Below are 44346 nucleotides of genomic sequence, written 5' to 3' on the forward strand. Positions count from 1 at the left end.
GTATCCATGCACCAGTCAACAAGCGACGACATGTAAACCATGCCCCAACACACCCGTCAACCATGCCCCAAGACATACCGTCAACCATGCCCCGACACATGCGTCAACTATCCGCTAAGACTAGACATCTCCAAAAATCGAAATATTTGGTGTCTTTGTCCCCACATTTCCAGAAGTGGGGACAAAGACACCACGTGGAGGCGGATATTCGGCGGTTATTGGTGTCTCCGTCCCCACATTCCGCTTGTCCGGTCCCGTCCATTCCGGCCTAGCCGGGGTCAGAAGCTGAGCACCTCGACCTTGCCGGTGGTGAGCTGGTAGCGGGCGCCCACGATCATGAGCCGATCGTGCGCGAGCGCGTCCTGAATCACTTCGGAGCGCGTGACCAGTTCCTCGATCGTATGCGCGACGTGCACGCGCTCGAAGTCCTCGTGCGCGTCCAGTTCGGCCTGCCGCGCCTGCCATACGGACATGCCGACCGTGCGCAGCATGATCGACTCGGCCTCGGCGATGCGCTCGTCCAGACTGTCGATGCCGTCCGCGGCCTCGAGCGAGCCGGCCGCGTCGTCGGTCGTCGCCGCGATCATGTCGTCGAGTTCGCGCGCGGCCGTGTCGATCGCGCCGCAACCCTCGTGTCCGAGCACGACGAGCAGACTGACGTGCAGCTTGCTCACGGCGTACTCGAGCGTCGCGAGCACCGCGTCGTCGATGATCTGTCCGGCGGTGCGCACGGTGAACAGGTCGCCCAGTCCGGCATCGAAGATGATTTCCGGCGGTACGCGCGAATCCGAGCACGACAGTACGGCCGCGTCCGGATTCTGCCGGTCGATCAGCGACTCGCGCGTGGTCTTGTCCTGCCACGGATGCTCCGGCTTGCCCTCGGCAAAACGACGATTGCCGGCCAGCATGCGACTCCACGTTGCGTTCGCCGTCGACTCTTCAGCCATATGTGTACCTCCAAAGGTTGATTCGGCTCCCATATTACCGTGCGGGAGGGCGCGCGGTTTCGCCGTGAGGGCAGGTACGGATTGATGCGGGCGTGCACGGGCAGACGCGGTCCCGCGTGCGGCCGCGGCGCGAGGCGACTGGCCGCGGCGCAGGGCGGCTGATATTGCGGGGCAAGGTGACTTGCCGCGACGCTGTGATTATCCTCATAGCGTTCGCGGCATGTTCGCCCTGCGCGGCGAACGCGATTCGGGATAGGATGAAATCGGTTTGTCGTCACCGATTTCAGAAAGGAACAATGATGACTCTTCTGCAGCACGAGCTCACCGATTTCAAGGTTCAGGCGTTCCAGAACAACGAATTCCACGAGGTGACCAAGGCCGACGTGCTCGGCCACTGGTCCGTGTTCTTCTTCTACCCGGCCGACTTCACGTTTGTGTGCCCGACCGAGCTTGAGGATCTCGCCGCCAAGTACGAGGACTTCAAGAAGATCGGCTGCGAGATCTACTCCGTCTCGACCGACACGCACTTCGTGCACAAGGCGTGGCACGACGCGAACGAGAAGATCGCGAAGATCCAGTACCCGATGCTCGCCGATCCGACCGCACTGCTCGCGCGCGACCTCGACACCTACAACGAGGCGGACGGCATGGCCGAGCGCGGCGACTTCATCGTGAACCCTGAAGGCAAGGTCGTGGCGTACGAGGTCATCTCCTCCAACGTCGGCCGCAACGCCGACGAGCTGCTGCGCCGCGTGCAGGCCTCGCAGTTCGTGTATGAGCACGGCGATCAGGTCTGCCCCGCCAAGTGGCAGCCGGGCGAGGACACCATCGAGCCGAGCCTCGATCTGGTCGGCCTGCTCTGATCGTTATGTATCTCGGCTCCCTCGGCTGAGGGAGCTGTCGCGGCCGATAGGCCGTGACTGAGGGAGCGTACGCGGTATTGCCTTCGTAACTACGGAACGCGATGGGTGTGACGCTCCCCCAGTCAGCTATCGCTGACAGCCCCCTCAGCCGAGGGGGCCAAGTTATATGTGAAGGAGTTTTTTGGATGACTGACAATCAGGATCTCTACGACGTGGTGGTGATCGGCGGCGGCCCGGCGGGACTCACCGCGGGCCTGTACCTCGCGCGCGCCCGCTACCGCGTGCTCGTGCTTGAGAAGGACGATTTCGGCGGGCAGATCACCATCACCAACGAAGTCGTGAACTACCCGGGCGTCGGCCGCACGACCGGCCGCGCGCTCACCCAGACCATGCGCCAGCAGGCGCGCGATTTCGGCGCGGAGTTCCTCTCTGCGGAAGCCACCGGACTCGACGTCGACGGCGACGTCAAAACCGTGCACACCACGCGCGGCGACCTGCGCACCTTTGGCATCGTGCTCGCCACCGGCGCCTCCCCGCGCAAGCTCGGCTTCGAGGGCGAGGCCGAATACGCGGGCCGCGGCGTGGCCTACTGCGCCACCTGCGACGGCGAGTTCTTCACCGGCCGTGAAGTGCTGGTGATCGGCGGCGGATTCGCCGCGGCCGAGGAATCCGTGTTCCTCACCAAATACGCTTCCAAAGTCACCGTGCTCGTGCGCGAGCCGGACTTCACCTGCGACGCGTCCGTCGCGGCCGAGACGAAGAACAATCCGAAGATCGAAGTGCGGTACAACACGGTGCTCGACGGCGTGACCGCCGGTCAGGGCGGCCTGCGCGAGGCGACGATCCGCAACGTCTCCACCGGCGAGACGGAGACGTGGAAGCCGGCAGACGACGGCACGTTCGGCGTGTTCGTGTTCGCCGGATACGTGCCCGCGACCGAGCTCGTGCGCGGCGTCGTCGAACTCGACGATCACGGCTACGTGGTCACGCACGGCTATCTCGAAACGTCGGTGCCGGGCGTGTACGCGGCCGGCGACCTGCGCGTCAAGAACCTGCGTCAGGTCGTCACCGCGACCGCCGACGGTGCGATCGCGGCCGTCGAACTTGAACGGTATGCCAAGTCGATGAGCGAGAAGACCGGACTCGTGCCGCCGCGTCCGACCTCGAGCGCGTACGAGCAGGCCGAAACTGATGCGGCCGCGGACGCGGGCGCCGCAGCAAACGCCGGCACGACGCCCGCCCCCGCGCCGGTCAAGCGCAGCACGGATGCGGCCGCGGCCGCCGCGCAGACCGCCAAGCAGCCCGGCGAACTGTTCTCCGCCGCGATCAAGCAGCAGCTCGGCGTCGTCTTCGGCCGCATGACCCGGCCGGTCACGCTTGCGCTGGAACTGGACGACACCCCGCTGTCCGCGGAATTGCAGGGATTCATCGGCGAAATGGTCGCGCTGTCCGGCGGCAAGCTGAACTCGGTCGCGATCGACGCGGCCGGACTGGTCACGGCCGTCGACGGCGAAAGCGCGCCGACGTCGCTGGTCGTCGGCGAACCGGCGGAGATCGTGCTGCCGGACGGCGCCGGCGACTCAGGCGACGGTAGCGCCGCCGTACTGCCGACGTACGGCACGCTCGACGACTCCGGTCGTGCCGAGTTCGATCCTGCCGGTCTGCTGCCGGGCGCGCGTCCCGCCGTGCGCCTGTGCGTCCTTGGCGATGATGATCGCCTGACGTTCACCGGTCTCGCGTTCCACGGCGTGCCGAGCGGCCACGAGTTCAATTCGTTCGTGCTGGGACTGTACAACGCGGCCGGCCCGGGCCAGCCGTTGGATGACGATCTGCGCGAGCGTGCGGAGGCGGCAAGCCCGACCGACATCATGATCCTGGTGTCGCTCACCTGCACGATGTGCCCGGAGACGGTGCTCGCCTCGCAGCGCATCGCGTCGCTCAACCCCGGCGTGCGGGCGGAGGCGTACGACATCTCGCACTTCCCCGAGCTCAGGGACCAGTACGGCGCGATGAGTGTGCCGTGCATCGTCATCAACCGCGGCGGCGCGGGCGGCGAGCAGAAGGTCGAGTTCGGCAAGAAGAGCGTGCCGCAGATGCTCAGCCTGATTGGGGCGTAGGCGGGCTGGTCGGCCCGATTGGTCGGCTACTTACGGGCATGGCCGGTTCTCAGGATTGTTCATCAGAAATCCCGGGAACCGGCCATGTTCTGTTTTCGGACGCAAGGCGCGCCATTCCGTCGATCGCGTTTGTGCGGTTGTCGCATAATGTGCGGTTTCTGGTTCCCGGGATTTCATCGGGATTTCATCGCCCAATCCCGGGAACCGGCGCGCTCAGTGCTGCCGCCCCGCCCGCTTGACCAAGGTCGCGCTCGCCAGCGCCACCACATACAGCACCGTGATCACGGGGATCAGCGCCGCGTACCGATGCGCCTGATCGGGCGCATGCGTGACCACGAACGACGCCAGCTGATTGCCGCTCAACCCCGCGAACGCCCAGGCGCTGAGCGTCAGGCCGTGCGTGGTCGACACGGTTTTCGTGCCGAAATGCTGGTCGAGCAGCACCGGCAGTGTGGAGAAGCCGCCGCCGTAGCCCGCGTTGACGAGGAACAGCATGGCCAGCACCGCCCACAGCAGGGCGTTGTCGATGCTGTTGAGTGCCACCTGCAGCAGACACACCGCGATCGACATGACGAAGATGATCTGATACACGCTTTCGCGGCGCTTGAGATGGTCGGAGATCGTGGAGAAGCCGATGCGGCCGGCCGCATTGAATACGGCGTCCACGGCGAGCACGAGACCGATGACGCCCGCGATCGCGGCGGCCAGCTCGCTCTGGCCAAGGCCCGCGTACTGCGGGAACGACTGCAGCACGTCGTGCAGGATGTCCTTCTCCTGGCTGATGAGCGCCAGGCCGCAGGTGATGTTGAGATAGAACGCGATCCAGATGCCCCAGAACACGGGCTTGGTCAGGATCGTGCGGCGGCTGACGTGCGAGGTCGCCGGATCGTAGACCCAGCCGGCCGGACGGCGGATGAGCAGGAATCCGACGAACATCATCACCGCATAGATCGCGGCGAGCACGTAGAACATGTTGACCAGTCCGATCGTGCCGATCAGCCATTCCATGACCGGGCTGGCGATGGCTTTGGCCAGGCCGAACCCGGCGACCGCGATGCCGGTGGCGAGACCCTTGTTGTCCGCGAACCAGAGCATGAGGTTCTTGACCGGCGTCAGATAGCCGACGCCCAGACCGACGCCCATGATCGCGCCGTAGCAGATGAACACGCCCGGCAGGAAGTGCAGCGCGATGCTCACGCCGGTGCCGGCGAAGCCGACCACGAAGCAGATCATCGACACGAGCGCGGACCGCTTGATGTTCTTCTCCACCATGGGGCCTGCGAACGCGGCGGACATGCCGAGGAAGAAAATAGCGAGCGAGAACGCCCATTCCACCGAGGACGGGCTGGCGTGGAGTTGGTCGGAGATCAGCTGCTTGAACACGCTCCAGCAGTAGACGGTGCCGATCGGGATGTGAATCAGCAGTGCTGGGAGAATGGCGCTGGTCCAACGGTTCGTGGCGAGACGTGCCATGCGGCTGGGTCCTTTCGTGGCTGGCGATAATGGTGTCATATCAGCCGGTGCCGCAAGAGACTCCCGTCGCGCGCACGTCGCAGGACGCGTTCGTCGAGTGGGGGTTCGTCGTGCCCTGTCGCGCGATCATCCCGCGCGGGCCGCTCTCCCCTGTTCGAATATCCTTGGTGTGCGTTTCATCGGCGTTGCTGTCTCCTGTCGACGCCGACAATCAGCACTATACCGCCATTCCTGATATGCGACGCGCGTCCGCGCTCGGTGTATTGCGTGAGATTGTTCACATTGCCGGAGCGAACGTTGGAACGGTGATTGGGACGGTGATGCGTCACCCATGCATGCGAATGTATGCGGCGTGCTCGCGCAGATACTGACGCAGATAGGGAATCGCAAAGTCGACTTTGCCGTATCCGGCGTCGCGAATGACCTGCGCATCGATCAGTCGTGTGCGGTAGATGTTCGCGTACGCGAGATCCTTGCCCATCCGTTCGGCCACGGCGGACGTTGATGATGGTCCATCGTCTTGCGCCATCGCGAGCAGATATGTCTTGTCGATCGGCGAAAGCCCGTCGAGTTCGGGTCCGTGCATGGCGTCGCCGAGCCGGGTGAGTGCGTTCGCTATGCCTTCGCGGGCGTCGTTGGCGGTGACGATCATGCCTGATTCGCCGCGTTGACGTCGATAGGCGATGCGCCAGACGTGATATCCGACCAGTTGAATCATGAATGGATACCCATTGGTGGCGTTTGCCGCCATGCGTAGTGGTTCGCCGTCAAGTTCGATGCCCGAGTCCGCGAACGTATCGGCAAGTGCGTCCGAGACCTCCTGCAGTGGAATGTCACCCAGTTGTTCTGCCTGTGCGCGACGTAGAAATGTCAGAACTTCGTCATTGAGCCATTTGGAAGCGATGGTCGGCAGTCCGGCGAAGACGAACGCGATATTGCGTTCGTCTCGGATAAGATGTTGCACTGCGGTGGCGATGGCGACCATATCGTTGCGTTGCGCGGCTTGCGCTTCGTCGATGGTGACCAGCAGTCCGGCATGTTTGCGCTCCAGTACGTCGAGTCGTTGCCCGAACGTTTCTCTCAGCGTGAGCGGCATATGCTGCGATGATACATTGGCTTCGCCCAGACTGAGCCCGCCCAGTCCCGCAAGCGATACGGATGGTTTGAGCGAGAGACTGACCGCTGGCTTGTCCAATGGAGCAAGACGGTCAAGCAGACGCTGGCTGAGTCCGTCGGATGCGGTTTCGTCGATGACTTCCCATTTGCGTGCCTTGGCGATGCGTCCGAACTCGGTCAGTATGACGGTTTTGCCGACCCCGCGCGCTCCAGTGACGCGCATGAGACGGCCGGGGGCGCCGGGACCGTTATCAAGTCCCTCCTCAAAGTCCTCAATGATGTTGTCGCGTCCGATCAGAAGTGGCGGCATGCGTCCGGCGGTCGGCTTGAATGGGTTGGCAATGCGTGCTGACATATGGGTCGCCTCTCATGCTCGTGGTGCCGGATACTATACAAGTTATAAAAGAATATAAAACATTATAAAAGAATATAAAAGAATTGCCGTTGCGCGACTGTTCAGCGATCGCCCGCACGGAATGATGATCCATGGCTCGGGTTGGGTCAGTGCCGCGCCGTCCAGTCGTCGCGCAGCAGCTGGGCCATCGCGTCGGCGAACTTGGCGTGATTCTCGCCGTCCATGTGCAGCTTGTCGAGGTCGCTCGGCTCGGCGATCCGTGCGGCGTCGAGAAACAGGCAGTCCTGCCGTTCGGCCACGCGCCGGTACTCCCCCGCCAGCTGATGCGACAGTTCGACCGCGTGCTCGTCGAATCCGATGAACGGGCTGGATGCGATGCCCGGCTTGATGTGGATCGGCGAGACGACGACGATGCGCGGCGTCGGCGCCCCGCGATTGTCGGTGATCTTGACCTCGTGCACGAGCATGTCGAGCCCGGCTGCGATCACGCGTGCGTCGGCGTGGAACATGGCTTTCATGTCGTTGGTGCCGAGGCTGATGATGACGTAGTCGAGCGGACGGTGTGTGATGAGCGCGCCCGGCAGCGCCTCCAGCCCGTTGCGATGCGGTTCGACCGGATTGTCGAACACGGTGGTGCGTCCGCCGAGTCCTTCCTCGATGATGTACCAGTCGTCGCCGAGCAGTCGCTGCAACCGGCCCGGCCAGCGCACGTCGCGCGGATGACGCCCGCCTGCCGGATTCGATCCGTTCGTATTGGAATCGCCGAAGCACAGTACGTTGATCATGGCTGATATGTCTCCTTACGCTCGTCTTTTTGAGCTTATGTTTTTACCGCTTATCGTGTGCCGGCATGTCATGTTTTGCTGCCGGTGGGATAGGCGATATGTCCGGATGGCGTGCCGGTGCGTCGATTGTTTGTTCACCGCATGCCGTGTGATACGCGTGACGTGCGTGACGCGCGTGACGCGGCGGCACGTTCTGTATCGGAACGTTCCTGTCGATTGTATCGTGATATGGAAGATCATGCTCCATAAATGGCTTGATATGCGCTGAAATGTAGCCGATTTGTAAATCCGGAACGAACCGGGTATGGTGGACATACGCAAAGCAGGGAAAGGACACTGATGTCTCGACGCAATCATCGGCAGAACGAGCTGCCGCCGTTGTCATGGAAAGCCAAGCTCGGCTATTCCACGTTCTCGCTGTCATACGTCATGCAGACCATGATCGGCACATGGCAGCTGTTCTACTTCACCACATTCCTCGGCATCCCCGTCGCCGCCACCACGGCGCTCATCGCCGCAGGCAAGATCATCGCCTCGGTGATCGGCCCGGTGTGGGGGTATCTGTCCGACCGCATGTACGCCACCAAGCTCGGCCGTCGCATCGGCCGCCGCCGGTCCATCATGCTGATCGCCGTGCCGCTCAACGCGCTGTTCTACGCCATCATGTGGATTCCGGGGCTGCCGGTCGCCGCATACTTCACCTCCAGTCTGCTGTACTGGGTCTTCCTCGCCGGCCTGACTACGATCCAGTACGGTCTGCCGTCCGAAATGACCGAGGACTCCAGTCAACGCGCGCAGCTCGTCGGCATCAACCAGATCGCCGGCGCGATCGGCAGCACGTTCCTGTCGTTGTTCAACGTGTACCTGTTCATCCTCTGGGGCAAGGACACGTGGACCTCGTACTTCAAGATGGCCATGATCTACGGTGCTATCGGTGTGGGCGTGCTCGTCGTCGGCTTCTTCACCATCAAGGAGCGGCCATACGACGAGTCGACCGACGTGTCCGAAGCCGATGGCGGGACGACTGGTAACAAACTGCCGATCTGGCAGCGCATCGTCTCGATGATCTGGAATTTCGTGTCCGTGATGCGGGTGCGGGAATTCCGCAACTATCTCGGCCTGTATCTGTCCGAACAGTGTTTTCGCGCCATCCGCGGCACCATCAACACGTATTTCGTGATCTTCGTGCTGCTGCTCGATCCGCAGACCGTCTCGCTCGCCACCGGCGTGAACACCATGTTCGGCATCGCGTGCCTCACGTTCTTCATGTGGCTTACCGCGAAAGTCGGCGGCCCGCGCGCCTACCGGATCGGCGGCTTCGAGGTGATCGGCGTGTTCCTGTCGCTGTTCGTGCTGGCCATGTTCTCGTCCCAACTGTCGTCCGGCGCCAAGGCCGTCGCGTTCGTCGTGCTCGGCCTGTTCATGAACTTCGGCATCACCGGCGTGGTGAACGCGACGCAGTACACGTACACGTTCATCCCCGACGTGGATGAAATCATCACGTCCAAGCGGCGTGAAGGACAGTACGCGTCCGTCAACGCAACCATTGACGACATCTTCGCCGCGGTCGAGACGGTGCTCATCGGCTGGGTCTTGCAGGCGACCGGTTTCATCGAGGGCGCGCAGGCACAGCCGTCCGGCACGGTGACGGCCATCGCGGTCATGTACTGTCTTGCTCCGATCATGCTGTGTCTGCTCGGCATATTCTTCACCTACCGGCTCAAGCTCAACAAGGAGAACCACGGGCTGCTGCTGGCCGAGATCGCGCGGTTGCGCGAGGGCGGTTCGATGGCCGACGTCACGCCCGAGACGCGCGAACTGGTCGAAAGCCTCACGGGCATGCCGTACGAGCGCTGCTGGGGTCACAACAACGTGATCAACGTGGGCAATCGCGGATAGACTCCGCCTTCTCCTCATTGCGATACCGTGCAACGGTAGGCAATGCGGCAACCGCAGGCGAGACGGCAGTATCAACAAATGGCCGGTCCCTTCCCGAACGGAAGGGACCGGCCATTGCGTATCATGCGGCGACGTCAGCAATGCCGGCGACGTCAGCGATGTCACCGCGAGGCGACGAGCACGCGCGGGGATTCGTCCGGACCGTGGAACGCTCGCGTGAGCGCGCCGGGCTGTGTTTCGATGACCACGCGGTCGAGCACCATCGAGGCGTCGACGCGCGTGATCTCGAACGTGTTCCATCCGGCATGCACGCTGATCTCGAACGGCAGCGACTCATAGCCGCGGATGATGTTGCGCTCCCACACCTTGGTCAGCGAGTGACGGTTGCGGGATTCGGACCACACGTTGTTGCCCGCGATTTCCACCGGTGCGCCGCCATTCATGCTGACGGCGATCCGGCAGCCTCGAGCGGTGCCGTCGTCCTCGAATCCTTCGTTGAACGTAGGCAGCCGGTCGATGCGGCCCGCGTAAGCACCCGCCTGATCGAAGTACAGGTGGTACACGAGTTTCGCGCCGGCTCCGGGCAGGCTGATGCCGCGGTCGGGGAACGCCTTCATCGTGTCGCCGTGCTGTCCTTCGTGCTCGATGCGTTTCCAGCTGGACCCGTCCAGTCCGTCAATCACCTTCGAGGCGTGTTCGGCCTCGAATGCGAGATAGCCGTCGGCCTCGGCGTAACCGTAGTCGTCGGTGTCGTTCGTGGCCGGTGCGGGCCTGACGTCGTGCTTGGTCGCCGTAACGGCGAACGTTGCCACACGCTTGGATTCGCCCGCTACCGTCGTACCGCTGTCGCTGTACACCGCGATTTCGCCGGTCGACTTGCCGACTTCAACCGCCTGCCAGTCGACGGTGACGGTTATGCGCTGTTCGTCGGCAGTCGCGCCGGAATCGGCCGACAATCGTACCCACGATGGCGCGGTCGCATGCCATGTCACGGGTTCTGCCATGTCCTCGCGCGAGAAGACGTCGAAGAATCGCGTGTCGTCGGTGACGGCGCTGTCGAAGCGCAGCAGGCCGGAGCCGGTGCCGTCCTGTCCTTCCGCGGCCGCATCCACGCCTCGGCCGGCGGTCGGGATCGCCGGATACTGGTCGTCCTCAATCAGATCGTGATCGTCGCCCAAATGCGTGTCGTACTTGATGACGCCGGCCCACTTGCCGCCATTGAGCGCGTCGAGATAGTCGTTGCGATGCACGATCGCGTCCCGCGATTGCCGGGACAGTGCGATGTAGCGTCGGGTCGCGTTGACGCGTCCCTGCTTCGCCGCAAGCTGCGCTTTCCAGAAGTTCACGTATTCGCCGGCAGTGTCGGACGACGACAGCACGGCGTAGTACAGCTGCTCGAAGAACGCGGTGCGACGGGCCTCGCCGAGCGAGTCGGAGATGTCGCGCAGCTTGTCGCTGAGCGCGTTGCATCGGTCGAGCCAACGTTGCGCCTCGTCGCCGAATGCGGCCGGGTTGAACGTGAACTCGTTGAGATCGATGCCTGCGTTCGCGCCTTCCGGATTCAGGCTGGCGAGATTGAACCCGGGCTGGCGGATCGCGATGATCTGCTGGAATTCGTCGAACGCGTCGGCGAGCTGTCGTGCGGTGTCGTCGTCCACGCCCCAGTCGCGCTTGGCCAGCGGCGTGATGAACTGAGAACCGATCGTGCGGTCGGTGTAGCGGACGGGATCCCAGCCGAGTTTGATGAAGAATTCGGTGGAGATATCGGACAGCTTGATGTCGCCGATGTTGATGACCCATTGCGTGCGCATGCCGGTGTCCCACGCGCGGTGCATCTGCTCGCTCATCAGCGGCAGCTGCGAGCTGTTGAGCCAGGTGTTGTTGGTGGGGCGGCCCACATACGAGTTGTGGTAGTACACGCCCGAGCCGCCTTCGCGCGCCTGCTCGCCGCGGGTGGGCGTCTGACGCAGGAAACCGTAGTCGTCCTCGGCCCACATGAGCGTGATGTCGCGGTATTCCGGACGTTCCATGATCCTGTTGAGACCGTGGTTGTACACGTCGTTCATTTCCTTGTACGGGATGAGCACCTGCGGGATGCGCGAAGCCTCCTCCTTGCCGTACACCTCTTCGATGAGCGCTCGCTGGGTGGCGATGACGTCCTCCATGAACGCCACTTCCTTTTCGTCGCGTGTGGCGCCCGGATAGCGGTCGAGTTCGGCCACGTTGAACGCGCCGTCGTGGATGCCGCGAATGCCTACGGTCAGCGAGCACTCGCACCCCTTGTTGGTTTCGAGTCGTTCGCGCCAGTATTGGATCAGCGCCTCGCGGTTGAGCGTGAAATCGTAGGAGGCGCGCACGGAAGCGCCGCGCATGTGGAACTTCTCATGGTTCCGCTCGTACCACTGGTCCCATTCGCCCTCGTTGTTGCGCAGCAGGATTTCGCAGTGGCTGGAGCCCATGATGACGCCGTATAGTTCGGCCTCCCTGGCGTTGATCGGCACGCCGTCGGGGCCGAGTTCCCGATTGAACGCGACCGATTCGGGGTGCATGGCCGGCCACAGCAGGTTGCCGCGCAGGCGCAGCAGCAGTTCGAAGACGTGACGGTAGTAGTTGACGTCCGGCGCGATCTGCGGGTTCGGGAACTTCTTGCGATTCCAGTGGATGATCGACCAGTCCTCGTCGTTGATGAAGAAGCCGCGGTACGGTACGGCCGGGCCGAGCTCGACGCAGGCGTGCGTGTAGTCGACGTCGATGATCGGGCGCACGTCGATCGGTACGTCGCCCCACCAGAACCACGGGGATACGCCGATGCGCTCGGACAGCGCGTAGATGCCGTAGATGGTGCCGCGCGCGTCGCTGCCGGCGATCACGAGCGCATGGTCGACGCCGGGGATCGGATGGTCGACTTCCTTGAGTGCGAACGCTTCGGTGCGTGCGGTGATCTGTTTGGCTTCGTTGAACAGGCCGTTGGCGATGATCGTGTCGACGATCGCGCTGCGTCCGATGGCGCCGACGATGATGGCGCGTTCGATCGGCCGGGTACCGGCATCGGTCGCCGCGAGCTGATCCGGCGCGTCGAGGCTGATGAGTGCGGGCGTGGCGTCGGCGTCGGCCGCGTCGAGCCGGGCGGCCTGCGTCTGCTGGTCGTCGGCGAACAGGCTCTGCACGACGTGCCAGTCGATCGCGCCGGTGGTCATGGCGATGTCCTGCCGCAGATCCTGCGCGGCGCGCGTGATCTGCCGCCACGTGCGTTCGGCGTGGGCGTCGCACGCGGAGGCGTGATATGCGCCGTCGACGATGACCGGTGCGGCCGGCGCGATCGAGGTCGCCAAGGGCGTGCGGAGATATTCATAGATCTTCATTGATGCTTCCTTGTATTGGTGTTGTGGATACTTCTTTGTGACAAATCCACTACGAAACGCGGAACGTTCCGGGTGAATTTTGAAAACCATAATACAATGATTTATTATGTTTTGCGTACCGGCGTGTACGGGAATTGTCGTAAAATTCCCGTATTGTTCCGGGTCTGATATCACCCATACTGGTTCCATGGCTTCATGGAGGAAGGCACAGGCCGACGATGGCAGACGAAATTGGCGAAGGCGCATTCAAGGGCAAGCTCATGTTCTCGTTCGGGGACAGCATTTGCCATGGCCACTACTATCCCAAGTTCACGTTCCCCAAGCGCGTGGCCGAGCTGGAAGGCATGGACTATGTATGCCATGCGGTCAACGGCTCGACCATTATCGATTTCACCGAACCGGACTCCCCGTACCACGACACCACGCACCACATCCTGCGCCAAGTCAAGAACGCCGCGGCCGATCACGTCGATCCGGACGTGATCATCTTCGACGGCGGCGTCAACGACGCGGTCCACAACGACATCGACATCGTCGAGTTCGGCCGCATGTTCCGCATGACTGCGGAGCTCATCCGCAAGCGCTGGCCGAATGCGCTGACGGTCTACGTGACCGTGCACCGCCTGTGGAAGCGCGACTGGGACGTGCAGGTCGCGGTGTACGGCGAGGCCGTGCGCATCTGCGGCGAATTGGGCATCCCCGTGGCCAACATGTTCGAGGATTCGCCGATGGACACGCGCGATCCAGAAGTCGGCAAGACGCTGAGCTTCGACGAGGTGGATGCCGACGGCGAGCCGATCGTCGCCGGCAACGGCACGCATCCGTGCCCGGCGGCCGTCGAACGGTATTACGTGCCGCTCGTGCGCGAGACGCTGCACAATCCCACCGCGCATATTCCCGCGGTTCGCTGACTCCGTGCCGTCCGGTTGCGGCCGTCCGGAACGATTCGAGCATGTGCCTTGCGGCGAGTAGTATGCGAAAGAGGCTGTGATGTACAGGAAAGGTGCGTATGCGATGGTGACGATCAAGGATGTGGCGGCCAAGGCGGGAGTCTCGAAGACCACTGCGTCCGACGCCCTGCGCGGTGGCGGCGAAGTAAGCGCCAAGACCATGCAGCGTGTGCGGGCCATCGCCGAACAGATGGGCTACAAGCCCAACGTGTCCGCGCGTTCGTTGCGCTCGGGCCGCAGCAATACCATCACGTTTCTCACCTCGGGCATTCAGGGAAGCTACTTCGCGGAGGTCGCCACGTACTTCGCCGAGGAGATCAACCGGCGCGGCATGTACATGCTTATCGAGCTGACGAAATTCGTGCGCGACGACGCGAAGGAGAAGATCCCGTTCCCCATGTCGGACGGCATCATCGCCACCAACGCGCTGCACGTCGATCAGCTGCTGCGCGAGCATCCGACCGTCGTACTGGAGAATTACGACGACGATTGCCCGTACGACACAGTGAACGCGTCCAGTGCGGCCGGGTCTCGCGCTGCGATCCGCCATCTGGCAGAGCGCGGCTGCACGCGCATCGCCGTGGTCGGCGACAACCGGGGCCCGGGCATTTATCCCGGCGCGCGCGACCTGCGCTATGAATCGGCGCGGGACGAGTGCCGCAAGCTCGGATTGCAGTTCGACGACGCCTCGTTCGTCCGCTCGCAGTGGTCGCGGCAGGGCGGCATCGCAACCGGCCATGCGCTGGTCGACGCCGGCATGCCGTTCGACGGATTGTTCTGCCTGAGCGACGGCATTGCGCTTGGCGTGATCCGCGGGCTGGCCGAGTGCGGCGTGCGTGTGCCGGACGATGTTGCTGTGGTCGGCTTCGACGGCGTGCTGGAAGGACGGTTCTACAATCCGTCGCTGACGTCGGTGCGCACCGATTTCGTGACGATGGCGCGCGTTGCGATGGATCTGCTCATGCGGCGCATCGAGCATCCCGACGACAAGGCCGCCCGCCAGTGCATGACCGTCGGCTACGAGATCAGCGAGGGCGAGTCCACGGCCCGGTAATCCATCGATTCTTAGGCGGTCAGTGGTTCTGCGAGGCCCGCGATACGACGATATCGCGGGCCTCGCCGTATTCGGGCGGCGTTCATGCGTCTACATCTTATCGATGAGACACGCCGATGGTGCCGGTTCGTTTCCGGAAGGTTCCGGATTGTGTTATATTAAGTCTTGCAACAATTCAAACCGTCTCAAGCGAACTATTTATTCGGAACGTTACGGGCAGTGATGCCGGTATCGTTCGGTCACCGGAACAACGCGACGCCTGCCTCGTCATACAGGCGAAGCTAGGCCGGTTTCCATTGGACGGAAGGCAACGGAGAAAAGAAAGAGGTCAGTGATGACTAGCACCTCAATCGCGAGCAGCGGCACCGTTGAAACGGGTCGCCTGTCCGCATGGACCAAGATCGCATATGCGTTCTTCGGACTGTCATTCACCATGTCCACCATGGTCAACACATGGCAGATGTTCTACTACACGTCCTTCATGGCCATCGGCGTCGGCGTCGTGACCACCATGCTCGCATTCGGCAAGTGGGCCGGTGCGGCCATCTCCCCGGTCTGGGGCTGGCTGTCCGACCGCATGTACGCCACGTCCATCGGTCGCAAGCTCGGCCGCCGCCGCGCCATGCTGCTCATCCTCGCCCCGCTGAATCTCGTGTTCTATGTGCTGCTGTGGCTGCCGAACATGCCGGTGTGGGCCTACATCCTGTTCAACGTCGGCTACTTCGCCATTTGGCCGGGCGTCACCACCATCGACTACGCCCTGCCGTCCGAAATGACCGACAACTCCAAGGACCGCGCCCAGCTTGTCGTCGGAGGCCAGATCGGCGGCGCCGTCGGTTCCTTCGGCCTGTCCATGCTCAACGTCTACCTGTTCACGCTCTGGGGCAACAAGACCTGGGACGCCTACTTCAAGATCGCCATGCTGTACGCGGTCGTCGGCACCATCCTGCTGGTCCTCGCCGCATTCGCCATCAAGGAACGCCCGTACGACCCGTCCACCGACGTGGCCGCAGCCGATAAGGACGCCAAGGGCAAGACGAGCGCTCTCAAGCAGATCGTCTCCGTCTTCTGGAACTTCGTCTCTGTCATCCGCATCCGCACGTTCCGCAACTACCTGTACATCTTCCTCACCCAGATCATCTTCCGCAACGTGCGTGGCACCCTGAACTCCTACTTCATCATCTTCGTGCTCATGCTCACCGCTCAGGACGTGTCGCTGTCCACCGGCATCAGCTTCCTGTTCGGCATCGCGTTCGTCACCTTCTGGGGCTGGGCCACCAGCAAGGTCGGCGGCCTGAAGACCTATCGTGCCGGCGGCTACATCACCTTCCTGATTTTCGGCGCGATCCTCGTCATGGGCCTGCTCAAGCACAACTTCACCCCCACCCAGCTGGCCATCGGCTTCACCGTGCTCATCACCGCGTTCGGCCTCGGCAACTCCGGCATCGTGAACGCGCAGCAGTACATCCAGGCATTTGTGCCCGACGTCGACGAGATCGTCACCGGCAAGCGCCGCGAAGGCCAGTACGCCGGCATCACCGAAACGCTGTCCACCGTCGTGCAGGCCCTCGTCGTGGCCGGCACCGGCTGGGTGCTCGTGCTCTTCGGCTTCCAGTCCGGCTCCGACACGCAGCCCGACAGCGCCGTGAACGCCCTGCTGTACATGTACTGCCTCACCCCGATGGTCCTCACCCTGCTCGGCAACTTCCTCACCTATCGCATGCACCTCAACGACGAGAACCACAAGGTGCTCGTCGCCGAAGCCAAGCGCCTGCGCGAAGGCGGCTCCATGGCGGACGTCACTCCGGAGACCCGCAAGGTCGTCGAGGATCTCGCCGGCATGAAGTACGAGGAGTGCTGGGGCCACAACAACATCATCAACATCTCCAACCGGGGCTGAACCGCTGCTCCGGACTTCGGTCCGATGATGTGATTTGATTTTCCGCCAGGTGCACCTCCTGTTTCTCGCTTGACGGATGTTTGCAGCCGGCGGCTTCTGATCCGATTGCCGGGTCGGAGGCCGCCGGTTTTTCATATCCGCTTCGCCGGCTTCCTCACCGCGACGCATGTTTCTTATCTTTTCCTTCATGTACCTCTGTGCAAAGGAGCATCTCCCGTGCAATTCACCACCTATGAACCACCCGTCAGCAAGCCTCAGCCGGCGTTGGCCGAGGCCTCGAACGGACGCCAGATCATCGACTTCGACGCCGACTGGCGGTTCTTCCGCGGTTCTCCGGCCGGCGCGGAACGCCCCGACTTCGACGACTCCGCATGGCGCGAAGTCACCGTGCCCCACGACTTCGGCGTGGAAGGTCGTTTCTCGCGCAACGCCCGCGCCACCGTCGGTTATCTCAAGGTCGGCGAAGGCTGGTATCGCAAGACGTTCACCATCCCCGCCGCGCTCGCCGGCAAACGGTTCGTCCTCGACTTCGACGGCGTGATGGACCGCTCTGAAATCTGGCTCAACGGCAGTAAGGTCGGAGAACACCACTACGGCTACACCGCATTCCAGCTCGACGTGACCGATCATCTGCGCTTCGGCGACGAGACCAACGTCGTCACCGTGCGCGCCGTCAACGAGGAACCGAGCTCGCGCTGGTACGCGGGCGCCGGCCTGTACCGCGACATCACGCTCATCGTCACTGATCCGATCCACGTTGCGCAGTACGGCACGCAGATCACCACGCCGACGCTGGCCGACGACGTCGCGCACGGCGTCGCCAACGTCAGCGTCAAGACCACCGTCGCCAACGAAACCGACGCCACGGCGAACGTCGCCGTGCGCACGGTCATCGTCGACGCGGACGGCAACGTCGTCGCCGAGAACGCCGCGCAGGCCGCCGTCGAGCCGACCGATATGACCGGCCGTCTCGTTGAGTCCGACGGCGATGACGACGCCGCATACGCACCCCGGCCGACCGTCGAACAGACGCTCGGCATCGTCGACCCGAAACTGTGGAGTACGTCCGATCCGTACCAGTATCTGGCGAAGACGACCGTGCTCGCCGCCGACGGCGAAACCGTGCTCGACGCGTACGAAACACGCTTCGGACTGCGCTGGATCACGCTCGACCCGCAGCACGGCCTGTTCCTCAACGGCGTGAACATGCGCGCGCTCGGCATGTGCATGCACCACGACCAAGGCGCGCTCGGTGCGGCCGCATACCCTCGCGCCGTCACACGACAGCTCGAAATCATGAAGGAGGGCGGCGTCAACGCAATCCGCACCAGCCACAACCCGGCATGCAAGACGCAGATCGCCGAATGCAGCCGGCTCGGCCTGCTCGTGCTCGAAGAACTCACCGACATGTGGACCGCGCCGAAGAACCGCAACGACTACTCCAACTACTTCGCCGTCGACTACCCTGAAGACCTCAAGGCCATGATCCTGCGCGATCGCAACGAGCCGAGCGTGTTCATGTGGGGCATGGGCAACGAAATCGCTTGGCAGGAATCCGAATTGTCGATCGCCGAAGACCTCACGCGCCGCTGCCATCTGCTCGACCCGACGCGACCGAACTCCGTCAACGACGCGTCGTATCTGTCCAAGGGCATCGACGGCATCGGCAATGAGATCCATCACCGCATGGATACGCGCGGCTACTCGTACATCGGCAAGGACAAGATGCTCGAAGTGCACGAGAAGAACCCGGACGACGTGATCGTCAACTCGGAAAGCGCCAACATCTGCTCCAATCGCGGCTACTATGTCTACCCCACCGAAGTGAGCGCATGCCCGGCCGTGCTGCCCGCCATCGACACCAGCAAATACGAGTTCGAACCCGGCCGCAAGCCGTGGGACGATACGACTTACGAACTGAGCTGCTACAACATCCGCGGCAAGCGTGGCAACTACATCGACGTCGCGTTCGAGCGGCTCATCCACATTCCGTTCAACGTGGGCGAGTTCGGCTGGACCGGCTTCGACTACATCGGAGAACCCGCGCCATACATCTCCAACTCGTACTGGACCAAGCCCGACATGGCCGAATCCGACGGCACGGTGCTGGCTCCGCTGCGCTCCTACTACGGCATGGTCGACACAGCCGGCATCCCGAAGGATCAGTGGTACATCTACAAATCACTGTGGACCGACCCGGACGACGCACCGATGGTGCATCTGCTGCCGCACTGGAACTGGAGCGTCGGCGAAGCGGTGAGCGTGTGGGCATACACGAACGCCGCATCGGCCGAGCTGTTCCTCAATGGCCGTTCGCTCGGCGTGCGCGAATTCGACAGCTTCGACACGGACTTCCATCTGGACGCGTCCCATGCGGACAAACCGTTCCAGTACCGCTACGCGAAGGTGAATCCGACCCGCCGTAAGCTCAGCCTCGACTGGGAGGTGCCGTTCGAACCGGGCACGATCGAGGTCGTGGCGCGTGATGCCACCGGCCGCATCGTGGCGCGCGACAGCAAGACCACCCCGGGGTCGCCGGCCGCGCTGCGATTGTCCGCCGACCGTCACGTGATCGCCGGTGACGGCAAGGATCTGAGCTACGTCACCGCTGCCGTAACCGACGATATCGGCGTGACCGTGCCGCGTGCCGACGACGAGGTGACGTTCAGCGTGGAGCACGGCCGCCTGCTCGGCACCGACAATGGCAGCCAGACGAACACCGAGCCGCTGCAATCCGCCACGCACCGCGCGTACAGCGGCCTGGTGGTGGCGATCGTCGCCTCCGACGGTTCCGGACTGCCGATCCGTGTGACCGCGCGCGGCAAGGGACTGAAGAAGGCGTCGTGCGTGATCGCAGTGGCCGGAACCGTGGCGGCCGGTGACGTGGTCGATGTCGAGCCGGTTGCCGTGCGTACGGTAGTGGGCGTCGCGCCGACGCTGCCTGCCACCGCAGCCGTGCGGTTCGGCGACGGATCGTGCCGTGACGTTCCGGTGACGTGGGATGCGATCGACGATGACGCATACGGCAAGCCCGACACGTTCCGCGTGCGCGGCGTGATTGACTGCGGCGATGATGTTTCCCGTGAAACATTCGCCGACGTGGTTGTGGTGACGGTGGATGCCGTAGTGCCGGTCGCGTTGACCGTGGCCGGCGATGACGGTATTGCCGATCGTCCGGTGGAACTGCCGGATGAGGTGGCCGCGATCACCAGTGACGGCGGATTCGTGCGGTTGCCGGTGACGTGGGAGGGGTGGCCCGATGGCGTTGGTGCTGCGGGCAGTGACGTTGTCGCGGTATCCGGAACCGTTGCGGTGCCCGGCGGCGCGTCCGGTCCGTCGCAATCACTGACCGCGCATGCGTCCGTTCGCATCCTCGCGGACGGCGAGCGGCCGGTCAACGAACCTGCGCTCACCGCACTGCGCATCAACGGCAAGTCCGTCGCGGATTTCAACCCCGAACGCACCGAATACACGCTCACCCAGCGCTACGACCAGCCCAAGCCGATCATCGAGGCCGAAGCCGAAGGCAACAACCTCGTCTACATACTGCCGCCGTCCAACTGGCCGAACGGGGCATATCGTGTGCACGTCACCGGCGAGGACGGCAAGCGTGGGCGCGTGTATACGATCGGTCTTGATATCGCCCCCGCTCCGGTCGCCAACGTGAGCATCAATGCAACCGTTGCCGACCCGGTCGAAGACACGATCGTGCCGCTCGTCGTCACCGCGACCGACACCAACGGCCTGCCGATCGATCTCGACGATGCGCACGTTGTCGTCGACAGTTCCGATCATGCCGTGCTCGCAGTAGGCGATCCCGCCGCCGATCGTGCGGCGTCGTCTGCCGGCGGTGATGATCATGCGCTCGCCGCGGTACTTGCCGGCACCGCCAACGTCACTGCGACCGTCACCTACGGCGATGCGACCGTCACCAGCGCTCCCCTGCCGATCACCGTGACGCACGGTGCGCAAGTCAAGCAGCCGGTCGTCGCGCGCGACGTCTCGCTGCGTACCGTCACGGGCGAGATGCCCGCGCTGCCGACTACGACGACCGTCTCGTTCGATCGCGGATTCGACGCCGAGATCCCGGTCGATTGGCAGCCGATCCCGAGCGATGCGCTGGCCGAACCCGGTCTCGTGACCGTTACCGGAACCGTCGGCGATACCGGACTGACCGCACGCGCCACGATCGTCGTCGTTGCGGTGTCCGCGGTGTCCAACGTATCCGTCGCAACCATCACGCACATCGTGCCCGATCTGGCCGAAACCTTCCCGACCGTCGCCGTCTACTGGAGTGACGGACTCAAGGAGGAGCTGCCAGTCGTGTGGGATGCGATCGACGAGACGGCCGTCGCCGTGCAGGGCGAGTTCACGGTCGAAGGCACAGTCGACGGATTGACCGGTCGTCGTGCCGTCGCGCATGTTCGCGTGACCGACGACCATGTGCAGAACCGCGACCTGTTCTCGTTCCGCAACGACGTGTACCCGCAGGTGTCCGCCTCGTACACGAACCCCGATCCGAAGGCGCAGGAAGACGTGGCCGACCTCATGGACGGCACCGTCTCGTACACCGCGCGTCCCGGCTACAACCTGAAGAATCGCTGGTCGACGGCCGGCGATCCGTCCCGCACGGCATGGCTGGAATACCGCTTCGGCTACGGCGAGGAAACGCCGTTCATGCTCGACTCGTTCACGGTGTACTACTGCCTGGACGGTGACGGCGTGGTGTTGCCGGAGCACGTGGAGGTCGAGTATCTCGATGCGGACGGCTCCGCGGGTGCGAGTGTGGATGGCGCGGCTTCGTGGAAGCCGGTGCGTGGCCTGTCCGTGACCCATCATCCGGTCGAGCAGAAGAACGACGCGGCGTGGGCGTACGCGACCGTCGGCGACAAGCCGGGCAGCGAGATGGTCTCGCATGGCGACGAGACGACGTATGCGTTCGAAATGGTGCGCACTTCGCGCATCCGTATCACCTTCCATACGGATGACGGCGAGGTCGTGGCGATCACCGAGGTACGGGGCGACGCGCAGATTCCGGCGGCGCATGGTGACGCCGAGCTGGCCGGAATTCTCGTCGGAGGCGAGCCGGTCTCGTTCGATCCGGATGTGACGACGTATGCGTCGGGTGCATCCGGTGTGCCCGGTGACGGTTCGCAAGTGACCGTCGAACCCGTGCCGGTGGCCGGCTCCAATGCCGCGATCACCGTGGTGCCGCCGGCCGTGGGATCGGATGAGACGCGCATCATCGTCACGTCCGAGGACCACGTCACCACGCGTACCTACACGGTGACCACGGCGGCTGGTCGCTGATTGTTCAGTTGGTGCGGTCTTTTCTGGTCTCTCGGTAGAAAAGGTCGTCGCAATCGACACTCAGTGCGCGCAATCACGACGTGGACGCGCACTGAGTGACGATTGCGGATGATCGATGCGACGGATGCGGTGGGCAGGATGCATCGGTCCACCAAAGACAGCTTCGTCGCCGCAATCGCCGAACGGGATCATGCGGACTTCATCATCACGAACCATGTGAAGGATTTCAGCCTCTCTTCCGGTCGAAGCCGTGACGCCGATCGAATATCTCAACCGCATGCAATTCACATGACGGCAACGTCGACATGAACGTAATCGTCGACTCGGTCACCGAAGATGCCCATTGACCCGAATACGCCGATTTCGGCAGTCCTGTTCCGTCAGCCCCAATCCGGATACCTGCCCCACGCCTTATAGGCAGAACGACATGTAGAGCGGGAGGAATCGGCGGTGTCCTTCTCGCGCGGCAGGGCGCGGATGCAGCACGTATTCGGTGCCGAGACGGCCGGCGAACTTGACAGCGAATTTGTCGAGCGAGACGGTCGAATACCGTTTGCCGGACTTGACTTCGATGGAACTGATGCGCGGTTTCATGGCTGCGTCCGGGTATGGGCGCACGATGAGGAAATCGATCTCCATGCGCTCCTCCCGGATGTTGGATGCTTTGGAGTAGAAATAAAGATCATGCCCCGATGCTGCAAGCTGCTGCGCTACGGCGTTTTCGGCCAGCATGCCCTCATTGACCCCGTCGGCCCCAAGCAGCACCTGGCGGTACACGTCGGGCATGGACGAGCCACCCGCCGAAAACGCCAAGGTGGACAACAGCCCGGTATCGGCCATATAGCACTTCACCGTGGATTCGTCGGCGCTGAGCGCCAGTCCCAGAGACGGATCCTCCGCCAGAACGCACAGGTTGACCGTCGCCGCCTCACGCAGCCACGCGAACGCGGTCATGAAATCACGTGATCGCGAACCATGCTCCACCTGCGTGTACACCAAACGCTTCTCATGCTTCGACAGCTGTCCGGGAATGGCGTCGAACACGGCGCGGATCCGTTTGGCGGCCAAGCCGCCGTATTTTTCTATATCCTCCCGATACAGCTTGAGCACCATACGCTTCGCGCGATCCGCGGCAGCCATGTCACGTGACGGCGCGTACGCGGCCACGGCCTGCGGCATGCCGCCGACCAGCATGTATTCGCGCCACAGCCTGCTCGCCTTGCGGTGGAGCGCATCCGGCATCGACGCATCCGAATCGAAAGCATGCCGAATCATCGTAGCCAGCGCGGTCTCCCCCATCGCCCACAGAAACTCCTCGAAATCCATGGGCCCCATGGTCATGGATTCCTCCTCCGAAGGAATAAGGATGTCCTTGACGTTGGCATTGATCGAAATGAGCGAACCGGTTTCGAGGTAGTCGAAGCGACCGTCGGCCACGAGATGCTTGATGAACTCGCGCGCGGGCGGGAACAGCTGCACCTCGTCGAAGATCACCAACGATTTGCGACGAGTCAGATTGACGCCGAACGCCGCGCTTAGGTACAGGAAAAAGCCGTCCAGATCGTTGCGCATGTCGAGAAACGTTTGCTTGAATTCGTCGGTGACCCGAGTGAAATCCACGAGCACGTACGAGTCGTACTCATTGCGTGCGAATTCGACGGCAATGGTGGACTTTCCCACGCGTCGTGCTCCCTCGATGAGCATGGCGGTATGCCCGTTGCTGTCGCGCTTCCAATCGAGCAGTCGGTCGTATGCCTTCCTGCGGAACATGTCAACTCCTTGTATTGCACGTTTCTAAGGTTTAAGCATACCATTGGATTGCACGTTTTTGAGGTTTCAAGTAGGTTGGAAATTACACCTTTATGAGGATTGATGACCTGCTTCAATCGCATGTTTCTCAGGTTTCGACGATCAATGCCGATTCGGAGGCGTTCGATGCGATCGGCCACGGCGAATGAAAGTCCGCCGTGGCCACCGACTTCCACGGCATGGCCAACACCGCCGTTTCGCTGCTCATGCGCCGCATCGAGCATCCGGACGAGGAATACTTCCCGCAGACCGTGTCCGTCGGGTACAAGCTCGTCGAACGAGAGTCCACCGCTCGGCGGTGAACGGCGCCCCCCTGTCGCGCCCCGCTGAATCCGCATGTCCGCTTCGTTTTTTTCTATAATGGAACGACGCGAGAACGGGCTCGCGCATGAGATTGAAGGGGCGCTGTCATGGTGCGGGGAACAGGAAATGCGAATGGCGGCGGCCCCGGTCTTGGCTCGGGTCCGGGAACGGACTTGCATGCGGCGCGCGGCGGTGGCCGTCGTATCGCGATGATCGTGATTGCGGCCGTTGTCGCAACGATATTGGTGATCGCGGTCGGCATCGGCGTCGGCGTGCATCTTGCGCGGTCGGTCGGCGGTGATCGCGGTGGCGCGTCGTCCGCGAACGGGACGAACGGGTCGGGCGGTGCCGGCGGAGCAACCGGATCGTCCGGCAGCGGCACTGCGAACGGCTCCGGCACGACCGGCGGCTCGTCCGGCGGCAGCGGCGCGGCGACGTCGCAGTTGCCGTTCTCCATCAGCAACATCGACGTGCCGACGACCATCATCGACCCCGAACACGGCGCCGCGAACGCGACGCTCGCGTCCGAATGGCAATTCGGCGGCGATTATCGGCTCATCGGATCGTTTCCGGTCGACGCGAGTGCGGTGTTCGGTTCGGCCACGGACGTTCCCGACGACGTCAGCTCGTACGCGGCCGCATTCATCGGCCGGACGCAGGGCGGCGCCAATGCCGTAACCGCGCTGGACGCTCCGCAAACCGGGCAACGCGTCTTCTACGAGCCGCAGGACGGCACCGCCACCGCCGATCGCGCCGTGTGGCGCTCGTCCACCGTCAACGGCAGCGCGCAGGTGCGCTACGACAACTGGCGCGTGCAAACATGGAGCAAGGCCAGCGGCAAGACGATCACGCTCGCCACGGCGCAGGACCTCAACGGGCGCGAGGACACGCGCGCGTTGGGCGAGGAAGTCGTGCCCACGTTCAACGGCACGCACGCGTATTTCGCAACCACCGTGCCCGATCCGGACGATGACGATTTCGACGATTGGGATCCGCGCGTGATCGCGATGCGGCTCGACGGCAGCGGAAAGCCGCAGATCATCGGCTACGGATCGTATCCTGCCGCGGTCGATGGCGGCGTGCTGTACGCGTCGACGGATCCGGACGACGACGATCGCTACCGCGACGTCGTCTCGTACACGGACGCAGGTGGCACGACGAAGTCGATCGTGCGTTTCTCCGTCGGCGGCGAGTGCGTCGTCTCGTCGGGCATCACCAAGCTGCGTCAGCATGCCGATTGTGACGATGACGATGACGATGATGGCGACCGTAACCGCAACGGCGGTCGCGGCGACGCGGACGACTGGAGCATCGCCGGACTGTGGGCGCATGGCGGCTATCGCGCGATGGCCGTGACGAACACGGACGATGCGGAAGACGGGAACCCCGACACGTACATCGGCGTGTGGGGCGACGATTTCCGCACGCCGATCGCATGGCTGCATGCGGACGGCGTGGCGAACGTGGTCGGTTCGATGAACGCGCGCTGGTTCGTATGGGGTGCGGGATCGCAGGACCGGCATGCGGGCATGTACGCGTTCAATCTGACGGATGGGTCGGTGAAGAAGCTCGGCGAGGCGGTCGGATACTCGCGGCCGGCCATCGCGCGCGAGAACGATACGGTGATGGTTCCGGTGGTCAAGGACGGCTCCTCCCCTGTGTCGTATCGGGTGGGGATGTTGGAGTAGATGGTGGTTTCATCCCCACATTCGATGCTGATGGGTGGGATGTGGGGATGGTTGTACCATGAGCGGGCTCGAAATGGGTTGTAAGTGACGGGATTTCCCCACTTGTCTGCGTATCCCCACATGTAAGGGGACTCGCCTGCGGCGAGGCTGTTGTTTTGCGGACGGCGGCGGTGGCCGCCGTCTGGGGAGTTCGAGCGCGGCTGGGCCGCGCCGAACTCGGGAAAAGGAAAGGCCCCCGCTGGATGAGCGGGGGCCTTGCTGTGCCGGAGGTTGTTCGCGTGCGCTTCGCTATAACGCGAACAACCTCCTACGTTTGCGTGTTGGGAAGCCCACTGGGCTTCCCAACCGTGAATTGCAGCGCCAGCTGCAATTCACGACGCAAACGTCAGCCCGTGTTCTGGAGGCCGGCGGCGACGCCCGAAACGGTGCAGAGGATGAGGTAGATGAAGCCGGCCTGCTGGCTCTGGCTGAGTTCTTCCTTATCCACCTTCTTGCGCAGCGAACGCAGCGCAAGCACCTGCGTGACGGACAGCGCGTCCACGTACGGGGAACGCACGCGAATCGCCTGACCGAGCACGTGACGATGCTGCAGCGGCCACTGGTCGCCGACGATGCGTAGCACCCACTTCGTGGTCAGCTCCATCTCGTCGAGAACCTTCTTCGACAGCTCCTCGTCGTCGCCAAGCGCGAGATACATCTTCGCGATGCGCTCGTCGGTCTTGGCCAGCGACATCTCGATGTTGTCGATGAACGTCGAGAACAGCGGCCACTCTTCGTACGCCTGACGCAGCGTCTCCAGATCGCCGAACTGCTCGCACGCCGTGCCCAGGCCGTACCAGGCGGCCAGGTTGATGCGCGCCTGCGCCCACGAGAACACCCACGGGATCGTGCGCAGATCGTCGAGCGACTTCGCGCCAAGGCCACGCTTGGCCGGACGCGAGCCGATCGGCAGCAGGCCGACCTCGGTCAGCGGCGTGACGGTCGAGAACCACGGTGCGAAGTCCGGCGTGTTCAGCAGGTCGAGGAAGCGGTTGTGCGCGGCCTCGTCCAGCTTCGCCGTCATGTCCGCGTACTTCGCGGTCATCTCGGTGTTCGTCTTCTCGACGCTCGGCGCGGACTGCAGCAGCGTCGCGGCCGCAACGGACTCGATGTGGCGCACGGCCAGCACCGGGTTGCCGTAACGGGCGAAGATGACCTCGCCCTGCTCGGTCAGCTTGAAGCGGCAGTTCACGGAACCCTTCGGCTGGGCCAGCACCGCACGGTTCGCCGGGCCGCCGCCACGACCGACGGCGCCGCCGCGGCCATGGAACAGGGTCAGATCGATGTTGTGCTTCTCAGCCCAAGCGACGATGCGCTGCTCGGCGGAATGCAGGGCCAGCGTCGCGGTGGTCGGGCCGGCGTCCTTCGACGAATCGGAGTAGCCGAGCATGACCTCCATCTTGCCGCCGGTGGCCTTCAGACGAGCCTGCACCTCGGGGATCTTGACGATCTCCTCGAGCACGTCCACCGAGTTCTCGAGATCCTCGAGCTGCTCGAACAGCGGGATCACGTCGATGGTCGGCACGTCCTCCGGATGCGCGAACGCGAGACGGTTCAGCTCGTACACGTCGCGCACGTTCTGCGCGCTCTTGGTGAACGAGATGATGTAACGGCGGGCGGCCTTGATGCCGTTGCGCTTCTGGATCGAACCGAGCGCGCGGAACGTGTCGAGCACCTCGTGCGTCATCGGCTGCAGCGGGCCGCGCTCGCCGTGCAGACCGTGCTCGCGGATGTCCTCCAGCGCGCGCGAATGCACGACCGAATGCTGACGGAACTCCATCTCGACCATGTGGAAGCCGAACGTCTCGGCCTGCCAGATCAGATCCTGCAGCGGGCCATAGGCGGAACGCTTCGCGCCGGCATCGGCCAGCGAACGCTGCACGACCTTCAGGTCGGCGATGAAATCATCGCAGGTGTGGTACATCAGATCGGCGTCGCGGGCCACGGTGTAGTGCAGGCGGTCGGCCATGACCAGCATGACCGCGCGGTGCAGTTCCTTCGTGGAGATGAGCGCGGCCTTGTCGGTCAGACGCTCGCTCATTTCCTTCTGGTGGTTCCACAGGTTCTTCAGCTCGGCGCTCGGCGGCGTGGTCTCCGATTCCATCGTCAGGTTGCGGCCGACGGTGCGGGTCGCCTCCTCAAGGGCGGTGATCACGTGATCGGAGAACTTGCGGGCCACCTGACGGCTCACCTTGGCGGTGACGTTCGGGTTGCCGTCGCGGTCGGAGCCGATCCAGCTGCCCGGATGGAAGAACGCGGGGCACACCGGCTCGACGAGGCCGGCCTTGTCGCCCAGCACCCAGTCGTCGAAACGACGGTAGACGGCCGGAATCGTGTGGAACAGCGTGTTGTCGAAGATGTCGAGGATCGTGTCCGCCTCTTCGACCGGGGTCGGCTTCTTCAGCGCGATCGGCGACGTGCGGAACAGTGCATCGATCTCGTTGTAGAGACGGCGGCAGTTTTCCTTGCGGTCGGAGCCGCCCAGCGTGCGGTGCGCCTCCAGCAGTTCCGCGATGCGGCGGATCTTGCCTTCGACGGCCTTGCGGCGGGCTTCGGTCGGATGCGCGGTGAACACGGGATGGAACTCGAGCTTGTCGAGCAGTTCCTTCGCCTTCGCCGGACCCATCTCGTTGATGAGCTGGTGGTAGGCGCACGTCATCTCGTTGACCGGGTCGACGGCCTGATCGCCGGAAACCTCGTTCTCGCGCTGGTGCAGCACGGAGACGCGGTAGTTCTCCTCGCTCAGGTTCGCCAGATGGAAGTACGTGGCGAACGCGCGGGCGAGCAGCTGCGCGTCGTGCAGGTGCATGTTGTCGATGGTTTCGACGGCCTTCGCCAGTCCGTCGTGCTCCGGATCCGGGTCGGACAGAACGCCTTCAAAATGCTCGGCGCTGGCCTCCACCGCGTAATGACGCACGGTGTCGAACGTGGCAAGCAGTTCGGGATCGAATTCGCCCAGGACGTCGCGCAGAATGCGCAGACACAAGTCCATATCGTATTTGAGCGATTCGGGAAGATCACGCTCTTCGGGGCCTTTGGTCCCCAAACCGGACGTCACGATCGTGGCGTCGGCGGGCGTGATCTGCTGATCATTAGTTGTCATCAGACCTCCTTTGCTGAACTCCCGGTTGCTCGGTCTGCCGGTCATCCGCGGCTCCTCCGCGGTTGTTTTGGCCGGTCGTTGCAAGCCCAAAGCCGTTGGTTCAACGGTTGTGGGGCTATTGTATGACCGGGTTATCGACACTTTGGTTACAGGGTTCGGGTTTTGGGAAACGAACAGTGGCTCATGTTCGGTTCGCATTCGGCTTTTTCCTCCCGAATCTTCGTCGCAAGCCGTCAGTCGCTGCAAATATGAGACGCGACCATTCATAATGTGGACTCAAATATGGTCGTTAACGAACTCGCCCACGCCGGGCGGTAAACCTGAAAACGTGAGTCAAGGGCATCAATACGAACGAGAAAACGGCGAAACCAGCGCCGCGGCAGTACAGCATTTCCATACGCACTCCATCCCGCTCGACATGGAAGACATCGAGCGCGACTGGGACAAACCCATCACCGAAGCGGGCATCGCCGCCAAAGCCAGCGTCATCGTGCGTGTCGGCCTGCTCGACCTGTCCGCCGGCACCGGCTCGTTCCGCGTGCGCGAAATGATGCACCGCATCGCCTACCCGCTCGGCGTGCACGTGCGCGCCGACGTCAACCTCACCGACATCGAAGCCGCCTGCACCGACGGCAAGGACCGCATCACCGAAGTCATCGACCTGCCCACCACCGGCGTCAACACCGAACGCATCTGGCTGCTCGAACACTTCGCCGACTGGTTCAGCGTCAACCTCGGCGAAGACTCCATGTACCACACGCGATCCGAAGTCTCCTCCGGGCTCATGCAGCACCTCGACAGCAAGGACGCCTCACAGGTTTCCGCGCAACTCGCCAAGAAGCTGCGCGAAGAGGAAAAGCTGGGGAAAAGCACGGCTTCCGCGGCCGCCGGTCCTTCTGCATCTTCCGGCACCAGCAAGCCCGGACAGGACGCCGTGCTTGACGCGCTCGAAATCGCCAGCCAGCATGCGGATCCGGGCGATCCGCGGGCGCATCAGCTGCACGTTCACGAAACGGACTGGTCGCAGTCGGCCATGACCCAGTCGCTGGCGGCAAGGGCGGCGGTGGCCCAGGCTGAAGAGCATGCCGCCGGTGAAGCCGCCGAGGACTACCGAATCTCCGGGGATGCGCGGCCCGTCGTCGAAGACGTCGATCATGCCGACGACGTCCACGACATTGCAGACATCACGTCCGCCGGCAGCGGGCGCGGAACGGGTGACTCGGCACCGGACGACGGTCGTGCCGTTGCGACAGAGTCTTACGGCCCGTCGGCGAAACCGACCGTCAACGATGCCGCCGCAACCGACGAACGACCGGTCACGGACCGTGTCGTCAAGGATCATGTCAAGCATCATAAGGCGCCGGACAGCGGATTCCTGCCGTCCGAGGCCGACGCGCGCAAGCACGCGCACAAGCCGCCGAAAGGCGAATACGCGGCCCACTTCGACCACGTCGGCAAAACGCGTGCGTCGCGCGGCGCCGGCATCACCGTGCGGCAGGCCCACCAGCGGCTCGACATGATCGAACGCCGCAAGCCGCTCTACTCCCCCGCCTTCGCCGGCCTCGCCTCCGCGATCGCCTGCGCGTCCTTCGTGTTCCTGCTCGGCGGCGGTCCGTACGACATGGTCGGCGCGTTCGTCGGCGCCGGACTCGGCCACTGGCTGCGCCGCCTCCTGTTCAAGCATCATCTCAACCAGTTCTTCGTCACGTTCGTGTGCGTGGCCGTCGCGGCGCTCGCATGCACCGGCACGTTGCGCCTGATCGGCCTGTTCGACCCGGTCGCGCTGCAGCACGACACGGCATACATCGGTGCGATGCTGTTCGTTATCCCGGGCTTCCCGCTCATCACGGGCGGACTCGACATGGCGAAGATCGACTTCCCGTCCGGCGTGCAGCGCGTGACCTACGTGCTGTGCATCATCCTCATGGCCACGCTCGCCGGGTGGATGGTCGCCACGATCGTGCACCTCAATCCGCAGGGATTCGAGCCGCTCGGGCTTAACCCGTGGGTCAACATGCTGCTGCGTGCGCTGTTCGCGTTCCTTGGCGTGTGGGGCTTCTCCGTGATGTTCAACTCGCCGCAGCGCATGTGCCTGACGGCCGCCGTGATCGGCATGATCACCGACACGCTGCGCCTCGAAATCGTGGACATGGGCGTGCCTGCCGAGGCGGGCGCATTCATCGGCGCGTTCCTGGCCGGCATTCTGGCCACCGTGTGGCGCTCGTCGGTGCGCAAGGGCTGGCTGCCGCCGCACCTCGGCTACCCACGCATCTGCCTGACGGTGCCGTCGATCGTCATCATGGTGCCGGGCATGTATATGTACCGCGCGATGTGGTACCTCGGCAGCTTCCAGACGTTGAACGCGCTTGACTGGGCGTTCCGCGCGTTCATGGTCATCATCTGCCTGCCGATCGGCCTGGCGATGGCTCGCGTCATCACCGACAAGTCGTGGCGGTACGACATCTGAGCCGGGTTGCGAATCAACACGCCCGGGGCCGACGCAGTGCGCTGGCCCCGGGCATCGTGTTTTTTGGCCCTTGTGATTGTGGTTTGGCCGCGAGGCTACTGCAGTTTGACGATGCAGTTTGACGATCGAGAGGCTGATTGGCTGTTTGATCATCTGCCCGTTCTTGGTGGCTTTGGCTTTCTGCAATCTGAGAGGCAATTTTGGATTGTTGTATTGTTCTATCTGCAATCTGAGAGGCAGCGTTCATCGAGCATCGGCGTGGTTCACCGGAGCAATCGTCTGCATTCCAACGGGAATTCTGTTTGTTTGGAAACCATCTGCCTCTCAGATTGCAGATAGTGCCATTTGACGAGGCACTGCGAGCGGATCTGGGCGCACTCGACTATGCATCCGATGAGCTTGCTGGATCACGGCTTCGCCTCGGGACGGGTCGAGGCTTGGGCCCATATCGGCCGCTTGCGGAGCCGACGTCCGTCGCAAACCTGTCTCATGCTCATTCGCGGCATCACGGGCACCGGAATGCGGAGCGCCTGCTGCATCTTGTCGGCTATACGCTGTGCCAATGCTTCTTCGTTCTCTTCGTTTCGCAGATCCACGAGCGTGACTTTGACGTACGTCCAGCCGGCGGCTTCGATGTCTTCTCGCCGTTTGTCGTCCCTGAGCACCTGCTGGCTGCTGAACCGATGATGGTTGCCGTCATATTCGATCGCGATACGCAGTTCCGGATACGCCATATCAAGGAATACTGATCGCGAACTGTTGGGGATATGCAGTTCGTAATTGACGTCGGGAACGGGCAGACCGTATTTCATCAAGACGATGCGCACCCGGGTCTCCATGGATGAGTCGGTGTTCTCCTTCATTGCCCGGAGCGCCAGACGGCAGGCGCGAACGCCATCAAATTTTCCGGCTTGTTCGATGTAGCGTTGGAAATCAACGAGTTCCGCCCGTTTGAGCCGCCTGTCTCGGCGCATCATGGAGTCGCCCAGTACGATGAGTTCTTCCAATGACAGCACTGAAGCGAAATGAGCCCATGTGCAGACCGGGGTCGTGCATTCGAATTTTCTTGCGATGATTCGTGTTTCTATGGGGCCGGTCCATGCCAGATATTGCACGTTCGACAGGTGGCTGCGCCGCTTGAGGCTCGGCACGATGACCGTGATTATGGGCCGCCGTCTGATGTGTGGCGGCATTCGCGGGATTTCAATGCCAAGCAGTTCCAGAGCCGCGGTTCGGGCATATACAAGGTGTTGCTTGGTTCGATGCTCCAGCTCTTCGCAGATGAGTAGTCGGTTTCGTTTGGTTGCCGTGAGGGAGGACAGGGAAAAGGATTCGTTAGATTCGTCGTTATTGGTCATATCGCGACCGTATGGGATACGTCGTGGTTCCGCCATTGTTCTCAGTGAAGTTGTGGATATGTTGATAAATGTGGATAACTTGATTGTGACGGATATCCCTTACTGCCGACTGCGATGAGCGGGCAATCCAATGCGCGATTGCCGTGTTCATCGGCAAAGGTCCGGGCGTGTTGCCGGGGTCCTATGCCGACGTGCCACCAGTCCGTCGATCCCTCGGACATCGGTCCGCGCCGGCGGCCAGCCGATCACATTCGCGAGGCAATGCGTACGCGACCGGCTGGCCGCGGCGAACTTGCGAACCCGTCTACCGCTCGTCCACCACCTCGGCGGTGATGAGCCCGTCCTCGTCCATCGTGCCAATCGGATCGAGATAATGGTCGAACTCGTACAGCACCTCGTCGCTCGGCGCGGCGGTGGCAAGCGACACCACCACGATCGCCGCCAGCGACAGCACGAACGCGGGCAGCAGCTCGTAGATCGCGAACACGCCGCCCAACGGCTTGACGAACTCATGCCAGATGAGCACGGCCGCCGTGCCCACCAGCATGCCCGCGATCGCGCCCGGCCGGTTGGTGCGACGCCAGTACAGCGAGCACAGCATGAGCGGTCCGAACGAAGCACCAAGGCCGGCCCACGCGTAGGACACCACTTGGAAAATCGAGGAATTCTGGTCGTAGGCCACGATCACGCCGAACACGAACATGAGCACGAGCGTGGCGCGAGCCACCATCATCACCTGCCGGTCGGTCGCGCGGCGATGCACCACGCCGCGGAACAGGTTTTCCGCCATCGCGGACGCGCCGATGATCATGTATGACGACGACGAGCTCATCGAAGCGGCGAAAATGCCCGACACCACCACGCCGCACATGAAGCTCGGCAGCAGCGTCTGTGCGATCACGATGAACACGTTCTCCGCCGCCGCCTGAGTCGCGAATGCGGTCGGCATCATCGCGCGGCCCACCAGACCGATGCACACGCCGCACGCCAGCGACAGCACGCACCATGAGGTCGCGATGATGCGCGATTTGCGGATCTCCTCCACGCTGCGGATCGAGAGGAACCGCACGAGCACCTGCGGCATGCCGAAATAGCCGAGGCCCCACGCCATCATCGACACGATGGTGATGATGCCGTAGTCGCGCGGCGCGCCGAACACGGCCTGCCCGTCGCGGATGATCTGCTCGCCAAGGTCGTTCAGTGTCGGCACCGCGACCTCCGTGCCCGACAGGAATCCCGGAATGGCACGCAGGAACGAGACCGTATTGCCGATGCCGCCCACCGAGACGATCGAACCGACGAACACCACGGCCAGCGCGAAGAACATGAGCATGCCCTGGATGAAGTCGGTCACCACCACCGACAGGTATCCTCCGACGATGGTGTACACGAACACGACCATCGCGCCGAGGATCATCATGAGGTGGTAGTCGAACCCGAACAGGGTGGCGAACAGTTTGCCGACCGTCACGAAGCAGCTACCCACGTACACGCAGAAGAACACGAGGATGATGAACGCGGCGATGGTCGACAGGATGTTCTCACGGTCGTGGAAGCGCTTGGAGAAAAAGTCGGGAATGGTGATCGCATCGCCGGCGACCACAGAGTAGCGGCGCAGACGGCGGGCGACGAGCTTCCAATTCAGATACGTGCCGACGGCGAGGCCAAGCGCCGTCCACATCGGGTCGGCCGCGCCCGTGAAATACGCGAGGCCGGGCAGGCCCATGAGCAGCCAGCCGGACATGTCGGACGCCTCGGCGGACAGGGCGGTGAGCCATGGGCCGACGCCGCGGCCGCCGGCAAAATACTCTTGGGACGAGGAGTTGGAGCGTTTGGAGAACACGAATCCGACCGAGAGCATTGCGGCGAAGTAGATGCCCATCGCGAGCAAAATCCAAAAATCGTTAAGGCCCATGTTCTTCCTGTCTCTTCATGGTGTTCGTCGGTGTATCGGACGATCCCTCGTTCGGTGTTGAAATGTGAAGGAAAAACGACGAACTAATAGTTTGTCGCCAATGTACCGGCAAAATCACAAAGCGGACCGTTGCGTCTCGCACTGTGGGCCATTCATGGGGGGCTGCGAGTCATTCGGTCGGCCGGGGGTTCGGATGCTTTTGACGTTGCCGACGATTGGCATCGTCTGCCGTCTCGAAATGTCCTGTTGCCTGTTGCAGATGCTATCGGCAAGCTATCGGCACGCTATCTGCAATTTGAGAGGCAGTTTTCCCTAGTCGCACGGCTCTACTTGCAATCTGAGAGGCAGCTCTCTTCCGTGAGCGAAGCATCTTGCGGTGGATTTAATGGTGATTGAGCGGTTTTGGGTGACCCCTACCATGGTCGACTGCCTCTCGGATTGCAAGTAGAGGTATGTAATTCATGAAAACTGCCTCTCAGATCGCAGATAGACAGCAGATGGGCGCAGTGATCACGTCGGAAAGCATTCGTGTGAATATCGAGCATACGACAAAGGCCGGAAGCAATCGCCCCCGGCCCTCACACCCATTCCGTTTGTGAATGGAATCAGTACTTCATGCCCATGGCCTCGCGTACCTGCTCGAGGGTTTCCTCGGCGATGGCGTTCGCGCGGGCGTTGCCGTCATGCAGCACGTCGCGCACGTAATCCATGTCCTTCGCCAGTTCGGCGCGGCGCTCGCGATGCGGCGCGAGGAAGCTGTTCACGGATTCGATCACATACGCCTTGAGCGCGCCGGCGCCGGCCTCGCCGATCTCCTCGGCGATCTCCTTCGGATCGCGGCCGGTCACGAGTCCCGCGGTGGTCAGCAGCGCGGACACCTGCGGGCGCGCGATCGGGTCGAACGTGATGCGGCGCTCGGAATCGGTCGGGCTCTTCTTGATGAGCTTCGCGGTTTCCTCCGCGGTCGCGCCGAGCATGATCGAGTTGCCGTACGACTTGCTCATCTTGCGTCCGTCGAGGCCCGGAATTTCCGGCGCGTCCGACAGGATCGCGGCTGGTTCCGGGAACACCGGGTGCTTCTTCGCGTAACGCTCGTTGAAGCGGCGCGCGATGGTGCGCGTGATTTCGACGTGCGGCAGGTTGTCCTTGCCGATCGGCACGACGTTCGCCTTGCAGAACAGGATGTCGCACGCCTGATGCACCGGGTAGGTGAGCAGCAGGCCGGTCAGCGCGTGGCCCGACGCCTCCATTTCGGACTTGACGGTCGGGTTGCGGTGCAGCTCGGCCTCGGTGACGAGCGACAGGAACGGCAGCAGCAGCTGGTTTTCGGCCGGCACGGCGGAGTGCGTGAAGATCATGGTCTTCTTCGGGTCGATGCCCGCGGCCATGTAGTCGAGCACGAGGTTGAGCACGTTGTCCTGGATGTGCTCGGTGGTGTCGCGGTCGGTGATGACCTGATAGTCCGCGATGATGATGTTGGTGTTCACGCCGCGCTCCTGCATGGCGACGCGCTCGCGGATGGAACCGAAGTAGTGTCCGAGATGCAGACGGCCGGTCGGACGGTCGCCGGTGAGCATGGTGAACTTGCCCGGGTTGGCCTCGAGCTTGGCGAGCGTCTCGTCGGAGCGCTTCTTCGCCGCGAGGAAGCTCGCGCTCATTTCGTTGCCGGCCGCGGTCAGCTGCTGTTCTTGGGATTCGTCCGTCATTCGTTCCCGCCTTTGCGCGTGTTGAAACACCTGAAAAATATCGCTTTTATCGTAAAAGTCCGAGACGACAAGCATGGCGCGGCAAACAAGTGGTACTCTCTTATGTGATGAATCAACACGTACAGTAATTATTCAGGGGGTCACATGGGCCGCGGACGTCAGAAAGCCAAGCAGCAGAAAATTGCCCGGAAGCTCAAGTATTTGACCACTGACACTGATTACGACGAGCTCGCGAAGGAGCTGAGCTCGCAGGAGCCGGGTACCGGTTCGCCTGATCCGTTCGCCGATATCGAAGCCCAGTATGCGCATGACCACAATGCGGAGGCCGTTGCGGACGATCAGTCCGTCGTGTCTTCGGCCGCACCGGCCGCGAGCGACGACGATCTCGATGAATACGCCAAGTGGGCCGCGGAGGCCGCCGCGAAGGCGACCAGCGGCGAGTTCCCGGTGACGGCCGCCAAGCCCGCCGCCCCGAAGCCGCACAAGCCGATTCCGATGCCGGTGCCGAGCGCGCTCAAGCCCAAGAAGGCCTGATTTTTTCTCGTTGAGTGGTGGGAAACGCTCGCTGACAGACTCGTCAGCGAGCGTTTCCCACCACTCGTTTATGTTGTACCGCGGATGAGTTGACTGCCGCCGATTCGCCGATTGTCGGCCGGCGGAGGATGTCGCCGACGATTACAGCGGCAGCAGGTCGCTCAGATCGTCGCGTTCGCCGATCGCGGTGATGTGCCCGGCGCTCTTCTCCTGATCCCATGTGGTGATGCCTGCCGCGAGCCGCAGCCAGACGTCCGGTTCGAGTTCGATGACGTCGGGCGGGGTGAGATTATGCGGGTCGGACGCCGGTCCGTCGAGGATTTTGATCGCGCCCCACGGTGCGACGCGCACTTCCACGCCCGGTCCGGGCGCGCGGCGCTCCAGCAGGAACAGCGTGTACCGCACCGCCATCGCCCACACGGGCCGTGGCAGTGCCGGGCTGATCGACAGGGCCGTTGCCTCATCCGTGCAGGCGCTGTTTTGTCCCATTGCGCTGGCGCCGCCGGCGCTGCCGGCATCGTTGCGGTCGGTCGCGTCCGTTATATCCGCGCCTAGGCCTGCGCCTATATCCGTGCCGGCGCCGCCCGTTCTGCCCGCGTTCCCGCGACCAATCCCGACCTCCGCGACCTGCGCCCGCGCCGCCTCAATCCACTGCGCCCAAGCCCGGCGCCCCTTCTCGATATCCTGTTCGCGAATCACAGCCATGCCCACCATTCTGCCATGATTCGCGTTGCGTTCGATCCATGAACGATCGATGGAAGTCGGGAGGTATCCGGCGACCAACACGCGGTCCCGTCCAAGAGTATTGTGTGTGTGCATTCCAAAGCCAAGAGAAAAGAAGCCCGCAATGCTTGAGATTTCTCATGTTTCCAAATCGTTCGGGGACATGCAGGCGGTGCGTGACGTGAGTCTGCGGCTCAGGCCGGGGCGCGTGACGGCCGTGGTCGGTCCGAACGGCGCGGGCAAGTCGACGTTGCTGCGCATGGCGTGCGGCCTGCTCGTGCCCGATTCCGGATCGGTGACGCTCGACGGCAGGCCGATCGCGAGCTACGGCAGCGGCCTGTACCGCAGGCTATCGGCGGTGTTGGAGGACAGTTCGCTCGCGTACATGAGCCTGAAGGGCTGGGACAATCTCGACTATCAGGGCGCGCTGTACGGGTTCGGCCGTCGCGAGACGCGCGAACGCTGCGCCGAACTGCTGGACATGCTCGACTTGCGCCGGCATATGGACAAGCACGTGGACGACTGGTCGCGCGGCACGCAGCAGAAGCTTGCGCTGGTCACCGCGCTGCTCCCCCGCCCGCAGGTGCTGCTGCTCGACGAGTCCACGCTCGGCCTCGACGTGGTCGCCAAACGCGATTTCCTCGACGCCGTGCACGCCTCGCTGGCCGACGGCGTGGCCGTGATGATGACCTCGCATCAGTCGGAGGTCATCGAGCACGTCGCCGACGACGTGGTGCTGATCGAGCATGGCCAGACCCTGTTTTCGGACACGTTCGACGCGTTCATGAAGCATTACGCCGTGCCCGGCGACGATGCGGAATCCCTCGAACAGGTGCTGCTCGGCATCTTCGATCAGGAGTCGGCGTCCGATTCGGACCAGACCGCGAACCAGACCTCGGACCAGACCGTGGAAGGACACGACCATGACTGACAACATCCCGCCGTTCGCCCGACGCAACCGCGCCAATCCGCTCCGCGCGTTCGCCGTGCTGTACGCGGCGGAAGTCCGCCGATATCTGAGCGAAACGCGCGTCTATATTTCCAGCTATCTGTCGTCGATGGCGGTCACGGCGATCGTCGTCGCGATGTTCGTCTTCGCGACCGACTTCGGCTCCGACCCGTCGTACTGGGTCGGTTTCCTGTTCTGGAACGCGGCGTCGACGCTGGTGGTCGAGTCGAGCGTCTCCATTTCGTCCGACAAGCAGAGCGGCACGTTCACGCAGCTCATGCTTCGCCCGGCGTCGATGCTTCTGCAGATCACGGTCAAAACGTTTACGTGGTCGGTGGTGAACATTGCGATCGACATCGTGTTTCTGGTCGCGCTGTTCGTGCTGATCGGCGCGCCGGTCGGCTTTTCGTGGACCGTGGTGCCGATCGCGCTCGTCACGTTCGCCGGCCTGTACGGCCTGACGATGGTGATGGCGGCCTTGACGGTGCGGTATACGAAAACCGCGTCGTGGTGCGATCTGATCGGCTACGCGATGATGTTTCTCGGCGGTGTGGTCATGCCGGTCGATCAGCTGCCGCGTCCGCTGGCGATGCTGGGTCGACTGTTGCCGATCACGCAGGGCATTGCGATGTCGCGCGACGCGATCGCCGGCCGCGCGCTGTCGGCGGCCGACTGGCTGGTGCTGTGCGGACAGTCGGCGGCGTTCGTCGCGCTCGGCTACGCGCTGTTCCAGCTGATCATGCGGTCGGGTCGTCGCCACGGCATCAACATGCGTTACTGATCGTCGCCGACCGTCATGTGTGATGCGGCGGTGTGGTTCCGTCTGCCATGACGCGTCGGCCGGTGTCTCGGACGTCGACCGTAGCCGTGCGATTCGACGACGGTGCCGCGGCGTTGTGACCGTGTCGTGATCGCACCGCGACCGCGTCGTGGCCGGCTTGCACCGCGACTGTCGCTTGTCGTCGTGCGTCGTCGGCGCGGGCGTATCCGACGACGTGGCGTCAGATATGTCGAACCGGTTCTATATCGCGCCCGCCGCAACGGTTTGCACGATTCAATGAGCCGGTCGTGCGTAACGTTTGCAAGCGCTTGCCGTCGCTTTCCGTTACGTTGCAACGGTTCGGTGGCGCGACACTACGTTGTATGTCCCGGATCGTGTTGTATGATGGCGACGTTGATGCAAACGATTGCAGGACGTAAGGCAGCGTTCACCTTGCCGTTCATGCGCTGTTACTGTAACGGGGCATAATGGCCGAGGGACAACAAACCGGAAGGAAAGTTCAGGACATGACTGAAATCACCGCACCCAAGTCGCCGGTCACGACCGAAGAGTTCACTGACCGCATCCGCGAACAGCTGAAGTACGCGCAGGGAGTCACCCCCGAGCAGGCCACTCCGGCCGACGTGTACGTCGCTTCGTCACTCGTCGTCCGCCACTATCTGCAGGACGCATGGTTCAAGACCCAGCAGGACATGGTCAACGGCAACACCAAGGCCGTCGGCTACCTGTCCGCCGAATTCCTCATGGGCAAGCAGCTGCGCAACGCGCTGCTCAACGCCGGCATGATCGACCAGTTCGATGCCGCCGTCGAAGGCCTCGGCTTCAAGCCGCAGGACGTCATCGACGCCGAGTACGAGCCGGCCCTCGGCAACGGCGGCCTCGGCCGTCTCGCCGCCTGCTTCATCGACTCGCTCGCCTCGCTCGGCGTGCCCGCCTTCGGCTACGGCATCCAGTACCGCTACGGCATCTTCAAGCAGGAGTTCGACAAGGACGGCAAGCAGATCGAGAAGCCCGAATACTGGCTCGCCAACGAAGAGCCGTGGGGCCACACCGACTACAACCGTTCCCAGCGCGTGAACTTCGGCGGCAAGGTCGTCACCCGCGCCGACGGCTCCAAGGAATGGCAGCCGGAGTGGTCCGTGCGCGCCGTCCCGGTCGACTACATGGTTCCGGGCTACGCCTCCGGCCGCGTCAACACGCTGCGTCTGTGGACCGCCAAGAGCTACGACGAGTTCGACCTCGCCACCTTCAACAAGTCCGACTACCTCAACGCCGTCAAGCCGAAGGTCAAGGCCGAGGACATCTCCAAGATCCTCTACCCGGAGGACTCCACCCCGCAGGGCAAGGCGCTGCGCCTCGAGCAGCAGTACTTCTTCGTCTCCGCGTCCATCCACGACGCCATCCGCGTGTTCTACCCGGGCCAGGACAAGCCTGATCTGACCACCTTCCCGGACAAGATCACCTTCCAGCTCAACGACACCCACCCGGTCATCGGTATCCCGGAGCTCATGCGCGTCCTCATCGACGAGTACGGCTACGACTGGAACACCGCGTGGGACATCACCACCCGTACGTTCAACTACACCTGCCACACGCTCCTGCCGGAAGCGCTGGAAGTCTGGCCGGCCAAGCTGATCGGCGAGCTGCTGCCGCGCCACCTTGAGATCATCAAGGCGATCAACACCAACTTCCTCGCCGAGCTTGCCACCAAGACCCGCGACAAGGCGAAGATCGACCGCATGCGCATCGTCACCGAGGGCGAGAACCCGCAGGTCCGCATGGCGTACCTCGCCACCGCCGGCGGCTCCCACGTCAACGGCGTCGCCGAGCTGCACTCCGAGCTGCTCAAGGACGTCACCCTGCGCGACTTCTCCGACATCTACCCGGACAAGTTCACCAACGTGACCAACGGCGTCACCCCGCGTCGCTTCATCCGCCTCGCCAACCCGCGCCTGTCCGCCCTCATCACCGAGGGCCTCGGCACCGACCGCTGGCTGAGCGATCTCGAGCTGCTCAAGGGCCTCGAGCCGCTGGCCAAGGACGACGAGTTCGTCAAGAAGTTCGCCGCCGTCAAGCAGGCCAACAAGGAGGACTTCGCCGCCTACGCGAAGCGCGAGTACGGCTTCGAGCTCGACCCGAACACCATGTTCAACACCATGGTCAAGCGTCTGCACGAGTACAAGCGCCAGTCCCTCAAGATCCTCGCGCTCATCGCCAAGTACGCCGACATCAAGTCCGGCAAGGTCAACGTCGACGACGTGCTCCCGCGCACCGTCATCTTCGGCGCCAAGGCCGCCCCGGGCTACTACCTGGCCAAGATGACCATCCAGCTCATCAACAACGTCGCCCGCGTCGTCAACAACGACCCGGACGTCAAGGGCAAGCTCAACGTGTACTTCCCGTGGAACTACAACGTGCGCCTCGCTCAGCACCTCATCCCGGCCACCGACCTCGACGAGCAGATCTCGCAGGCCGGCAAGGAGGCGTCCGGCACCGGCAACATGAAGTTCGCCCTCAACGGCGCGATGACCGTCGGCACCCTCGACGGCGCGAACGTCGAGATCCGCGAGCGCGTCGGCGCCGAGAACTTCTTCCTCTTCGGCATGACCGTCGACGAGGTGGACAAGCTGTACGAGGAAGGCTACTCGCCGGCCAAGTACTACGAGGCCGACCCGCGCCTGAAGGCCGCCATCGATATGGTCTCCGACGGCACCTTCTCCAACGGCGACCGCAACACCTACGCGCCGCTCGTGGCCGACTGGCTCACCAAGGACTGGTTCATGACCCTCGCGGACTTCACCGCGTACACCGAGATCCAGTCCGACATCGAAGCCCTGTACCGCCAGCCGCTCGAGTGGAACCGCAAGGCCCTGCTCAATGTGGCGAACTCCGGCTACTTCAGCTCCGATCGTTCGATCACCGATTACCTGACTCGTATTTGGCACACCGGCCCGCTGGCCTGATAGCTGCCTGATAGCTGAGATGTGAATGCCCTGCCTGGCGAATTGCCGGGCAGGGCATTTTGCTTATGGCAGAGCACGCAGAAAGCCCCGTTCCGCGCGATCGTGAAGATCGGCGGAAACGGGGCTTTCTGAGCGAAGTGTTGATGTAGCCGAAAATCAGGCTTCGGCGGCCTCGGCCGGCTTGTCGGCCTCGGCTTCCGGTTCGGCGTCGGCGGCCTTCTCGGCAGCCGGCTCGGTGCCCTTGTTCAGGCCCAGATCGACCGGCGACGAGCTGTTCTCCCACGGCTCCTCCCACGGATCGTAATCCGGGTTCTGCTGCTTGTAGATGTACAGGCCCACCAGACCGGCGAGCAACGCGCCGAACAGCAACGCGAAGAACTTCCAACCGTTAGAAGACTTGTTCTCCATGACGGCTCCTTTCCCAATCGTGCGGCCGGCTTGCCCATCCAAGCCAACTCTGTTCTCCATCATAGGCCGGATTTTGTGACGATTGGGTGGATTTACACGCGGCCTCCATGCCATCGCAATCATTCGCCGGAATCATTCAGCGCGGCAATCCGCCGCAACCGTCTTTTCCGGACATTGCGAACGACACCGTGAATACCAGCGCGAACGACATTCGCCATCGCGTCCGCGGCCGTCCGCTACAGTGGGAGCATGGCTAACCATCATTTCCATCTGTTCCCCGGCGTCCCTCCCCTGCGCGACATCTTCGACAAGCGGCACCTCCGCTATCAGTGGCGCGACAACGGTCCCGTCTTCACATCGGCCATCCTGCTGATCTGCGTCGCCGTGTGGGTCGTGGAACTGCTGCTGTCGTTCGTCTGGCCCACCGGCCTGTCGCTGCTGCTCGGCGCGGGCACGTTCCGCCCGGTGTTCGCCGTGACCCGTCCGTGGACGTTCCTCACGGCGATGTTCCTGCACCAGCCCACGTCGATCCTGCACATCCTGTTCAACATGCTCGCGCTGTGGTCGGTCGGTCCCGTGCTCGAAAAGCTCATGGGCCATTGGCCGTTCCTCGCGCTGTACGCGGTCTCCGGCATCGGCGGAGGGCTCGGCATGATGCTGTGGTCGCTGGTCGTGCCCGGCGAATGGCTGACGGGCGCGTACGGTGCGTCCGGCGCGCTGTTCGGCCTGTTCGCGGCGATGCTGATCGTGTACCGGCGCATCGGCGCGGACATCAGCTCGATGATCGTGTGGATGGTGATCAACTTCATGCTGCCGGTCGTGGTGAGCAACATCGCGTGGCAGGCGCACGTCGGCGGCTTCCTGATCGGCGGCCTGTTCACGTGGCTGCTGGTGTCCGGCCCGCGCGCGCTGCGTGGCAAGAGCCTGAAGTACCGCACGGCCGTGTACGGCGGGACGCTGCTGGTCGCGATGATCGTCGCGGTTGCGCTGGTCAATGTCGCGAATCCGGCGAGCCTGCTGGGATTGCTGATGCAGTGATGGGGATTGCTGACGCTGCGGCGATGCGTTGACGTGCGCGCGGCGTGATGCCGATGCGGGCCGGTGCTGGACGACGATGTTCGGCGCCGGCCCGTGTGATATGCGCGGAATATGCCGTGATTGTCGATGCGGCGGACGCCGACGCCTGGTGCGGCGATGATGCTGTGAACATGGGTTGATGGGGAGAAAACACTGGATATATGGTCGCGTGCGAGGATGGATGACCATATCTTGTGGTTGGGAGACAAGAATTACACACATGTAGTTCTCCACATTCTGTGGATAACGATGTGGATAACTTGGGTATAAGTGCGGATAAGTGGTGGATAACTAGGGGATAACCGCCTGCCGCATATGGGGATAACTTGTAAAACCGTTGAAATTCCAACGATTGTGGATTGTGGATAATGTGCATAACAAGTTATCCACAG

Annotated in this window: 26 protein-coding genes and 2 pseudogenes; 16 read left to right on the top strand and 12 right to left on the bottom strand. The window is 63.1% G+C overall.

What is annotated here, in order from left to right; all coding sequences use genetic code 11:
• Nucleotides 1-278: 278 nt before the first annotated feature.
• Nucleotides 279-947, bottom strand: coding sequence for a carbonic anhydrase (locus tag KIH79_RS08300; RefSeq protein WP_219058955.1), 669 nt, complete (start codon nt 945-947; stop codon nt 279-281).
• Nucleotides 948-1246: 299 nt separating this feature from the next.
• Here KIH79_RS08300 and ahpC point away from each other — a divergent pair, with 299 nt between their 5' ends.
• Nucleotides 1247-1810, top strand: a complete 564-nt coding sequence (gene ahpC / locus KIH79_RS08305; protein ID WP_214374871.1) for an alkyl hydroperoxide reductase subunit C — start codon at nt 1247-1249, stop codon at nt 1808-1810.
• Between the two features lie 185 nt (nt 1811-1995).
• A complete protein-coding gene (locus KIH79_RS08310; RefSeq protein WP_219058956.1) occupies nt 1996-3927 on the top strand; it encodes an FAD-dependent oxidoreductase in 1932 nt (643 codons plus the stop codon).
• Between the two features lie 213 nt (nt 3928-4140).
• Here the strand turns inward: KIH79_RS08310 and KIH79_RS08315 are convergent, their stop codons facing one another.
• From KIH79_RS08315 to KIH79_RS08325, 3 genes are all read right to left on the bottom strand, one after another.
• Complete coding sequence (locus tag KIH79_RS08315) at nt 4141-5400, bottom strand: OFA family MFS transporter (RefSeq protein WP_219058957.1); 1260 nt, start codon at nt 5398-5400, stop codon at nt 4141-4143.
• Nucleotides 5401-5725: 325 nt separating this feature from the next.
• Entirely contained in the window at nt 5726-6871 is a 1146-nt protein-coding gene (locus KIH79_RS08320; RefSeq protein WP_219058958.1) for an ATP-binding protein, read from the bottom strand.
• Nucleotides 6872-7017: 146 nt separating this feature from the next.
• Nucleotides 7018-7656 carry an SGNH/GDSL hydrolase family protein gene (locus KIH79_RS08325; protein ID WP_219058959.1) on the bottom strand — a complete coding sequence of 213 codons (639 nt, stop codon included), beginning with the start codon at nt 7654-7656 and terminating at the stop codon, nt 7018-7020.
• Between the two features lie 339 nt (nt 7657-7995).
• On the opposite strand from KIH79_RS08325, the gene KIH79_RS08330 reads away from it, so the two are divergent.
• Nucleotides 7996-9555, top strand: coding sequence for an MFS transporter (locus tag KIH79_RS08330; protein ID WP_219058960.1), 1560 nt, complete (start codon nt 7996-7998; stop codon nt 9553-9555).
• A gap of 161 nt (nt 9556-9716) precedes the next feature.
• Here the strand turns inward: KIH79_RS08330 and KIH79_RS08335 are convergent, their stop codons facing one another.
• On the bottom strand, nt 9717-12917 hold the full coding sequence (locus tag KIH79_RS08335; protein WP_219058961.1) for a glycosyl hydrolase 115 family protein: 3201 nt from the start codon (nt 12915-12917) through the stop codon (nt 9717-9719).
• A 218-nt stretch (nt 12918-13135) separates the two neighbouring features.
• Here KIH79_RS08335 and KIH79_RS08340 point away from each other — a divergent pair, with 218 nt between their 5' ends.
• The 5 genes from KIH79_RS08340 (at nt 13136) to KIH79_RS08360 (ending at nt 22440) form a co-directional block, all read left to right on the top strand.
• Complete coding sequence (locus tag KIH79_RS08340) at nt 13136-13828, top strand: SGNH/GDSL hydrolase family protein (protein WP_219058962.1); 693 nt, start codon at nt 13136-13138, stop codon at nt 13826-13828.
• Nucleotides 13829-13907: 79 nt separating this feature from the next.
• Nucleotides 13908-14921 (top strand): LacI family DNA-binding transcriptional regulator, encoded by a 1014-nt coding sequence (locus tag KIH79_RS08345; RefSeq protein ID WP_236023729.1) that lies wholly within the window; start codon nt 13908-13910, stop codon nt 14919-14921.
• Nucleotides 14922-15255: 334 nt separating this feature from the next.
• A complete protein-coding gene (locus tag KIH79_RS08350) occupies nt 15256-16821 on the top strand; it encodes an MFS transporter (protein ID WP_219058963.1) in 1566 nt (521 codons plus the stop codon).
• 216 nt (nt 16822-17037) lie between these two features.
• Nucleotides 17038-22131 carry an Ig-like domain-containing protein gene (locus KIH79_RS08355; RefSeq protein WP_219058964.1) on the top strand — a complete coding sequence of 1698 codons (5094 nt, stop codon included), beginning with the start codon at nt 17038-17040 and terminating at the stop codon, nt 22129-22131.
• A 108-nt stretch (nt 22132-22239) separates the two neighbouring features.
• Nucleotides 22240-22440: a hypothetical protein gene (locus KIH79_RS08360; protein WP_236023730.1), complete on the top strand. Its 201-nt coding sequence runs from the start codon at nt 22240-22242 to the stop codon at nt 22438-22440.
• 102 nt (nt 22441-22542) lie between these two features.
• On the opposite strand, the gene KIH79_RS08365 is transcribed toward KIH79_RS08360, so the two are convergent.
• Entirely contained in the window at nt 22543-23901 is a 1359-nt protein-coding gene (locus KIH79_RS08365; protein WP_219058965.1) for an ATP-binding protein, read from the bottom strand.
• A 191-nt stretch (nt 23902-24092) separates the two neighbouring features.
• Between KIH79_RS08365 and KIH79_RS13235 the strand changes: the two are divergent.
• Nucleotides 24093-24242 (top strand): annotated as a pseudogene (locus tag KIH79_RS13235) (substrate-binding domain-containing protein); the annotation flags it as partial.
• A 108-nt stretch (nt 24243-24350) separates the two neighbouring features.
• Nucleotides 24351-25931 (top strand): hypothetical protein, encoded by a 1581-nt coding sequence (locus KIH79_RS08375; protein WP_219058966.1) that lies wholly within the window; start codon nt 24351-24353, stop codon nt 25929-25931.
• A gap of 385 nt (nt 25932-26316) precedes the next feature.
• On the opposite strand, the gene KIH79_RS08380 is transcribed toward KIH79_RS08375, so the two are convergent.
• Nucleotides 26317-29073 carry a phosphoenolpyruvate carboxylase gene (locus KIH79_RS08380; RefSeq protein WP_219058967.1) on the bottom strand — a complete coding sequence of 919 codons (2757 nt, stop codon included), beginning with the start codon at nt 29071-29073 and terminating at the stop codon, nt 26317-26319.
• A gap of 268 nt (nt 29074-29341) precedes the next feature.
• Between KIH79_RS08380 and KIH79_RS08385 the strand changes: the two genes are divergently transcribed.
• The gene (locus KIH79_RS08385) at nt 29342-31540 is read left to right on the top strand and encodes a threonine/serine exporter family protein (RefSeq protein ID WP_219058968.1); all 2199 of its coding nucleotides are present in this window, start codon (nt 29342-29344) and stop codon (nt 31538-31540) included.
• Nucleotides 31541-31947: 407 nt separating this feature from the next.
• Here KIH79_RS08385 and KIH79_RS08390 read toward each other — a convergent pair whose 3' ends face one another.
• The 3 genes from KIH79_RS08390 to trpS all read right to left on the bottom strand — a co-directional run bounded on the left by KIH79_RS08390 (nt 31948) and on the right by trpS (nt 36519).
• Nucleotides 31948-32898 (bottom strand): hypothetical protein, encoded by a 951-nt coding sequence (locus tag KIH79_RS08390; RefSeq protein ID WP_219058969.1) that lies wholly within the window; start codon nt 32896-32898, stop codon nt 31948-31950.
• Between the two features lie 304 nt (nt 32899-33202).
• A complete protein-coding gene (locus KIH79_RS08395) occupies nt 33203-34813 on the bottom strand; it encodes a sodium/proline symporter (RefSeq protein ID WP_219058970.1) in 1611 nt (536 codons plus the stop codon).
• A 605-nt stretch (nt 34814-35418) separates the two neighbouring features.
• Nucleotides 35419-36519 carry a tryptophan--tRNA ligase gene (gene trpS / locus KIH79_RS08400; protein WP_219058971.1) on the bottom strand — a complete coding sequence of 367 codons (1101 nt, stop codon included), beginning with the start codon at nt 36517-36519 and terminating at the stop codon, nt 35419-35421.
• A 144-nt stretch (nt 36520-36663) separates the two neighbouring features.
• Between trpS and KIH79_RS08405 the strand changes: the two genes are divergently transcribed.
• The gene (locus KIH79_RS08405) at nt 36664-37053 is read left to right on the top strand and encodes a DUF3073 domain-containing protein (protein ID WP_219058972.1); all 390 of its coding nucleotides are present in this window, start codon (nt 36664-36666) and stop codon (nt 37051-37053) included.
• A 141-nt stretch (nt 37054-37194) separates the two neighbouring features.
• Here the strand turns inward: KIH79_RS08405 and KIH79_RS13120 are convergent, their stop codons facing one another.
• A complete protein-coding gene (locus tag KIH79_RS13120) occupies nt 37195-37542 on the bottom strand; it encodes a sterol carrier family protein (RefSeq protein ID WP_219058979.1) in 348 nt (115 codons plus the stop codon).
• A 418-nt stretch (nt 37543-37960) separates the two neighbouring features.
• Here KIH79_RS13120 and KIH79_RS08415 point away from each other — a divergent pair.
• The 3 genes and pseudogenes from KIH79_RS08415 to KIH79_RS08425 form a co-directional block, all read left to right on the top strand.
• Nucleotides 37961-38707, top strand: a pseudogene (locus KIH79_RS08415) (ABC transporter ATP-binding protein); the annotation flags it as partial.
• Nucleotides 38700-39506 carry an ABC transporter permease gene (locus tag KIH79_RS08420; protein ID WP_219058974.1) on the top strand — a complete coding sequence of 269 codons (807 nt, stop codon included), beginning with the start codon at nt 38700-38702 and terminating at the stop codon, nt 39504-39506. The pseudogene KIH79_RS08415 and the gene KIH79_RS08420, both read left to right, overlap by 8 nt.
• A gap of 506 nt (nt 39507-40012) precedes the next feature.
• Nucleotides 40013-42469: a glycogen/starch/alpha-glucan phosphorylase gene (locus KIH79_RS08425; RefSeq protein ID WP_219058975.1), complete on the top strand. Its 2457-nt coding sequence runs from the start codon at nt 40013-40015 to the stop codon at nt 42467-42469.
• Between the two features lie 156 nt (nt 42470-42625).
• Here the strand turns inward: KIH79_RS08425 and KIH79_RS08430 are convergent, their stop codons facing one another.
• Nucleotides 42626-42877: a hypothetical protein gene (locus KIH79_RS08430; protein WP_219058976.1), complete on the bottom strand. Its 252-nt coding sequence runs from the start codon at nt 42875-42877 to the stop codon at nt 42626-42628.
• A 249-nt stretch (nt 42878-43126) separates the two neighbouring features.
• Between KIH79_RS08430 and KIH79_RS08435 the strand changes: the two genes are divergently transcribed.
• Nucleotides 43127-43915, top strand: a complete 789-nt coding sequence (locus tag KIH79_RS08435) for a rhomboid family intramembrane serine protease (protein ID WP_219058977.1) — start codon at nt 43127-43129, stop codon at nt 43913-43915.
• Nucleotides 43916-44346 lie beyond the last annotated feature (431 nt).

It is taken from the genome of Bifidobacterium miconis, from assembly GCF_019331735.1.
GTDB lineage: Bacteria > Actinomycetota > Actinomycetes > Actinomycetales > Bifidobacteriaceae > Bifidobacterium > Bifidobacterium miconis.

What these genes read in the sequence shown, in the direction of transcription:
- KIH79_RS08300 (WP_219058955.1), bottom strand. Translation starts at nt 947, where the DNA reads ATGGCTGAAGAGTCGACGGCGAACGCAACGTGGAGTCGCATGCTGGCC.
- ahpC (WP_214374871.1), top strand. Translation starts at nt 1,247, where the DNA reads ATGACTCTTCTGCAGCACGAGCTCACCGATTTCAAGGTTCAGGCGTTC.
- KIH79_RS08310 (WP_219058956.1), top strand. Translation starts at nt 1,996, where the DNA reads ATGACTGACAATCAGGATCTCTACGACGTGGTGGTGATCGGCGGCGGC.
- KIH79_RS08315 (WP_219058957.1), bottom strand. Translation starts at nt 5,400, where the DNA reads ATGGCACGTCTCGCCACGAACCGTTGGACCAGCGCCATTCTCCCAGCA.
- KIH79_RS08320 (WP_219058958.1), bottom strand. Translation starts at nt 6,871, where the DNA reads ATGTCAGCACGCATTGCCAACCCATTCAAGCCGACCGCCGGACGCATG.
- KIH79_RS08325 (WP_219058959.1), bottom strand. Translation starts at nt 7,656, where the DNA reads ATGATCAACGTACTGTGCTTCGGCGATTCCAATACGAACGGATCGAAT.
- KIH79_RS08330 (WP_219058960.1), top strand. Translation starts at nt 7,996, where the DNA reads ATGTCTCGACGCAATCATCGGCAGAACGAGCTGCCGCCGTTGTCATGG.
- KIH79_RS08335 (WP_219058961.1), bottom strand. Translation starts at nt 12,917, where the DNA reads ATGAAGATCTATGAATATCTCCGCACGCCCTTGGCGACCTCGATCGCG.
- KIH79_RS08340 (WP_219058962.1), top strand. Translation starts at nt 13,136, where the DNA reads ATGGCAGACGAAATTGGCGAAGGCGCATTCAAGGGCAAGCTCATGTTC.
- KIH79_RS08345 (WP_236023729.1), top strand. Translation starts at nt 13,908, where the DNA reads ATGTACAGGAAAGGTGCGTATGCGATGGTGACGATCAAGGATGTGGCG.
- KIH79_RS08350 (WP_219058963.1), top strand. Translation starts at nt 15,256, where the DNA reads ATGACTAGCACCTCAATCGCGAGCAGCGGCACCGTTGAAACGGGTCGC.
- KIH79_RS08360 (WP_236023730.1), top strand. Translation starts at nt 22,240, where the DNA reads ATGATCGATGCGACGGATGCGGTGGGCAGGATGCATCGGTCCACCAAA.
- KIH79_RS08365 (WP_219058965.1), bottom strand. Translation starts at nt 23,901, where the DNA reads ATGTTCCGCAGGAAGGCATACGACCGACTGCTCGATTGGAAGCGCGAC.
- KIH79_RS08375 (WP_219058966.1), top strand. Translation starts at nt 24,351, where the DNA reads ATGGTGCGGGGAACAGGAAATGCGAATGGCGGCGGCCCCGGTCTTGGC.
- KIH79_RS08380 (WP_219058967.1), bottom strand. Translation starts at nt 29,073, where the DNA reads ATGACAACTAATGATCAGCAGATCACGCCCGCCGACGCCACGATCGTG.
- KIH79_RS08385 (WP_219058968.1), top strand. Translation starts at nt 29,342, where the DNA reads ATGTGGACTCAAATATGGTCGTTAACGAACTCGCCCACGCCGGGCGGT.
- KIH79_RS08390 (WP_219058969.1), bottom strand. Translation starts at nt 32,898, where the DNA reads ATGACCAATAACGACGAATCTAACGAATCCTTTTCCCTGTCCTCCCTC.
- KIH79_RS08395 (WP_219058970.1), bottom strand. Translation starts at nt 34,813, where the DNA reads ATGGGCCTTAACGATTTTTGGATTTTGCTCGCGATGGGCATCTACTTC.
- trpS (WP_219058971.1), bottom strand. Translation starts at nt 36,519, where the DNA reads ATGACGGACGAATCCCAAGAACAGCAGCTGACCGCGGCCGGCAACGAA.
- KIH79_RS08405 (WP_219058972.1), top strand. Translation starts at nt 36,664, where the DNA reads ATGGGCCGCGGACGTCAGAAAGCCAAGCAGCAGAAAATTGCCCGGAAG.
- KIH79_RS13120 (WP_219058979.1), bottom strand. Translation starts at nt 37,542, where the DNA reads ATGGGACAAAACAGCGCCTGCACGGATGAGGCAACGGCCCTGTCGATC.
- KIH79_RS08420 (WP_219058974.1), top strand. Translation starts at nt 38,700, where the DNA reads ATGACTGACAACATCCCGCCGTTCGCCCGACGCAACCGCGCCAATCCG.
- KIH79_RS08425 (WP_219058975.1), top strand. Translation starts at nt 40,013, where the DNA reads ATGACTGAAATCACCGCACCCAAGTCGCCGGTCACGACCGAAGAGTTC.
- KIH79_RS08430 (WP_219058976.1), bottom strand. Translation starts at nt 42,877, where the DNA reads ATGGAGAACAAGTCTTCTAACGGTTGGAAGTTCTTCGCGTTGCTGTTC.
- KIH79_RS08435 (WP_219058977.1), top strand. Translation starts at nt 43,127, where the DNA reads ATGGCTAACCATCATTTCCATCTGTTCCCCGGCGTCCCTCCCCTGCGC.